The organism is Elusimicrobiota bacterium, assembly GCA_026388155.1.
Taxonomy (GTDB): domain Bacteria; phylum Elusimicrobiota; class Elusimicrobia; order Elusimicrobiales; family UBA9959; genus UBA9634.
Map to the genome: position 1 here is coordinate 57,672 of JAPLKI010000020.1, position 41,190 is coordinate 98,861.

41 protein-coding genes, 1 tRNA gene and 3 pseudogenes (1 of these 45 cut by a window edge) are annotated in these 41,190 nt (G+C 53.5%); 7 read left to right on the forward strand and 38 right to left on the reverse strand.

Annotation, left to right across the window (positions count from 1 at the left end):
- From NTX59_09385 to mgtA, 10 genes are all read right to left on the reverse strand, one after another.
- Positions 1 to 1,507, reverse strand: partial view of a hybrid sensor histidine kinase/response regulator gene (locus NTX59_09385; GenBank protein MCX5785890.1) — the 5' portion only. The gene continues 422 nt to the left of window position 1, outside the view; 1,507 of the gene's 1,929 nt are visible here — the first part of the coding sequence; it begins with the start codon at positions 1,505 to 1,507; its stop codon lies beyond the left edge, outside the window.
- Between the two features lie 26 nt (positions 1,508 to 1,533).
- Positions 1,534 to 1,695 (reverse strand): hypothetical protein, encoded by a 162-nt coding sequence (locus NTX59_09390; protein ID MCX5785891.1) that lies wholly within the window; start codon positions 1,693 to 1,695, stop codon positions 1,534 to 1,536.
- Positions 1,696 to 1,734: 39 nt separating this feature from the next.
- Complete coding sequence (locus NTX59_09395; protein MCX5785892.1) at positions 1,735 to 3,420, reverse strand: metallopeptidase TldD-related protein; 1,686 nt, start codon at positions 3,418 to 3,420, stop codon at positions 1,735 to 1,737.
- A gap of 79 nt (positions 3,421 to 3,499) precedes the next feature.
- Positions 3,500 to 5,185: a metallopeptidase TldD-related protein gene (locus NTX59_09400; GenBank protein ID MCX5785893.1), complete on the reverse strand. Its 1,686-nt coding sequence runs from the start codon at positions 5,183 to 5,185 to the stop codon at positions 3,500 to 3,502.
- Positions 5,186 to 5,386: 201 nt separating this feature from the next.
- Complete coding sequence (locus NTX59_09405) at positions 5,387 to 6,847, reverse strand: DUF2867 domain-containing protein (GenBank protein ID MCX5785894.1); 1,461 nt, start codon at positions 6,845 to 6,847, stop codon at positions 5,387 to 5,389.
- 176 nt (positions 6,848 to 7,023) lie between these two features.
- Positions 7,024 to 8,508, reverse strand: coding sequence for an AAA family ATPase (locus tag NTX59_09410; GenBank protein ID MCX5785895.1), 1,485 nt, complete (start codon positions 8,506 to 8,508; stop codon positions 7,024 to 7,026).
- 117 nt (positions 8,509 to 8,625) lie between these two features.
- Positions 8,626 to 8,700 (reverse strand) — tRNA-Arg (locus NTX59_09415).
- Positions 8,701 to 9,187: 487 nt separating this feature from the next.
- Positions 9,188 to 11,830, reverse strand: a complete 2,643-nt coding sequence (alaS, locus tag NTX59_09420) for an alanine--tRNA ligase (GenBank protein MCX5785896.1) — start codon at positions 11,828 to 11,830, stop codon at positions 9,188 to 9,190.
- A gap of 9 nt (positions 11,831 to 11,839) precedes the next feature.
- Complete coding sequence (locus NTX59_09425; protein MCX5785897.1) at positions 11,840 to 12,619, reverse strand: PTS sugar transporter subunit IIA; 780 nt, start codon at positions 12,617 to 12,619, stop codon at positions 11,840 to 11,842.
- Positions 12,620 to 12,761: 142 nt separating this feature from the next.
- Positions 12,762 to 15,425: a magnesium-translocating P-type ATPase gene (mgtA, locus tag NTX59_09430; protein MCX5785898.1), complete on the reverse strand. Its 2,664-nt coding sequence runs from the start codon at positions 15,423 to 15,425 to the stop codon at positions 12,762 to 12,764.
- Positions 15,426 to 15,527: 102 nt separating this feature from the next.
- On the opposite strand from mgtA, the gene tilS reads away from it, so the two are divergent.
- On the forward strand, positions 15,528 to 16,271 hold the full coding sequence (gene tilS, locus NTX59_09435) for a tRNA lysidine(34) synthetase TilS (GenBank protein ID MCX5785899.1): 744 nt from the start codon (positions 15,528 to 15,530) through the stop codon (positions 16,269 to 16,271).
- A 40-nt stretch (positions 16,272 to 16,311) separates the two neighbouring features.
- On the opposite strand, the gene NTX59_09440 is transcribed toward tilS, so the two are convergent.
- On the reverse strand, positions 16,312 to 16,683 hold the full coding sequence (locus NTX59_09440) for a response regulator (protein MCX5785900.1): 372 nt from the start codon (positions 16,681 to 16,683) through the stop codon (positions 16,312 to 16,314).
- Positions 16,684 to 17,048: 365 nt separating this feature from the next.
- Between NTX59_09440 and NTX59_09445 the strand changes: the two genes are divergently transcribed.
- Positions 17,049 to 18,173: a hypothetical protein gene (locus tag NTX59_09445; GenBank protein ID MCX5785901.1), complete on the forward strand. Its 1,125-nt coding sequence runs from the start codon at positions 17,049 to 17,051 to the stop codon at positions 18,171 to 18,173.
- Positions 18,170 to 18,964: an SDR family NAD(P)-dependent oxidoreductase gene (locus NTX59_09450; protein MCX5785902.1), complete on the forward strand. Its 795-nt coding sequence runs from the start codon at positions 18,170 to 18,172 to the stop codon at positions 18,962 to 18,964. Before NTX59_09445 ends, NTX59_09450 begins: the two co-directional genes overlap by 4 nt.
- A 419-nt stretch (positions 18,965 to 19,383) precedes the next feature.
- On the opposite strand, the gene NTX59_09455 is transcribed toward NTX59_09450, so the two are convergent.
- The 7 genes and pseudogenes from NTX59_09455 to NTX59_09485 all read right to left on the reverse strand — a co-directional run bounded on the left by NTX59_09455 (position 19,384) and on the right by NTX59_09485 (position 23,464).
- Entirely contained in the window at positions 19,384 to 19,941 is a 558-nt protein-coding gene (locus tag NTX59_09455) for a tetratricopeptide repeat protein (protein MCX5785903.1), read from the reverse strand.
- 65 nt (positions 19,942 to 20,006) lie between these two features.
- Positions 20,007 to 20,633 (reverse strand): hypothetical protein, encoded by a 627-nt coding sequence (locus NTX59_09460; GenBank protein MCX5785904.1) that lies wholly within the window; start codon positions 20,631 to 20,633, stop codon positions 20,007 to 20,009.
- A 433-nt stretch (positions 20,634 to 21,066) separates the two neighbouring features.
- Positions 21,067 to 21,417: pseudogene (locus NTX59_09465) on the reverse strand (FKBP-type peptidyl-prolyl cis-trans isomerase).
- A gap of 123 nt (positions 21,418 to 21,540) precedes the next feature.
- Entirely contained in the window at positions 21,541 to 21,813 is a 273-nt protein-coding gene (locus NTX59_09470; GenBank protein ID MCX5785905.1) for a hypothetical protein, read from the reverse strand.
- A gap of 132 nt (positions 21,814 to 21,945) precedes the next feature.
- Positions 21,946 to 22,458 carry a hypothetical protein gene (locus NTX59_09475; protein ID MCX5785906.1) on the reverse strand — a complete coding sequence of 171 codons (513 nt, stop codon included), beginning with the start codon at positions 22,456 to 22,458 and terminating at the stop codon, positions 21,946 to 21,948.
- A gap of 111 nt (positions 22,459 to 22,569) precedes the next feature.
- Positions 22,570 to 23,154 (reverse strand): flavodoxin family protein, encoded by a 585-nt coding sequence (locus NTX59_09480; protein ID MCX5785907.1) that lies wholly within the window; start codon positions 23,152 to 23,154, stop codon positions 22,570 to 22,572.
- A 61-nt stretch (positions 23,155 to 23,215) separates the two neighbouring features.
- Positions 23,216 to 23,464, reverse strand: coding sequence for a hypothetical protein (locus NTX59_09485; GenBank protein ID MCX5785908.1), 249 nt, complete (start codon positions 23,462 to 23,464; stop codon positions 23,216 to 23,218).
- 307 nt (positions 23,465 to 23,771) lie between these two features.
- Here NTX59_09485 and NTX59_09490 point away from each other — a divergent pair, with 307 nt between their 5' ends.
- Entirely contained in the window at positions 23,772 to 24,590 is an 819-nt protein-coding gene (locus NTX59_09490) for a pseudouridine synthase (protein ID MCX5785909.1), read from the forward strand.
- A 42-nt stretch (positions 24,591 to 24,632) separates the two neighbouring features.
- On the opposite strand, the gene proC is transcribed toward NTX59_09490, so the two are convergent.
- Together proC and NTX59_09500 are read right to left on the reverse strand one after the other, a co-directional pair.
- Complete coding sequence (proC, locus tag NTX59_09495; GenBank protein MCX5785910.1) at positions 24,633 to 25,472, reverse strand: pyrroline-5-carboxylate reductase; 840 nt, start codon at positions 25,470 to 25,472, stop codon at positions 24,633 to 24,635.
- A 98-nt stretch (positions 25,473 to 25,570) separates the two neighbouring features.
- Entirely contained in the window at positions 25,571 to 26,080 is a 510-nt protein-coding gene (locus NTX59_09500) for a lipocalin family protein (GenBank protein MCX5785911.1), read from the reverse strand.
- A 235-nt stretch (positions 26,081 to 26,315) separates the two neighbouring features.
- On the opposite strand from NTX59_09500, the gene NTX59_09505 reads away from it, so the two are divergent.
- On the forward strand, positions 26,316 to 26,867 hold the full coding sequence (locus NTX59_09505; GenBank protein MCX5785912.1) for a hypothetical protein: 552 nt from the start codon (positions 26,316 to 26,318) through the stop codon (positions 26,865 to 26,867).
- 114 nt (positions 26,868 to 26,981) lie between these two features.
- Here the strand turns inward: NTX59_09505 and NTX59_09510 are convergent, their stop codons facing one another.
- From NTX59_09510 to NTX59_09520, 3 genes are all read right to left on the reverse strand, one after another.
- On the reverse strand, positions 26,982 to 27,692 hold the full coding sequence (locus NTX59_09510) for a hypothetical protein (protein MCX5785913.1): 711 nt from the start codon (positions 27,690 to 27,692) through the stop codon (positions 26,982 to 26,984).
- Positions 27,693 to 27,820: 128 nt separating this feature from the next.
- Complete coding sequence (locus NTX59_09515; GenBank protein MCX5785914.1) at positions 27,821 to 28,591, reverse strand: NAD(P)-dependent oxidoreductase; 771 nt, start codon at positions 28,589 to 28,591, stop codon at positions 27,821 to 27,823.
- A gap of 70 nt (positions 28,592 to 28,661) precedes the next feature.
- Positions 28,662 to 29,183 (reverse strand): nitroreductase family protein, encoded by a 522-nt coding sequence (locus NTX59_09520; protein MCX5785915.1) that lies wholly within the window; start codon positions 29,181 to 29,183, stop codon positions 28,662 to 28,664.
- A gap of 247 nt (positions 29,184 to 29,430) precedes the next feature.
- On the opposite strand from NTX59_09520, the gene NTX59_09525 reads away from it, so the two are divergent.
- Entirely contained in the window at positions 29,431 to 30,174 is a 744-nt protein-coding gene (locus NTX59_09525; protein ID MCX5785916.1) for a DUF882 domain-containing protein, read from the forward strand.
- 49 nt (positions 30,175 to 30,223) lie between these two features.
- On the opposite strand, the gene NTX59_09530 is transcribed toward NTX59_09525, so the two are convergent.
- The 8 genes and pseudogenes from NTX59_09530 to NTX59_09565 form a co-directional block, all read right to left on the reverse strand.
- Positions 30,224 to 30,829 (reverse strand): hypothetical protein, encoded by a 606-nt coding sequence (locus NTX59_09530; protein MCX5785917.1) that lies wholly within the window; start codon positions 30,827 to 30,829, stop codon positions 30,224 to 30,226.
- 54 nt (positions 30,830 to 30,883) lie between these two features.
- Positions 30,884 to 31,315, reverse strand: a complete 432-nt coding sequence (locus NTX59_09535; protein MCX5785918.1) for a hypothetical protein — start codon at positions 31,313 to 31,315, stop codon at positions 30,884 to 30,886.
- A gap of 64 nt (positions 31,316 to 31,379) precedes the next feature.
- Positions 31,380 to 31,640, reverse strand: a complete 261-nt coding sequence (locus NTX59_09540; protein MCX5785919.1) for a cupin domain-containing protein — start codon at positions 31,638 to 31,640, stop codon at positions 31,380 to 31,382.
- An 80-nt stretch (positions 31,641 to 31,720) separates the two neighbouring features.
- Positions 31,721 to 32,152, reverse strand: a pseudogene (locus tag NTX59_09545) (hypothetical protein).
- 89 nt (positions 32,153 to 32,241) lie between these two features.
- Positions 32,242 to 32,826: a zf-TFIIB domain-containing protein gene (locus tag NTX59_09550; GenBank protein MCX5785920.1), complete on the reverse strand. Its 585-nt coding sequence runs from the start codon at positions 32,824 to 32,826 to the stop codon at positions 32,242 to 32,244.
- 197 nt (positions 32,827 to 33,023) lie between these two features.
- The gene (locus NTX59_09555; GenBank protein ID MCX5785921.1) at positions 33,024 to 33,818 is read right to left on the reverse strand and encodes an SUMF1/EgtB/PvdO family nonheme iron enzyme; all 795 of its coding nucleotides are present in this window, start codon (positions 33,816 to 33,818) and stop codon (positions 33,024 to 33,026) included.
- A 268-nt stretch (positions 33,819 to 34,086) separates the two neighbouring features.
- Complete coding sequence (locus NTX59_09560; GenBank protein ID MCX5785922.1) at positions 34,087 to 34,866, reverse strand: tyrosine-protein phosphatase; 780 nt, start codon at positions 34,864 to 34,866, stop codon at positions 34,087 to 34,089.
- 98 nt (positions 34,867 to 34,964) lie between these two features.
- On the reverse strand, positions 34,965 to 35,246 hold the full coding sequence (locus tag NTX59_09565) for a hypothetical protein (protein ID MCX5785923.1): 282 nt from the start codon (positions 35,244 to 35,246) through the stop codon (positions 34,965 to 34,967).
- A gap of 226 nt (positions 35,247 to 35,472) precedes the next feature.
- Here NTX59_09565 and NTX59_09570 point away from each other — a divergent pair, with 226 nt between their 5' ends.
- Positions 35,473 to 36,447 carry an MBL fold metallo-hydrolase gene (locus NTX59_09570; protein MCX5785924.1) on the forward strand — a complete coding sequence of 325 codons (975 nt, stop codon included), beginning with the start codon at positions 35,473 to 35,475 and terminating at the stop codon, positions 36,445 to 36,447.
- Between the two features lie 81 nt (positions 36,448 to 36,528).
- On the opposite strand, the gene NTX59_09575 is transcribed toward NTX59_09570, so the two are convergent.
- The 7 genes and pseudogenes from NTX59_09575 to tuf form a co-directional block, all read right to left on the reverse strand.
- Positions 36,529 to 37,194: a DTW domain-containing protein gene (locus NTX59_09575; GenBank protein ID MCX5785925.1), complete on the reverse strand. Its 666-nt coding sequence runs from the start codon at positions 37,192 to 37,194 to the stop codon at positions 36,529 to 36,531.
- Between the two features lie 15 nt (positions 37,195 to 37,209).
- A complete protein-coding gene (locus NTX59_09580) occupies positions 37,210 to 37,527 on the reverse strand; it encodes a hypothetical protein (GenBank protein ID MCX5785926.1) in 318 nt (105 codons plus the stop codon).
- Between the two features lie 198 nt (positions 37,528 to 37,725).
- Positions 37,726 to 38,436: a Tim44-like domain-containing protein gene (locus tag NTX59_09585; GenBank protein ID MCX5785927.1), complete on the reverse strand. Its 711-nt coding sequence runs from the start codon at positions 38,434 to 38,436 to the stop codon at positions 37,726 to 37,728.
- A 257-nt stretch (positions 38,437 to 38,693) separates the two neighbouring features.
- Positions 38,694 to 39,335: a transposase gene (locus tag NTX59_09590; protein ID MCX5785928.1), complete on the reverse strand. Its 642-nt coding sequence runs from the start codon at positions 39,333 to 39,335 to the stop codon at positions 38,694 to 38,696.
- Between the two features lie 199 nt (positions 39,336 to 39,534).
- Positions 39,535 to 40,043, reverse strand: a pseudogene (locus NTX59_09595) (ORF6N domain-containing protein).
- Positions 40,044 to 40,495: 452 nt separating this feature from the next.
- A complete protein-coding gene (rpsJ, locus tag NTX59_09600) occupies positions 40,496 to 40,834 on the reverse strand; it encodes a 30S ribosomal protein S10 (GenBank protein MCX5785929.1) in 339 nt (112 codons plus the stop codon).
- Positions 40,835 to 40,841: 7 nt separating this feature from the next.
- Positions 40,842 to 41,190, reverse strand: a 349-nt coding sequence (gene tuf, locus NTX59_09605; GenBank protein MCX5785930.1) for an elongation factor Tu, incomplete at its 5' end; no start/stop codon positions are given.

Sequence of the window (41,190 nt, forward strand, 5' to 3'; positions counted from 1 at the left end):
ACACGTCCTGGACTACCGCAAGCAGGTTCAGCGTCCCTATGTCCACGCGCAGTTTGCCGGATTCTATAGCGGCCAGGTCAACCAGGTCGGAGATCAGGACGTTGAGCGTTTTCGCCGAGGTCTGGATGTTGGATGCGTATCTTTGTTCGCTGGGCATTGCCTTGAGCTTGCCGGTCAGGACCTCGGAGTAGCCGAGGATGGCGGTCAGCGGGCTCTTTACGTCGTGGGCCACCGTGGCGAAGAAATTCTTCTGGAAGCCGTTAACCGCGGCCAGCTGCCGGTTCAGTTCCTGCATCTCTTTGAGCAGGCGCGCGTTCTCCAGCAGCAGGAAGCGCCGCTCCAGGGCCCTCTCCACCGAAAAAATGAGGCGCGAGGCCTCTACGGGCTTCAAAAGCGCGTCGTCCAGTCCAAGCTCCACGACCTGGCTGACCCCCTGCAGCGCGGCCTGAAGAGGATACCGGTCCACCATGAAAATTATGCGCAGGTCGGGATCCCGTTCGCGCAGCTTCTGGGCGAGTTCCGCCCCTGAATGCTGCGCGAAGGTGATCGCAGTGCCGATGACCGCAAGATGGAATGCCCCCTTTTCACAGATCTTCAGGGCCTCCTCGCCGTCCATAAAAGGGGTGACCTCGTAGCCCGCGCTCGCCAAGGCCTGGTCCAGGGAGGTCAGGCTCGGCTTGAAACTATCCAGCAGGAGGATGCGCCCCTTCTCCTTGGGGCGGACTGCGGCGCCTTCGCTGCTGTCGATCAGGATGGCGGCGATGCGCCCGGCCTGTTCCCGCGGAAGGGCCACGGGATGACTGTCCTTAAGCGCCTGGATCGCGTAGCGCACCATATCCGTGCCCGATATGAGATAGCAGACGGCCTCCGGAGTCGCGGTCCGGATGCGGGAGTCCAGCAATCCGGCCTCCTCCGGGATCCCGGCAAACAACACCACCACAACATTGCCCGGGAGCTGCGCGGGCTCTTCGGGCGCGGCTTCTTTTTCTACGCCCAGGCGTGACCAGAAGTTCTTGGGCTTCGTGGGCTGGGGGGCGTGAGCGCGGGCCTCGTTCTGCTGGTAAACCAACTCAACCAGGCCATTGGTGGATTCCAGGTACACAGGCTGAACTCCGGCCTGCTGGAAAGCGCCCTGCACGGCCGCTGTCGTGAACAGGACCTGGTCGGCCAGAATGACTACCGGACGGTTCGTGACCCTGATCTGATCCGCGAACCCCACAGGCAGCGGCCAGCCCAGACGGCGCAGCGGCGAGGAGACGCCCGGCGCATTGCTGCCGATGGTCTCCAGCGTGAAGAGATGGACCTTGGGGTTTTGTTTATGTAAGGCGAGGAAAGCCTCGCGCTCGGTCGGGGCGACCCGGCCGAAGTCCACCACCAGGGCGGTACAATCGCCGGCGGCCAGCCGGTCAGCCGCGTATTTCAGGGTCGGCACGCAGACGAGCTCGAGGCCCCTGCTCGACATGGACGGCTTCATCTCGTCAAGGAGTTCCTTTCCGCTCGTGACCACCAGGACGCGGCCCTTGAGATCGGTCATCAGGAAAGCTCCTGTATAAGGTTGGCTGTGAAACGGGCCGGCCGGAGGGAGCCGGACAAGGGCTTCAGGCCCCGCAGCGGCAGGGCGCGCAAGGCGATACCGGCGCGGACCTCGATGATATGTCTTTGGGGAGAAATTGCAGGCAACATAAGAGCGATCATAAACTTTCCTTGTATCTAATCTTCCGGACGCCGCCGCTCCTACTTGGCGAAGAACGGATGTTCAAGGTACGGCTTTCTATCCGGCTTGTCTTCGGTTTTTTTAATTTCCATTTCCTGAACAAGTATGGACGGCGCCACCAGCGAGGCCGGAGGGGTCCATGGAAGACTGTAAACTTTCATTTCCCTGGAAACCGCCACTATGTCGCGCAGCGCCCGCAAACTGGTGCCCATAAACTCTATGGCATGCACCGGCTCCTCGCGCCCGTCGGCCGGGTAAACTTTGTAAGCTGAAAAAGAACGGTAAAAACTGCCTATGTCCCTTACAAGCAGGCAATAGTCCAGCTCCTGCTCGCGGCAAAGATCCAGAAACTTTTTTTTCAGTTCGGCCATGGGCAGAACGCGGGCCGGGTTATCCTCGGGCTGGATCAAGACATTGCCGGGGCCGCCGTTTACGAATTCATGGTACTCGCCGCGGCCATGGCCGTTCGATCTGTTGAAATCCCGCGTGGCTGCCCTGGACCGGTAAATATCCTTAAGTTTGCCTTTCTCCACAAGCTTCAATTTCTGAGCCGGCACGCCCTCGTCGTCCACCTCGTAATGGCCCATCAGCGCTTTGCCGTTGTAATCTCTGGCAAAAGGGTCATCCACCACGTTCAAAAACGGCGGCATAACGCGCATATCCAGGCGCTCCACAAGCTCCCCGGCGCGTCTGTAAATGTACTCGCTGGACCATTTATTCGTCTCTTTCCATATTTCGCGCGGGTTCGCGACATTGCGCACGAAAAAATTATCAAAAAACTTGGCGGCTGCGTTCTCTTCAAAAAGCACGGGGCCGATATAGGCCTTCATGGGCACGGACTTGCTCATGGCGGTAAGGCGTTGGGCTATTTCCCCGGCTTTTGCGGCAAGAGTTTCAAAAGAAGGAATGTCGGCCGCTCCGCAGAAGCCGAAACGCGCGCTGGCGCCGAGTTTGTAGCCGTCGGGAGAATAGGTGTCGCCGTCTATATTGATCACACCGGAACAATACGGCTTTTTAAACACCGAGCCCTCGCTGTTGACGAATCTTGCGTTGCCGGAATCGTAGCTCAGCGAGACCTGCGAATACTTCACGGCCGGATATTTGGTGAAAACCGCCGACAGCTGTTTGACGCGTTCCTGCCACAGAACCTCGTCAAGCCGCTCAGTGACCGCCGGCAAAAAAACCGTGTAAACCGGCTCAAAAACAAGGTCGTCGTACAGCTCGGTGATATTTTTTGATTCCTTAAAAGCTTTTTTCTTTGAATAGGTATCCAGGGCGTTCTTGTAGGCGGAGTCGGTAAGCGACCAGATACTGAAGCGCAGGCTGTCATAATTGTCGTCAAGGGCCACGCTGTAATCCACCGGGGGGCGGTAATCCCCCCAGGCGCTTCCCAGATAATTGGTGTTGTCGAATTTTTTATCGCCCACGCGGACCTCGGCCTTAAGACGGCGGTAAGGATAGGAACTAAACCCCTCCAGGGAGCCGAAGGTGGCGCTGATATAGCAGGAGGAGCCTTCGCTTACGGTATATGCCATGAAATACGGTTTCTGCAGATTGTCCATTTTCAGTTTGTTCATGGAGCGCGCCATCTCGTCGTTCATGGCCTTAAAAACGGCATCCCCTTCAGGTGCTGCGCACTGTGCCGCCGCGCAAAAAGAAAGCGAAATCAAAGCTGACAAGAGACTTTTTTTATAAATATTTTTCATAAACAGCCTTTTTTATCTGCGGTATCCGGTATTCCGTAACCAGTATTCAGTTACTGGTTACCGACTACTGGTTACTTCTTCACTTATCGTGCAGCGGCGGCTCAAGCACCGGCGGCTTTTCCTGCGACTTCTTTGATTTTTCCACCTCTATTTCCGACATCAGTATGCTGGGCGCCACGGCTGAAACCGGCACCCAGCCCGATTCCGCGCCGCAAGTGCCGTTAAAAACGGCCGGGTCGTCGGCGGCGGCTATTATCTTGCTGAAATTGGCTATGGGCGTGCCCACAATGTCCACGCCGCGCACTATTTCATCGGGACGGCCGTCGGCGTAAACCCGGTAAACCAGAAGAGGCAAAACCTTGAAAGACTGCCCGCTGCCCCGGCCGGTGAAGGTGAACCCCCCCGAAATATCGCTGAACACCAGGCCGAAGGGTTTGCCCTGCTTTTTGCATTCCTCTATAAGCATTTCGCGGAGTTTCGGGTATGGCACGGTTTTTGAGGCCTCCACCATGGTATTGCCCATGCGCGAAACGACCTGAAACCCGACCGACTTGCGGCCGTGGCCGTTGGACGAGGCGAAATCCCTTATGGGCGAGCGGCTCATCAAAAATCCTTTAAGCACTCCGTTCTCTATCAGGTTGACCCGCTGGGCCTTCACCCCTTCATCATCGTAAGTGTAATGGCCGCGCAGCACCGTACCGTTAAACGACTTTAAATTAGGATCGTCATAGAGGGTGATAAAATCAGCGGTGATCTTCTGGTTGAGTTTTTTGGCGAAGGTCTGGCCCGAATCCTCCAGCTTCTGGCGGTGGCCCTCAAGGCGGTGGCCGATAATTTCGTGGAAATACACGCCGGCGGGCCTTGCGTTAAGTATGGCCGGGCCGCTGAACGGGTCGACCAATGGAGCGCTTTTAAGCGCCTTAAGCTCGGTTATGGAACGCTCAATATCCTTTAGAACGACCTCGTCGGAGGGCAGTTCGGCCGGCGTTGCGGCGTGATACTGCATATCGCGTTCAAGTTCCATGCCGTCATCTGTGCGTGACGTTATGCTGTAGCCCATGTTCACATATGTGTTTCCGGTCTTAACGCGCGTGCCCTCGCTATTGACTATATAGCGGTTGTCGGAGGTAATGCGGAGCCAGGCCTGGCCCTGGTAGATAAAAGCGTGCGGCGAGAACTTCTCCGTCAGTTTGTTGAGCCTGGCTTTCCAGGCGGCCTTGTCAAAAGAGGGGAATTCGGCCGTTTCATAAAAAACTTCCGCCTTGGCGGGCGAGAAATCCGGAGAAGGATCCTCTTCGGTTGCCGTGATGGCCTTGTTCATTTTAACCTTTGTAAAGGCCTCGTAAGCGCGCTTGAAGGCGGCGTCGGTATGCTCCCACACGCGGGCGCGGATGGAGTTCTCGTCGTTTTCCACCGGCACGAACTGGGTGTAATTCGTCTGGGAATTAAATGAATTATCTCCCTTTATCTGGTGGGTATTATCCAGCTTAAAATCGTTGAAACGGGCGTCTATATCAAGGCGGCGGCGCTCGCTGTCATTCTCGCTGTCTGTCGCGCCCATGAAAGACGACGCGCTGTACTGCTTCGTGTCTATCACTTCATAGCCTAAAAAATAAAGCGGCGTCTTTTCAGCGTTTTTCAGAACGCCGAACGACCTGTCAAGCTCGGAGGTAAGGGCGTTCATTACCGCGTCGGTTTTTGCGTCCGACGCGAAGGCGGGAGCCGCTAAAGCCTGCAAAGCGCAGATAAAAAGTGTTTTACGCATGATACCTCCGTAAGATAAACTACAGCCGGCCGGGCATAAGTTAAATTATATAAATAAAGCGCCTTTCATTGCGGCTGTTCCAGCCGCGCCAAAAGCCGCCATACGCTATAGACTTGTAAGGAAACTCCTAAAAAGCATATAGCCTAAGGCATATGGCCTATAGCTTATGGCTGGCACGGCGTCCTTACGGCATATGGCACTTTATTTATAATTTTCGGCGCGTTTTTTAATCTGCGTTATGAGCCCGGCGAAAATTATCTTGTGTACGGGGTATAGCCCATACCAGTAGATGTTACCCAGAAACCCGCGCGGCTCAAAATAGGCGGTCTGCCTTAAAACCGAGTCGCCGCTCACGCGGGGCAAAGCCTCAAATTCAAGCCAGCCCTTGCCGGGAAGCTTCATTTCCGCGCGCAGCAGTATCAGCCGGCCTTCCATCACGCGCTCCACACGCCAAAAATCAAGCGGTTCCCCCTGCCCGATAATATCCGGGTGACGCCGGCCCCTCCTCATGCCTATGCCGCCCGCCGCCCTGTCCATAAGCGCCCGAAGCGTCCAAAGCCAGTTGAGGTAAAACCAGCCCCGGCCTCCGCCTATGCCGCAGAAAGTTTTAAAGACCCTGAGCGCGGAAGCGTTCACGCCGAGGGTCCGCTCTTCAGCTATCAGCCCTTCCCTGTCTATGAAGGCGTACGGCTGGGTCTGCTCGGGTATTACTGACATAGCCCAGGTGGTTTCAACGGCGTTTTCGGAGATTCTCATTAAAGCGTATTTTACGGCGGTCTGATAGTCAAGCGGCTTTATCTCGGGGAAAAGCGACGCGGCGTCGGAATTTGTGCATACCACTTCATATTCCGAACTTTCCATCAGAGGCCTCGCGAAGATTTTCGGTACCGGGGTGAGCAAACCTATTATATCCGCGCTCAAGGCCGCCGAAGGAACAACGGCTGACAGGCGGCCAAGATCAGGGAACCAGCGTTTGAGCCCTCTGGCCGCGGCGAAAAACTCAAGCAGTTCGACATAAGTATATATGCCGGAACCGCCTATCTCTATCCTGCGGCCGGCGGTTTCGGGCTTATCCAGGCAGTTTATAAGGTAGGACAGCACGTCCCTTATGGCCACCGGCTGGCAGCGGGTACGCTTGAGATGATGGAAACAGGGGATGAAAGGCAGGCGCTCGACCAGATAGCGGATAATTTCAAAGGAAATACTGCCGGAACCTACTATTATGGCGGCGCGAAACTCCGTGACGCTAAGCCCGCTTTCGGCTAAAATGCGGCCCACGCGCTGCCTGGAAGCGAGGTGTTTTGAAAGGGTCCGGCCCTCAAGGCCGAGCCCGCCGAGATACACGACCCTTTTGACGCCCGCGGACGCGGCCGCCGCGGCAAAATTACGGGCTGAAACTTCCTCATGCCGCTCAAAATCGGCGACATCGGCCATGGAATGGATAAGATAATAGGCGACTTCCACCCCGGCAAGCGCCGCGGAAAGATTTTCGTTTTTGTAAACGTCGCCGCGGACTATTTCCGTTTTCGCGGCCCAGGGTCTTCCCTTAAGGTGATCCGGGTGGCGCGCCAGGCAACGCACCTTGTATCCTTTTTCAAGCAGCCTCGGCACAAGGCGGCCGCCGATATAACCCGTGGCGCCGGTAACAAGAATTTTTTTCATAAAAAAATTCGCCATAAGCAAAGGCGCCGCGCCCGCCATAAGCCATCGGCAGAAAGGCCGCCATAGGCTTTAAGCCATACGCCATAAGCTTATAAAGAAACTCATAAAAAGCATATGGCCTAAAGCATACGGCAGATGGCGCGGCTGGAACAGCCGCATGGCTTATGGCAACTGATTCACACCGGTAACATGGCTCTTTCTTTTGCCCAGTCGCGCAGGGCGTTCACGCTTTCCGATTTTACCACCGAAAGCGGGCGGGTAAGCCGGAGCTGTTCCAATATACCTCCGGTGGAGATGTTTTTACCGGAACCGGAGGCGCTGTAAAGGGCAGAAATGACCGCCTGCTCTATTTCAGCCCCGCTGAAACCTTCCGAGGCAAGGGCGAGCTGCCCCGTGTCAAAAGCGGCGGCCTGAAGCCCGCGTTTGGCCAGGTGTACGCGGAATATTTCCTGACGGGCGAAAGTATCGGGCAGATCGGCAAAAAATATCTCGTCAAAGCGGCCTTTGCGCAAAAGCTCGGGAGGCAGATTGTCTATATCGTTTGAAGTGGCGGCGATAAAAGACCTATCGCTGCGCTCCTGCATCCAGGTCAGCATCTCGCCAAGCACGCGCTTTGACACCCCGCCGTCTATTTCCCCTGAGGAGGAGGCGAATATTTTTTCTATTTCATCTATCCAAAGGCATACAGGCGACAGGCTTTCCACCGTTTTAAGGGCCTTGCGCAGATTTTCCTCGGTTTCGCCTATATACTTTGAATAAAGCCGGTTCAGGTCAAGGCGGTATAAAGGAAGGCCCAGCTCGCCCGCCGCCACCTTGGCCGCCAGGCTCTTGCCGCAGCCCTGCACGCCCAGCAGCAGTACGCCTTTCGGCGGAGGCAAATTAGCGGGCGCTCCGGGAAGGAACGATCTTTTTCTCTCATTCAGCCAGCGCTTTAAATTCGCATAGCCGGCCATGGCGGAATCCGGCTCGGAGCCGAAATATTCAAGTATCCCGTCACGGTCAAAGGCCTCTTTTTTGAACCTGTCTATTTCGGCCAGGTCCGCGGCGTTAAGGATATTGTCTTTCGTGATGCAGACGTTGAGAATATTTCTTATCTGCTGCAGAGACAGCCCTTTAAGCCCCCTCACCATGCGCATTAGATCCTCCGCGGAGAGATCCACCGAAACGCGCACAACGGAAGTTTTAAAGTCGGCCACCGTACGGTTTATCTCGGCCATGATCTCGCGCTCATCCGGATATCCGCCGGAGATGCGCGCCGCAAACGAGGAGATATCCGGCGGGATCTTTTGCCCGGAACCGAGCAGAACGAGCGTTGTGGGCGTGTCTTTTATAGCCGATAAAAGATCCTTGAACAGCCTGGAAACGACCGCGTCTTCAAGGAATTTATGCAGATCGCTCAGCGCGAAAACAGCTCTGCCGCCTTCTTTAATGATATCGCCGGCGAGCTTCAGCATGGTTACCGGCTCGCCTGACTGATAAAAAGAGTTTTCGTTCTTTCCCGCGCGCAACCCCTTGGTAAGGCTCCAGCTGTAGAAACCAAAAGAAATATTTTCAGATATGGAGTAAAGCGCTTTGAGGATATAATCCTCGTCCATGGTATCAACAAGCACCAGCGGATAGCGGGATTTTATAAGGAGGGTGATTTCTTCTTCAAAGTTCATAGGAAACGGCAGGGGATAGCGACTAGCGAATAGGGGTTAGGGCAGAGGTTGTATTTGCAGAAATAAGAAACTCCTTCCCTAAACCCCTAGCCGCTAATCCCTAACCACTGAAATTATTGGTGCGCCCGGCAGGAATCGAACCTGCACTAGAAGCTTCGGAGGCTCCTGTGATATCCATTTCACCACGGGCGCATCTGTCGCATCCCGCGCCGCACTGCACAGCGCGCGGGACGGATTAACCGCCGGGCTTTATAAGGTGGCGCCCGGTGCTCCACGAGGGGAACTAAGTTCCCCTTCGTCGCTTGCTTTCCGCCTTTGGCGGACGCTCGCTGAACCCCTTCTAAGGGGTACCCGCGCTCACTTACGAAGGTATTCGCGCGGGCTTATCACTCGCATCCCGCGCCGCACTGCACAGCGCGCGGGACGGATTGGCCGCCGGCCTTTAATCGGTAACGGCCGGTGCTCTACGAGGGGAACTAAGTTCCCCTTCGTCGTTCGCTCTGCCGCCTTTGGCGGCTCGCTCACTGAACCCTTTTTAAAGGGTACCCGCGCTCACTAGCCTATGGCTGTGCCGTATAAAGGGCTATGCCCATCAGACGGCCTAACGAAGGTAATCGCGCGGGCTTATTGAATTACGCGACACTCAGACTCTCAGACGCTTAGACTCTCTACGCCTGCTTCACAAATGCTTTTTTACTATTTCAAGCAACTGAGTTTTAAAAAAACTTAAATTATCCGGGGCGGAGCCGCCGCCCTGGGCGAAGTCTTTTCTTCCGCCGCCAGAACCCTTAAGCAGAACAGACACTTCTTTGGCCACGCTGGAGGCGTTTAACTTGTCATTCTTCAGATCAGCCGAGGCCGACACAACAAAAGACATTTTTCCTTCCGTCAGCGAGAATAAAAAAAGCAGCGCGTTGCTGCGCTTAAGCGTAAGCTGGTCGGAGAGATGGCGCAGGGCCGGTATCTGTGAGCCCGCGGCTTCAACTATTACAAGCTTGGCCGAACCGTTCAGATCCAATTCCTCTTCGGCGCCTTCGCCCTGCGCGGCCGCGGCTTTTAGTTTTACGGTCTGGCTTTTTTTAAGGTTTTCCATCAGTTGCGAAATCCTTGCTTCCAGCTCTTCCGGCGGAACGGCGAAACGGGCTGAAAGCGCCTCGGTCACGGAAGCGAGTTTTGCCAGGTGCTCAAGCGCCGCCGGTCCCGCCACCCCCTCTATACGCCTGACTCCCCGGGAAACCGAGGAATCCTTGAGTATCTTGATTATTACAAGTTCGCCTAGGGCGTCTATATGCGTGCCGCCGCACAGTTCCAAGCTGTAGCGGTTTTTGGCGTCATCCCAGCCGCCTTTGTTCACAAGCACGAAACGGGCGGGATCCATGTACTTTTCGCCTAAAAGGGTTACCGCTCCGAAAAACTCGGCGTCTTTCAGCGGGCGCTCCATTTTAAACACCCGGTAATTTTCGGCCACCGCGGCGTTGGCTATTTCTTCAACCTTGGCAAGCTCTTCTTTGGTGGGCGTTTTGGCGACCGTATAGTCAAAACGGAATTTATCAGCGGTAACCAGCGACCCGGCCTGGCGCGTACCGGGACCCATAACCTGTTTTAAAGCCGCGTTTATCACATGCACGGCGGTGTGGTTTGAAGCTATGCGGCGGCGGGCTTTTGAAACCACGGCGGTTACGGTCATGCCGGTTTTCAACAGTTCCAGCACCTTCACTTTATGAAAAAAAACTTTCCCTATGGGTTTTTGTGTGTCAACCACCTCGGCGGCTTCCAAACCGCCCGCCGCTATCAGCCCGGTGTCCCCCACCTGGCCGCCCGATTCGGCGTAAAAGGGGGTTTTATCAAGCACCACGTAGCCCTCAGAGCCTTTCAACAAAGACTCGGTGATATTTCCCGCCTGGTTAACAAGGCCAAGCACCACGGCCGGGGTTTCAGTTTCCTCATAGCCCGCAAATGTAGTGGAAGGAAAGCGCTCCTCTGCCTTCTGAAAAATAAACGAACTTTTCTCGCCCGAATCCTTCCAGCCCGCCTTGGCCACGTTCTGAGCGGCCTTGCGTGCCTCGTTAAAACCCTTTTCGTCCACCGGGATATTGTTTTTTAAGGCGAGTTCGCGGGTTAATTCGAACGGAAAACCGTAAGTTTCGTAAAGGCTGAAAGTTTCGCCGCCGGGTATGCCGTTCGGATATTTATTCATCAGCTCTTTAAGAAATACTTCTCCGGTTTCAAGCGTTTCAATAAAGCCTTCTTCCTCAAATTTAAGCGCTTCAACTATATGCCGCTCGGCGGAAACTATTTCAGGATAGACATCCCTGAAAATTTCAAATACCGAAGGGACCAGTTTATAAAGGAACGGCTCCGCCGCGCCCATGATGCGCCCATAGCGGGCCGCGCGCCTTATCAGGCGCCGCAGAACATAGCCGCGGCCTTCGTTCGACGCTATAACGCCTTCGGCTATCAGGAATACGGAGGCGCGCAAATGGTCGCTGATGATGCGGAAAGCGGAAGCGGACTCGGAGTCGCCGCTGTAATCGGCCTTAAGTATTTTTACTGCTGACGAGATCACGGGGTAGAAAAGCGTGGTGTCAAAAGGCGAGGGTTTGCCCTCGACCACAAAAGTAAGGCGCTCAAGACCCATGCCGGTATCAATATTTTTGCGGGGCAGCGGCGCAAAAGAGCCGTCGGCCTGCTTGTCGAACTGGGTGAAGACATGGTTCCATATTTCTATATACCGGTCGCAGGAGCAGCCCGCGCCCAGGCAGTCGCGGTGGGAGAATTTATCCCCCCGGTCCCAGTAAATTTCAGAGCAGGGCCCGGAGGGGCCGGTCTCGCCCATGCTCCAGAAATTATCGCCGTCGCCAAGCTCGATAATATGGGAATGAAGGCGGGCCGGGAGCACCGACTCCCAGATCTTGCGGGCTTCCTCGTCTCTAGGCGCCACCCCGCCGCCGTAGACTGAAATGTAGAACCTGTCTTCGGGCAGGCCCATCTCTTTGATCAAAAAATCCCAGCCCCATTTGATGGAGTCGGCCTTGAAATAATCCCCGAAAGAGAAATTGCCCAGCATTTCAAAAAATGTCAGGTGGCGTATGGTGCGGCCCACATTGTCTATGTCGGTGGTGCGGAAACTTTTCTGGCAGGAAGCCGCGCGCTTAAGATCGGTTTTAAGACCCATGTAATACGGCTTGAACTGCACCATGCCGGCCGAGGTGAACAAAAGCGTGGGGTCGCCCTCGGGAATAAGGGGGCTTGACTTGATAACGGGGTGTCCCTGCTTCTTAAAATAGTTAAGGAATTTCTTTCGTATTTCTCGGCTTTCCATGACTGTCCTTTAAGGGAGCTTAAGCGCCAGATATTCGCGCAAAACCCTGTCAGGCTTAAAAATCGAGGCGGACCTGAAAATAAGCTTATAGCCGGCGAACTCAAAAGGGGATTCTTTTATTATTTTTTCGGCCAGGTCTTTCCCCCCCTCAAGCAGTTCCACCAGTTTCTGGTCCTGTGAGAGGACGGTAAGCCTGCCCCCGGAGTCAAGCAGCACCGAAACCGCCGCCACGGCGAGCGCCGGCTCAATGGAGGGACATTGCGCCTCTTCAGCCGACTTAACGCCCAGTTTTATCATCTTCACCCGCGACTGGGAAAAACTCAGATCCGCGGCGCCGGTTAAAAAATCCAGCAGCGTGTTGCGCACGGCGTTGATATCGGCGCAGGCGGCAAGCCCGGGGATGCCGTCCATTTTCCGCAGAGCCTGCACCAGCAGCGAGATTTCTTTAAGGTAGGTGTTTTTCTGGTTATCCGGGATGTAATACATTATTACCAGCCGAATTTTCTGGCCGTCGGCCGCGCCGTAATCAAGCCCCTCGGCCGACCAGCCGATGGCGCACATCATTTCGCCTTCGCCGGAGGCCCGTATGTGGGGACAGGCCACGGTAAACCCGAGAGCCGTTATGCCCTGCGCCTCCCGTTTGAGCATTGTTTCGTATAGGTCCCCGTTGTGCGCCAGATCCGGCACCGCCTCAAGGATCGAACAAAGATACCTGAGGGCTTTTTCTTTCTCTTTTTCCGGAAGCTCTATAAGCCGCCCTTCTTCTATGGCAGTTAAAATGCTTTTCATAAATCCTCGTTACTCTTAAGTGAACAGAATTCAGAATGGCCCGCAAATAGGCAGCTAACAGCTTGATTCCGACTCTCAATTTCCATCGCTGACGCCCTCATTCTGACTACTGAATTCTGACTCCTGACTTCCTGGGTATTTCTCAGTCGTCTCCAAACTTTGAATAGAACCAGGTTTTAACCGAATGCGTGATAACAGTATAGCTTAAAAGGAAAAGCGCAAGCCACGCCCAGTAGCTTGCCGGCAGAGCGACAAAACCGAGGTAATCGGCAAAACGCGAATGAGGCAGGTAAATACCCACAGCCACCACGGAAAGCGTGGCGACGGTCATGGCAAGGCTCGCCCTGGATTGTATGAACGGCAGCCGCCTGGTCCTTATAACATGCACTATCAGCGTCTGCGTCAGCAGCGACTCCACGAACCAGCCGGTGTGGAATAATTTTTCAAGATAAACTTTTGTTCCAAGCGCGGTGCCGGCGGCTGAAAAAGCGGCGCAGTTATAGAAGTACAGCATGAGAAAGAAAGTAAGATAGTCAAAAATGGAACTTATCGGCCCTATAAAGAACATGAATTTGCGGATGTTCGAGATGTTCCATTTTCTGGGCGCTTTAAGGTACTCCGGGTCCACGCTGTCGGTGGGGATGCCCGCCTGCGAAAAATCATAGAGTAAATTATTTAACAGCACCTGGGCGGGCGCCATGGGCAGGAACGGCAGGAAATAGCTGGCGCCTATAACGCTGAACATATTGCCGAAATTCGAGCTGGCGCCCATCTTGATATACTTTGTGATATTTCCGAACACCTTGCGGCATTCAAGAACTCCCTGTTCCAGGACCAAAAGACTTTTTTCAAGCAGGATTATGTCGGCGGATTCCTTGGCTATATCCACCGCCGTGTCCACCGAAATCCCCACATCGGCCGCTTTCATGGCGGGCGCGTCGTTTATGCCGTCGCCCATAAACCCCACCACCCGGCCCTGGCGCCTGAGCGAGGAAATTATCTCCTCTTTCTGCGAGGGGGTGAGCCGCACAAAGACCTCTCCGGACGAAGCGGAGCGGTCGAACTCCTCCGGCGTAAAAGCGGCAAGCTGGGCCCCGGTAAAAAGCTTCTCCGTGGAAAGCCCCACATCCGCGCAGACTTTCCTGGTCACCAGTTCGTTGTCGCCGGTGAGTACTTTAACCGCCACGCCAAGCTCCGAGAGGGCCTTCAAAGCCGCGCTTGAAGTTTCCTTCGGAGGATCAAGAAAAGCTATGTAGCCAAGCAGGATAAGCCCCGTCTCGTCGGCCGTGGAAAAAACGGTTTTTGAAGTTTCAAATTCCCTGTAGGCGATAGCAAGCACCCTGTAGCCCTGCGAGCTGAGAGAGGCGTAGTCCTCCATCAGGTCGCTTGAGATCATCTCCTCCAGCTCAAAAACCTCGTCGTCAACCTGGTAGCGGGAGCAGGACTTGTAAACGTCATCCACCGCTCCCTTGGTTATTAAAACATGCTTGCCTTCGTATTCCACCACCACCGACATCCGTTTGCGGCTGAAATCAAAGGGTATTTCATCCACTTTTTTACAGGCCCGCTCAACATCCAGATCGCTGTGCGCGAGTACGGCCCGGTCAAGCAGATTTTTCAGGCCCGTCTGGTAAAAGCTGTTCATGTAGGCGTAGCGCAGCGTTTCCTCGTCTTTGCGCCCGGTCACATCCACATATTTTTCAAGTATGATGCGGTCCTGCGTCAGGGTGCCGGTCTTATCGGTGCATAAAACGTCCATGGCGCCGAAATTCTGTATGGCGGAAAGCTTTTTTATAATAACTTTCTTGCGGCTCATGGCCAAGGCGCCCTTGGAAAGGTTCACGGTTATTATCATGGGCAGCATTTCAGGCGTCAGGCCCACGGCCACTGCAAGGCCGAACAGCAAAGCCGAAATCCAGTCGCCCTTGGTGAAACCCACGATCAGAAACACCGCGCTCACCATCACAAGCATCAAGCGTATCATCAGCCAGGTAAATCCGTTCACGCCCTTGTCAAAGCCGGTCTCGCCGTGAGCGGCGGTGAGTTGTTTCGCCATCTTACCCAGGTAAGTGGCCCCTCCGGTGGCTATCACAAGCCCGCGCGCGTAGCCGCTCACCACATTGGCGCCCTGGAAGCACATGTTTTCAAGCTCAAAAACGGCTTTGCCGGCGGCGACTGAAACCGAGGCCGTTTTTTCAACCGGCATGGATTCGCCCGTCAAGGCCGACTGATTCAGGTAAAAATCCCGGGCGGAAAAAAGAATTAAATCAGCCGGGATGATGGAACCCACCTGAAGGACCACCACATCGCCGGGGACAAGGTCGTCAAGCGGGACTTCGGCTTCTTTGCCGTCCCTGAGAGCGGTGCAGGTGGTTTCTATTATGGCGCGCAAGTCCTCCATGGCTTTACCGGAGCGGGATTCCTGGAAATAGGAAAGCGCGACGCTCAGCACGATCATCCCCCCCACCACCACGGCGGAACGGATATCGCCCATAAAGAGAGAGACGGAGCAGATAACAAGCAGCTGGATTACAAGCGGATTTTTAAGGCGGTCGTAAATATCTCGGATAAAAGTTTTTTTGGGAGTCTGGCTCAGCTCGTTGGGGCCGTATTTTTCAAGCGCCGCATGCGCTACTGGACCGGACAAGCCGACCGCGGAAGAGCCGAACTCAGCCAAAAGCTTTTCCTGATCAAGCGAAGAAAGCCCTTTATATTTTTTTTCAAGCTCGGTAAATTCCCCGCCTATGACCTCGGCGGATTTATTGAACAGGTTTTTGGTTATAGCGTGGAAATTGAGTTTAAGCATAAGTCATATACATTTTATATATTTTCGCGCCGCAGAGGCGGGACAAAAAAAACACTTCCCCGCGTGCTCCACCGTCCACTGAAATTTAAGTATAATTTCCCTATGCACACGACGAAAACGGCCACACTCAGGCTTTGGGACAAGATAAACTCCCTTTCACGGCGTTACGGCCTCTTCAAAAAAGGGGATTCAATTCTGCTTGCCGTTTCGGGCGGGCCGGATTCCGTGGTTATGCTTGATTTTTTTGCCAAACACGCCCGCCGCGGGGGGATACGGCTTTGCGTAGCGCATCTGAACCACTGCCTGCGCGGCAGGGCGGCTGATGTCGACGAGAATTTCGTAAAAAAACTGGGGTTAAGCTACGGTCTTGAAACAGTAACGGCCAAAATAGACGTGCCCGGGCTCGCGAAAAAAACAAAACGGAGCGCCGAGCACGCAGCCCGGGAGGCCCGCTACGGTTTTCTGCTGAAAACAGCCTTGAAAAAGAAGTGTTCCATGGTGGCCACAGCCCATCACTCGGACGACCACGCCGAAACCGTTATGCTGAACCTGATGCGGGGCACGGAGCCGAAAGGGCTTCTGGGCATACCCATAAAAAGAAAAATGAGCGCGAAGGGCCGCAAAAGCGTTTTTGTAATAAGACCGATGCTCGCGGTAAACAGGAAGGAAATAATGGAGTACGCGCGGCTGAACCGCCTGCCATTCAGAAAAGACAAGACGAATGAAGACGAAAAGCACACCCGCAACTGGCTCAGGAAAACCCTTCTGCCCCTGATCGAGCGCAAACAGCCGCGCTTTCGTTCACGCCTGCTTGAACTTTCCGAAAAACTGTCAAAATTAATTTAACCCGAAAATTGCGATACCTGCCCCAAGCGGGTTAAGAGCCTTACAATTTCTTTATCTTGGAAGCGATATCGGACACGATGGCATCCAAGTCGTTGAAATCAACCGGCTTCGTGAGAATGACCGTATTCTGGGACAGGCCAAGAGCGGGGATCCTTGCTTTAGTGGTGCCGGTGATGACTATAAAGGGTATTTTCTGCAAAGGAGGATACAGCTCGATCATTGACTGCGCCACCTCCCCGCTCATTCCGGGCATATCTATATCGGAGATTATAAGGTCGGGGGTGTTTTTTATGGCCTCGTCCATGAGCGCTTGCCCGTCATAAACGCCGGTTACATTGTATCCCAGATCTCTCAGATGATCTAACAGCAGCTCCACTATGCTGGGATCATCGTCAGCCACCAGGATATTCATAAGATGCTTCTCCTCGTCTGTTTTATTCCGACTATACAGCCCATCCCCGCGCGATCCGGATCCCCCGCCGGCTTCCGGCTGGGAAACAAAGACAGCGCCGTTCTCGGCGCACAATATTGTCCAAAAACATCTTTGTTTGCTTTGCAGGTATACGGACAATTATATATATTTTTTACCGCGCGGGCAGTGTTCCCTTATCTTCAGCCTTAAGTTGCCGATAATCCCTGAAAGGGCGGAAACCGCCATGCGGTGTTCCTTAAGCAGTTTGGAACCGCAGATGCTCAATATGCCTGCCAGCTGAATTTGGGACAATCCGAAAAATGTGATAATATATTTTTAACCTCGTCTTCGGTCGGAGACAATTTATGGCGATCCGCATACAAGAAGTAAAAACAAAAAAAGATCTGAAAAAATTTATTTTATTTCCAGGAACCCTCTACAAAAACAATCCCTGCTGGGTGCCGGCTTTGTTCTTCGATGAGCTTGCCACCCTTGACCCCCAAAAAAACCCCGCGTTCGAATTTTGCAAAGCCGTTTATTTTCTAGCTTATGACGGCGACAAAATTGTCGGCAGGATCGCGGGAATAATCAATAACCGCTATATCGAGATCTGGAAAAACGCGTACGCGCGTTTTGGCTGGGTTGACTTCATAGACGACACCCGGGTATCCGCCGCGTTGTTCCAGGCCGTTGAAAACTGGTCAAAAGAACACGGAATGAAGGGCGTGCAGGGCCCCATGGGCTTCACTGATTTTGACAGGGAAGGTCTTCTTATAGAGGGCTTTGACCGGCTCGGCACGCTGCCCACGATCTACAACTTCCCCTATTATCCGGAACATATTGAAAAACTCGGGTACGCCAAAGAAGTGGACTGGATAGATTTTAAAATAACGCTGCCGAAAGAAATGCATCCAAAGATCATACGCATCGCGAATTTTGCGGAACGCAGACTCAAGCTTCACGTTATACACTTAAAAAAAGCGAAAGATCTTATGCCGTACGCAAAAGAGGTTTTCAAGCTCTTAAATGACGGTTATAAAGATCTTTTCGGTTTTGTCCCGCTGACCGATAAGCAGGTTGATGTGTACATCAAACAATATTTCTCGTTCGTAAACCCCGCATTTATCCAGTTGGTGGTTGACAAAGACAACAAACTTGCCGCGGTCGGCATTACCATGCCGTCGCTTTCAAAAGCGCTGCAGCGCGCGCAGGGCAAACTCCTTCCTTTTGGTTTTATCCATATACTTCGCGCGCTCAAAAAAAACGATACCGTTGATCTGTATCTCATTACCGTGCGGAAAGATCTGCAGGGGAAAGGGGTCAACGCTATTATTATGAGAGAAGCCCAACTGGCATACCTTAAACATGGCGTGACCACTCTTGACGCGGCGCCCGAACTTGAAACAAACACTAAAATACATGAACAATGGCAATACTTTGATCATATCATCGATAAAAAACGCCGCTGTTATACCAGGAGCATTCCGTGAACACAAAAAAATACGCGCTTATCACCGGCGGCTCGTCCGGATTAGGGTTTAGTTTTGCGGAGCAGCTCGCAAGTCGGGGATACACGCCTATTCTCGTCGCGCGCACCGAAGAAAAACTGCGACACGCCGTACAAAAGCTGCAGTCAAAAGGTTATGAGGCAGTTTGGTTCCGGGCGGATGTTACCTCAAAAGCCGACCTGCAATCTGTCGCAGCCCAGGTCACGACGCTCTGCGGGAATCTGGATTTTTTAATTTTAGACGCGGGCGTAGTACACGTCGGTCTTCTTGCGGATTATCAAAACATGGAAACGCTGAAAGAAGATATTGAAATAGATCTGATCGGAACCATGCTGTGCACGCGCATCTTTCTCCCTCTTCTCAAACAACAGAGCCGGATACTCATGATCTCATCCGCATTCGGTATTATCGGCGGCGCCGGATATGCTCCGTATTGCGCCGCAAAGGCGGGAATTATCAGGTTCGCTGAATGTATGCGCAGGGAATTATTGCCGAAGAAAATCGCCGTATATGTGGCGTGCCCCGCCGATATCGATACGCCTCAATATGCCCATGAACACGAAACATCGCCTGAGTGGCTTAAATCCGCATCGGGCAGAAAAAGTCTTTTATCCCCCGACATCGCCGCGGGCCGCATTCTTAAAAAATGCAAAGGCTCAGGGCAAATGATCATCATCAATCCTGAAATCGCGCTTCTCCATATACTGCTGAAAATACTTCCCGAATGTCTGGCGCAACTCGTAGGCGACCTTGCCATCCCCAAACCAAAATAACCCGCTTTGCCCGTTATAAAAGCCGGTGAAAAGGCCAGATAAACGTGAAAAACGAAGGGGGGGCGCCGGGGTTTGTTCGCGGGGGTTTTCCGGAAGGGTAATTTACCTTATACCCAAATAATTTCCTTAATAAGGGCCAGGCATGGGGTTGCTCTGGAGCCACATAGCGGATGGGAGGCTCCAACCAGTCGGTTGGAGGGAAACCACGGGAGGCCGTCTTAAAGCCATAGGCTCTGATACGGCACTTACACAGGTATTGGGTTTCCTACGTGGCGTAAGGGCGATCCCATGCTTGGCCCGCTCCCGACCAGGCCCCCGACTGTGCTACTACGCGGCCCCCACCCAAAACCATAAGTCCGACGTTACCTTATTGTAAAGAACTCCCAAGTAAACGGCGCCGGGCGGCGGGGATTATCTTTTTAGAAAAGCTTCCAGCCGTCTTTATGCCGCTTTTTTCCGGGAATTTCTTTTTCTAAGTCTTCAACCCGCCATTTGTTTTTCATCGACGGATCCAGTTTGACGGCTTCACGCGCCGCCTCCAGCGCCTTGCCGTATTCCCCCATTTCCTCGTAAATCTCGCTCAGCTTTTCAAGACAGAAAGCGTTAAGCGGGTCCTTAGCCAGCATATGTTCCAAAGCCGCGGCTTCGGAATGCCGGTGGTGCTTTTTTCCGGTTTTCGGCCGCCGGCGGCGGTATTGCCTGAGAAGCTTTTTTCTTACACCCCGGAAAGTAAATATGGCGGCAAGCATTGCCAGGTTAAAAACGGCAGTCGCTTTCGGCCAGCCCGGAAAGATCAGCCGGTTTAAAATATAGACAACGCTGAAAGTGACGCACCCCGCCAGAAAAGAGTGCGAGAAAGGCATGATTTGCCGGCGTGAGGCCCTCGCCTTTCTTTCCAGAATCCACATCAACGCTCCGGAAAAAGCTAAAGCGAAGAAAGAGCAGAATATTATTACGCCAATTGTCATCTCCGGCATGATCCATCCTATTACAGCATAATAAAAAGGCGACTGCAGGAACCGTTTCCCAAAAACCGGCGTCCCTATTTTTGCCGCCTGGTTTTATTCTGAAGGCGTGAAGCCGGCGTACCCGGCTTCGCTTTCGCGTCTGCGGAAAATTCGCCTAAAATGCGTTTAAGCGCGTCCGACTGGTCGGCTGTAAAAGAGCCGTTGTGTTTTTCAATAGCATGGATGTCTTCCATGTCCACTCTTACGGTAAGCCCGGCTGACACAGAAACAACAGTTATTTCCCCCGCCCCGACGCCATCTCCGCCGATTATCGGATGGTTGAACCAGACCGGGTCCATGAAAGGCTTGCCGCCGTTATAATAGCTCGAGATAAGCTTCGCGGCATCAGGCGCGGCGGGGTTTTTTTCGCGCATGAGGGCGGCAGTAGCCGCAAAATGCTCCTTGAGACCGCCCGAAGCGGAAGTTTTTGCGAAATACCATTGGTCGGGAAGCTTGAGCACATTTAAAAGGTATATCTCTTTAAGCAGGCGGATGGAATCCGTATGGGAGCGAAAGCCGGTAACGGCTGCCGGCGCGTTCCGGACCTTGAAAGCGCGGGGGTTCCACTCTTTGACCCCATACCAGAGAATAAAGGCCAGCGCAGCCGCGAAGGCCGCTAAAAGCTCTATTTCCCTCCGGTATTTATGAAATGTGGGGAACATAGCCAGAATTCTGCAGTTCAAGATAGTTTCCAATACTTGCGTAGGTGCCGTATCAGGGACGGTGTCCATCAGACGGCCAATACTTGCGTAGGAGGGGAAACCGCCATGCGGTGTCCCTTAAGCAGTTGGGAAGGGGTCGGCTACCCAAGCACGGTGTCCATCAGACGGTCATTGAGAAACACAGGGAACAGAAATACCGCAGGATTCCCCTCTTTGCGGGTCGCAAATCAAGCGCACTGCCCCGCTCTTTTGCACCTAGCTTAGCTTGACTGGCTAAACTTTGACATTCGGCGCCAGTTGCCGAAGCAAAAGGGCGGGGCGCAGCGCGCCGGCGCTCTGCGCCGGAAAGCCTTCAACTGAAGGGTTCAGGATAGCGATCAGACAATCACAGCCGTCCGCAAAAGCCGGCCACAGAGTTCCCCGCTATCTTTGCTCACTCCACGCCGAGAAGCTCCACCTCAAAATGCAGTTCCGCGTCAGGTGGAATTACGCTGCCCGCGCCCCTTTTCCCGTAACCGAGCGCCGAAGGGATAAAAAGCCTGCGTTTGCCGCCTATACGCATGCCGGAAACCCCCTCGTCCCAGCCCTTTATAACGCGGCCCTCTCCCAGCTTGAAGGTAAAAGGTTTACCGCGGTCCAGGGAACTGTCGAATTTTTTGCCGTCAGGGAACGTGCCGGTATAATGAACAGTAACATCTTTGCCGCTGACGGCCACGGCTCCATCCCCCACTTCCAGGTCCACATATTTCAGCCCTGACTTTAAAACCACTTCATTGTCCGCCATATGAAATCCTCCCCTGTAAATCCGCGTCAAAGTCTTACCGCACTTTATTCTACCAAAACAAAACCGCCGTATCTCCCCGGCGGTTCAGAACCTCACTTTTTAGTTAGCATTATGTCCCCAATTTTATAGCGGACTGCCGGAGATCAGCATTCCTGCCGCCACCTCGTCCTCTTTCACTCCGTGCAGCAGCAAGGCTATACAAGTACCGACCGAGGCTTTGACCCCCGCCGTGGTTTTTGCCCCCTCAATCAGCACTTCCGCACTGCAGGATTTCTTTTTCCCGGCTGTGGAAATAAAAAAAACCTTGTCCCCGGTAGTTACCGTGCCTGTCTCGATCATACCGGAAATAATAGTGCCGCGCCCTGAATCCTTAAAGATGTCCTCGCCAACCCGCATACTGAAGGCCGCCGCTTCAGCGCTTTTGTCCCCACAAAACAAATTTCCGAAAATACCCATAGCCCCTCCCCCGCCCGATCACTCCCGGCTACAAGGCGGCAGTTGCCGCCTTTTCCACTGGCACCCTCTCCCCTACTTGCTGCCGGCGAGTATCTGGTTTATGCGTTTCAGGCCCGCTTCGGCGTCGGCATTGGACGGATCGAGCTTTTTGGCGATGGTCAATTCCTCGCGCGCCTTTTTATAATCGGCATTCTGTAGATATTTCAGGCCTTCGAGGTAATGCTGCTGCGCGGGCGGGACTTTTACGCCCGTCCCCGCCTTCGGGCTCAGGCTGACCAGACACGACCGTGTGATCTGGTTGCCTTTGGGTATCCTTACGGCTGAAACGAGGCCGGTCACCAGATTTATATCCGTCATACTCCTTACCTCGTAGGCATCCTGCTGCATGTACACTCTCGGTATCGCCATCACTTCCACCAAGTCTTCTTTCAGGACGGTATCGGCCGGCAGGTCAGATCCGGCCACCAGCACATGTGTCTTTTCCTGCGATCGCGCGAGAGCGCGTTCCTTGGAAATAACCGCCCACCAACAGATGGCCGCGAGCAGTATTAAAATAACCGGAATTACCACGCCTTTTTTTCCCATAAATGACCTCCCCTTAAACTTTGACAAAAAAAACGACCAACGCCCCCCGGCCCTTAACAATACTGAATTTTAAAAACTATCCCCTTTTTTGACCCGGTACCGCCTTTTTCGTTACGGCAGTCCGTGCAGTTTGGAAAGCAGCCAGGCCATATTCTCGCCCAGCACCTTCATGGTCGTCATACCTTCCTTGTCGTTCTCCACTTCGCCGATGGCCCGCCCCACTCCCACGTTCCAGTAATTGGAACCGGGGATTATCATCTGGGCTATGGTAAAGAAATGGTTTATGGTGTCGAAAGCGTGCATGGCCCCGCCGCGCCTGACCGCCACCACCGCGGCGCCCGCTTTGCGCCTGAACAGCCCGCCGTTGGCCATGCTGACATAACCCGCCCGCTCAATAAGCGCCTTGGTATCGCTGCTCACATCCGCAAAATAGGTAGGAGAACCTATAAGGATGCCGGCTGAGGCGCACATCTTCTCCACATAACCGTTCAGTCCGTCGTCAGGCAGAACGCATTTTTTATCCTTGGTCTTAAAACATTCCATGCAGGCGTTGCAGCCGCGCAGCGGTTTGCCGGACAGTTGGATTAGTTCCGTTTCAAAACCCCGTACTTTCAGTTCCGCCAAAGCCGTATTCAGAAGTATGGCTGTATTCCCGTCCTTGCGCGCGCTCCCGTTAAAAGCCGTTATTTTTAGCATATTTTTCTCCTGTCAAAAAAACTTTCAAAAAAGCCTCCGCCATTAATGCCCGCACACACGCTCAGTTCATTTTGCGGATTTGGGAGCAGGCTATGGCGGCAAATACAGCGGGGACCAGCAGGTCGAGGAAATGCCAAACTCCCATGGACAACGTTACCAATTGGTTCGTTACCGCGATTCCGGCGTATAAGTAAACCGACCAGCGCCGCATTTTCCACAGGCCGATAACACTTACCATAGACGCAATGACGGAACAAGCCGTATACGGCGCATACCAGGCCCCTATCGCACGGGCTACATCTGAAAACATAATCGGCACGCTCAGTACCGCCCCGACAACCCCTATAACGCAAGCAACCGTAATTACAGTTGGCCGCGCCGTGTCCTCACCGGCGCCCCCATCCATACTTTGCCTAAAAGAAGGACTTTCTTCATTCATATAGCCGCCTCTCCCGCAACCCCGCTAAATTGCTGAACTATGCCCGCCCCGTACTTTTTCCTAAAAAGGTCCAAAGTGCGGGGCCCGTGCCTCGACAAGAATTGTTATTATATCGATAGTGGAATTATTTTACTACTTTCAGGCGAAGGAAGGACGGCGTTTCTCAGCAAAAAAACACATGGGTAAATACAACGATCCCGATTTCAATCCCAGGCTGGCCTGCCCCTGGCCCCGCCGGCTGCAGCTGTCTCATGTGCGCATGATCGCGCCGGACGAACTCAAAAACTGGGTGATCCATGACTCGGAGCATGTTATAGTCATCAACAAACCAGGGGACGTCGTATGCCACCCGTCCAAGGCGGGCCCGCGGTCCAGCCTCGTGGGCGCGGTGCGCGAGCACTCGGGCCTTGCCATGGCGCATCTGGCCTTCCGCCTGGACCGCGAGACGAGCGGCGTGGTGGTGTTCGCGAAAACTTCCGCTATGGCCGCACGCCTGCAAAAGGCAATGCGGCTGCGCCGGGTGGGCAAGGCTTACCTCGCCATCATGACAGGCGAGTTTTCGGAGCCGGTGACGGTCGATCAGCCTCTTGGCGACGACGAGAAGAGCCGGGTCCTTGCGAAATCAGCCGTACGCTCCGACGGCAAGGCCGCCGTCACGCACTTCACTCCGCTTTCCCATGGCGGCGGCTTCACGCTGGTCCGCGTGGTTACCGGGACCGGCCGCAAGCACCAGATAAGGGCCCACGCTCAATGGCTCGGGAAATGCATTGTCGGGGACAAGATCTACGGACCCGACGAGCGCTGCTTTCTGGATTTCCTGGACGACGGCTGGACCCCGGCACTCGCCGAGAAACTCCTTCTGCCCCGCCAGGCCCTGCATTGCTCCGAAATAGATATGAGAAAGGCGGGAATCGATCGCGTGTTCTCCGCCCCCATGCCTGCCGACATGCGCGCCTTCTGCGGGGCCCGCGGCATCGTCATCCCCGGGGGAATATAACCTCAGGCTCCTGCCGCCTTTTCCCCTGTCTGCCGCCGAAACTCACTTATCGTCTTTGAACAGCCTCGCGGCTCTTTCGTTCGAAGTCACTATTCCCGTTATCATGGCCGAGCTGAAACCGTGATGTTCCATTTCATTGAGGCCTTCTATGGTGCAGCCGCGCGGGGTGGTAACCTTGTCTATCTCGCTCTCCGGGTGGCCCTGCCGGTCCAGCAGCAGCGACGCCGCGCCCCTGGCGGTCTGGGCGGCCATAAAGAGAGCCTCTTCCGAGTGAAAACCTATCTGGGTGCCTCCCTGGGAGGCGGCGCGTATGGCGCGCAGGAAAAAAGCTATGCCGCAGCCCGTCAGCGCGGTGGCGGAAAGCATAAGGTCCTCGTTTATGACCAGCGTTTTCCCGAGCGCGTCAAAAATAGACTTTGCCCGGTCAAGCGCGGCCCGGCTCTCCGGAGCGGCGCAGAGGCAGGTCATGGCCTCGCGTATCGCTATGGCGGTATTGGTCATGGCCCTGACCAGGCTGACCTTTTTTTTCATCCAGCCCGCTATCTGCGCCGTGCTCACCCCGGAAACTATTGTGATCACTATGTGCCGCCGTCCGTTCAGCGCGGGGCTGATATCCTTTACCAGCGCTTCGGCCTGCTGGGGACCGACGGCCAGTATTATTATCTCCGCGCTTTTCACGGCGCCGCGGTTATCCGAACTGACGCTGAATTTCTCTCCGCGCAGACCCTCCAGAAGTTCGACGCGGCGGCGGGTAAGGATTATATCCTCCGGCCGAAAGCGCCCGGAAGCGGCCAGCCCCCTGGCAATGGCCGAGCCGATATTGCCGGCTCCGAGTATCGCTATTTTCCCGGCGCCGTTTTTAATTGTTTTATTTTGTTTCATATTTCTCCAGTTTGCGGCCTGTCAGGGCGAACCACGAAAGGCTCCTGCTGCCTTTTCCCCATCCTTTTTCCTTCCGGGAGAATAGGGGACACTGAGGATCATTTAAGAAAAATCAGCTTGTCCGTATCAAAACCCAATCCCCCGGCTTTTGAAACCAGCGTTTTAATTGTGGTGGAAGGCAGTTCCGGACTGCGCGCCAATATCCACAGGTAGGACCTGCTTGGGCCGGCAACAAGCGCGTACTGGTAGCCTTCCTTATCAAGCGCGATTATATGATAGCCGCCATAGAAAGGCCGGAAAAAGCTGACTTTAAGGCTGCCGGTAGTTTTGTTCCCGATGAAATAAGCCCTTCCTTCGGCCTCTTTCCATTTGTTTTTTCGCGGGTCGAAGCCTTTATTAAGGACCTTAACACCGCCGTCATCGCGCATAGAATATTCGGCGGTTACCTTAACAAGCCCGCGCTCGAAAGAATGGTCGAGCCTGGCTATCTCATGCCATGTGCCGAGATAGCGGCCCAGGTCAAAACCGCCCACCGGCTCGAGCCCCTTAGGCGCCGGCGCGCACGCCGGCAGGAGCGCCGCACATACCGCCAATAAATATTCCTTCATGCAGATATTCTACCACACCCCGGCCCAAAACAAAAATACCGGCCTCCCTGTCGGCTTAAAACAGGTGTCTGCCCCCGATTATGCGATTATTCCCCTTCGCCATCCGGTATGAATACGACAAAAAAACAGCTTTTCTTCCGCTGCCGACCTTCCCCCGTCCGTAATAGGTTAGGCCGATTATTTATATAATATCCATAGAGCTGTACGTTACATTTATGATACCGAGGTGACAACTATGGGTACGGCCAAGAAGTGTTATAACTGCTTGATGGAAGTGGACGGGGACGCGAAAGTCTGTCCCAGGTGCAACGCGCAGCTTGGCGCCAAGACGGCATCTTCTATCGCCGGGAAACCGGGCGCGCCTCTGCTGAAAAAACTATTTCTGGTCATTTTGATCGTCATACTCGTTAATATCGTCCATTCGTACTACTATAATTCAACTGAACCTTTGGTCACGGTCAGTACAGGCATAGGTAATGTTAAAGGCAATATTAAGGACAATGTTAAGGACGGGGTGACACAAAGGCTAAAGGACGGGGCGATACAAAGGATCAAAGAAAAAGGGGCGGGGACACTCAGCACTGTCGGGGTGGCCGATATCGGCTATCAGGATGATACCTTTTGCGTTTACGTGGACCAGCGGTTTAACAACCTCTCCCAGTCACAGCAGGCACAGCTGCTTGACATAGTGTCCGCCGAGTGGAAAAAAGCCATCGGAAAAGATTACACCGCGGTAAAAATTCTGGAATACGGCACGGCAAAAACGCTGGCCGAGCTGGTAGTTTAGCAAGCCCCAAAAAGCTCCTGCTGTCTTATAGCCGGAGTTCGCTATCCTGACCTTACCCCGCTATTCAGACCGGCCTATTCTACGCCTTTAACCCCGCTGACACTCAGAACCGGGCTATCCCCCTATAAATAGGCGCCCCTGTATGTTATACAGCTCGGAACCGTCTTTTTCGCGCCAAATTTCGGAATAGTCGAAATGCAGCCCGTTGACCTTGATGGTAGTAGTTATGTCGACCTTTTCATTGTAAGCCTCGTTAAGCGTGATCACGTTATTCTCATAGGAGCCGGACACCAGCCCGTCCTGGTCCAGCAGCTGCGTCCCCTTTTTAACGAACCGCGCCGGTTCCACATCAAGGGCCACCGCAGAACAGTCAAAATACCCGCCCTTGCGGAAAAGATAATCAGCCCCTTCCTCGAACTCCATACTCATGTCGCAGTGAGCTCCCGTGCTCGAGCCATGGTAAGTCCATTCGCCCCAGCCCAGCCATTTCCCGGCAAGACCCGCGTTGAATCGCTCTTGGCGGCTGCCGCCCACTATCGGCAGGTACTGCCCGGAGGGCAGTATATAGCCGGAACCGTTGTAAACCGCCGAAACGAACTGCCCGTTGGAGGCGTAGATGAACCCGCCGCCGGTAGGGATCACTACATACAACTTCCCGGTGCGCGGGTCCAGCAGCGTAACCGTGTTCCTGACCGGGGACGCCGCCGGAACCACGGGAACAGCGACCTGAGCGATATCGCCGCCCAATTGCGAAAGTGCCGGCGCCTGCGCGGACAGCGCGGACGGGAACATCGTGAAAGCGAAAAGAACCATTATCTTTTTCATAAAATCCCTTTCTATCTCTGAAATCTGAAATAAAATTTACCAGTTTTCCCTACCATTGTCAATTCAACCGCAAAACAAAACCGCCGGCAATTATCGAGTTATTGTGCAGCGTCCCCGATACCGATATCCTAAGGCCTGACACCTTTGCCTCTGACGTAATTTTCCGCATTGTCCTGCGGGGCGAACCCAAGTGTTTTTTTTGTTTCAGCAAGGTCGAATACATTATGAGTATTATTGCTTGTAACGAAGGCCGCGAGGAAACCGGCGTCCGCCTGGAGCGCTTTATCGAACGCCTGGACCAGGTCCCGCTTACTGCAGAATACGGCCCGCATATAATCGCCGCCGTACAACGCCGGATTATCCTGCGGTACTGTCCAGCCTATTCGCAGCGCGACGAACTGTATTCCGAAATACGACATATGTCTGCCCAGCGATTCTCCAAAAACTTTCGATTCCCCATAAAGGCAGATGGGGCTTGGGGGCATGTCCAGGGTTATCAGCTCTTTTGATGCGCCGTCGAGTATCCGCCCGATAGCCGCTTCATGATAGAAGTTGGAACTCGCATAGACGATTTTTTTTACCCCGGCGCGGCGCGCTTCCTCGAATACGCAGCTTGTGGCCTCGAAATTGTTGCGGTAGGTAGACTCCCTTGGGGCGTCGGGCCTGGGGTTCCCGGCCAGATGTATGACTGCGTCCAACCCGTCGAATGCTCCTTTGAGGCTGTTCTTATCGGCAAAATCGATCTGTGAAAAGGCGGCATCGCAGACAGGGTCGGATCGCCTTATATCGAACAGGCGCAGCTTATATTTTTCGCACAGCCCTTTTTGCAGTGTGGTCCCGATATTGCCGGCGGCGCCGGTTATTCCGACTTTTTTCACGCTCGTCAAAGGTTTACCCATTTTAATTATCCTTTCCGGAACAAGGGCCGGCTTGGCGCCAAAAAGGCGCCTGGCGCCTTTCAAGTTAATGTCACCAGTGGTTTTTATGAACCTGTATCGGGTTGTATTTATCTTTGGCCTGCGGTTTGCCCTCCGGTACGCCGAAAGGAATTAAATTCAGCGGAGTAATATGCTCCGGTATGCCCAGGATCTTTCTAACGGCGGCAACGCGCTCCGCCTCCGGGAATACCGCCGTCCAGACAGCGCCCAGCCCCATTGACTCGGCCGCCAGGAGTATATTCTCGGTAGCGGCGCTGCAATCCATCAGCCAGTACAAAGAATTCTCCCCGCCGTACTGCCGCCGCATATCGCCGGTGACAACTATTGCCGCGGCGGCCTGCGCCGTCATTTTTGCGTACGGCAGGTTTTTGGCTAACTGCCTGAGCAGGGTTTTATCGGTGACTATTATAAAATCCCAGGGCCGCGTATCCACGGCGCTTGGCGCGGCCATTCCGGCCTTTACCAGTTCCGTCAACTGCGTCTCGCTGACCGGAGCGCCCGTAAAAATACGCACGCTCTTACGTATCATTATGTTTTTTAATGCTTCGTTCATGATCATCACCTCCAACCGCTCTTGAGACATACGGGACGCCGCTTATTTTCTTACTTATTCTAAAGCAAGCACCTGGCTTAAGTATTTTACCAAATAGACTCTTTTCGCGGAGGTCCCTTGTTTTTCGGGTTTAAAAGCCGGGAATTTTTTTGAGGCCGGTTAAAAGGCTGCCGCTTTTTTCCCTGTTTTCAAAGTAAATCCACAAAGCAGCCTGACACCTTTTGTTACTTTGGTAGAATAATGTTACATGAGACGTTCCATCGCTTTTGCAGTTGCTATCTTTCTGCTGTTTTACGCGGCGTCAAAGGGGTGCGCCGCGCCGGACAAAGAAATTGGCGCGGCTGAACTTATAGAGCAGTTTACCTCCATGCTCGACTCTGTGCCCGAGCCGCCTGCGGTAAGCGAAGCCGAAGTGATAGAACTTGAAGACGGCGATCCGGAAACCTATATATTCATAAGCAGGGCAAAGCTGCACCCGCCGAAACCGGTGAACCTCGGAGGCGACGGCTGCCTCGCCTTAAGCCGCCCGAATAGCGGCGAACAAATAAGCTCCTGCTACCGCAACAGAGACGGCACTTATAATCAGAATGAACTTGATAAAATAAGCCGGATCATGCGCTGCAGACTTACCGGCGAGGAGACCCGGATTTCCATAAAGCTTATAGAAATACTGGACGCTATTGAGGACCGGTTCGGAAAGCGGGGGCTTACTCTTTTAAGCGGCTACCGCACGCCGGCGCTGAACAGCCGGACCCACGGAGCGGCGCGCTGGAGTCTGCATATGCTGGGATGGGCGGCCGATATAAGGGTTCCAGGGTACAGTCCCGCCAAGGTGGCGGCACACGCAAGAAAAATGCGCGCAGGGGGCGTCGGGTACTATCCGGATGTCGCTTTTGTCCACCTGGACGCGGGATATCCCAGGCACTGGGTAGTCCGGCGCCCTTCCAATACTCGCGCTGACAATAAACCGTCAGCCGTTCCCTCAAAATAGCCGAAAATCCAGTATAAAAGGTACCTGGTACCTTTTCCCCTTTCCCCCGTCAGTATCCTTGATCCAGTTTCTTTATAAATTGGGACATTTTCTGGTCCGTTGCATCCGGCGGCGGCATATCGGGCACAACCGGCTCCGGTTTGGCGATCTCGATCCGCTCCAGTGTGGGAGAGAACCAGCCCGTTGAGTAGCGCAGTGTGACGCTCAGCCTGGATTTACGATAGCCAAGGTAAATACTGGTGTAGAGCTGGTCTCCGGTCAGGGTTACCGCCCCCTGCGGGCGACAGGACTGCAGCGGGCCCTGGTCCGAAGGCAATTCGGTAAAAAGCTGCGAGCGCGGTATCTCAACGAACGGCGTGCCGCCTTTTTTCGCAAGCCAGGTTATAGTGTCCGCTATACGAAATTCGCGCGTCACGGTCTTACGGGCTATGGGTTTTGACGCGGCGGCGAAATCGCCTTTGAGCAGGTTCGCGCAGATCTCATCCCGGCGCAGCGCTTTATCCAACCCCTTCCCCCCGCCGTTCAACTGGCGCGCCTGATACAACGGCGAGAACATACTGGAGATGACACTGACACCCAAAATGAGCACCAAGACAGCCGCCAAAACAGCCGCAATACAACCTAAGACTTTTAGTAAAAAAGTTAATTTTGGCATATCATGATACCACCTGTTCAATTATTATGAAAAAGGCTCCTGCCTCCTTTTCCCCTATTCCTTACCGGTGACTGCGGTCTTTAACCGGGATTTCTCAGCGCGCCTGCGCAGAAAGGCTCCTATGGAAATAGCCAATAAAAGCGAAGGAACCGCGCCCGCCAGCCACATCATGACGGTAAAGAATTTGGAGTTGGTGGAACTATAGCTTAACGCTTTAAACAAAAAACCAAAAAAGGTCGAAGGCAAAAGCAGAAAACCGGGGCCGCCGCACCACCGGCCCGCTAATATCCCCGGAACAAAACACGCCGCGAACATCAGCCCCGCCTCCCCCAAAAACACATAACTAGAACTAGCCCAGGCATCGGACCCCCATAAGACCTTACCCATAAAATCGCTGACCAACCCGCACCCCAAATAAAGAATCGGCGGCACGACCAGGCTGATAAGAAGTGCCACCCCCCACCGCCGCTTGCGATCCATTGCCATAGAACCTGCCCCTTTTACCATGAAAACTTGAGGTTCCAAATTGGCGCCTCAAGTTTCAGGATGTTCAACCGAACTTATAATGTTTCCTGACGGCTTTCCTGATGTTCCAGACGCATTCCAGACCTTCCGGGAATATCACGTAATCCCCGCCCTTAAAGGAGACCTCGTCCTTCCCGGCCTTAACGGTAATTTCGCCTTCAAGTATAAGGCAGGTCTCCTTTTCACTATAGCTCCACGGAAAAGAAGAAACCTCCTTCTCCCAGACCGGCCACCCCGAAGCCTCTTTCCTCTCGCTCTCAGTAGGTTTCCTGACCTCTATCTTCATATCCCCTCCAAATCATCCGTATTCCGCCCCATAAAACCGGTGTCTGTCCCCGGTTTCCCCCCGCAGGCGGGGGACGCATCCAGCTTGAACCGGATCCGCAGCACGCCGTCCGCGAAGCCGGTTGAAATTATCCTGAAACAGCCCAGTTCGCCGGTTGAGTCCGCGTGCGGGCCTATGCATAGGCAGGCATCGTAATCCCCGATGCGTATAACGCGCAGCTTGTCCCCAGCCGCCCCCTCGGGCAGACGGCCCAGGTCCAGCCCAGCCTCGGCTTCGCTTCTGGCGATGAACTCCTCCCGCACGGGCATGGCGGCTTTTATGGCCTCGTTCACCCGCCGCTCTATCTCTATTTTCTCCTCCGCGGTCAGATCCCGCTGAAAGCGGTAGTCGCATTTGGATTTCTTCTTCTCTATGTGCGAACTGAACGCCCGCCCGCACCCCAGTACGCGCACTACTGTCTGGTTCAGCAGATGTTCCGCCGTATGCATCCTGAGATCCGAATAATCTTTCATATCACACTAATATTCTACCAAACCGCCCAAAACAAAAACCGCCGTTATTCCCGGCGGTTTTATCAAGCCGAATTAAATATATTGCCCCCTTAATTCCGGTTCAGGCCGAAAATACCGCCGGCGAAAAACAGGACGCTGGCAACGAACAAACCCACGGACGGCGCATGCGACACTGCAGTCGCCGGGCTGAAATAAAGGTACATTTCGAAACTTACGCCAATGAGCCCCAGTATAGCGCCGGCCGCGGAGACAAGCTTTATCAGCGCGGATTTAACGTCCCACGCCGGCGGCGCGACCGGGGCCGCGGCGGGCCTGGACACCGTCACTTCGGCGGTCCCCCCGGAAAGGCCAAGCAGTTTCCTTACTAGATCCAGTTCGTGCGAATCCAGCCAGACACCGCCGCAGGACTGACATCTGTCCACCAATAAGAGCGGATTCACCAGGCCTCCGCGCGACATCCTGTTTTTGCAGCGGGGGCATACGAGGCCCTCGGCCTTGGGGTTAATAAGAGTAAAGTCCGCCGAGTTCCAACCCTGCGATTGTTTAAGAAAGGCTTCAAGTTCGCCCTTGTCGAACCAGATCCCGGAGCAGCCCGGGCATACGTCGAGCGGGATATTTCCCAGGGCAGGGGTCTCAACCAGCGCCTCAGAAGAACATTTTGGACAATTGATCATATAGTTCTCACCGATCTCCTTTTATAAGTTTCAGGCTCGGCCCAACCGTCTAAAAAGCCCGGCCGCATTATATTTTAACTTTTAATAACCCCGCGGCGTGTTAAAGAGTGTGATTTCCGTTGCGTTAGTTTTTGCCTATGAGATGTGTTATTTTCAGGATTTAACCCCAAAAGGCTCTTGCTGCCTTGTCCTATAATCTACCTGGCAAGGCGGAACCCGATATCGGCGCGGCGGCTATCCGGGCCGGCGGTATCGCGGTTATCGGCCCGCAGCCTGAAGTCAACGATGGAAAAGGCGCCGCCACGAATTATCCTCGCGTTACACGTACCTTCCCCTCCCCGTACGGAGCACGCACCTTCATACGCGCCGCCGTTTACGGGTGCGTCGTCATATGAATCCTTATACACATCCTGCACCCACTGCTCGACATTCCCCGACATATCGCATAACCCCTGCGCCGTATTGCCCTTGGGCTTGGAACAAACCGCCATAGTGCCGCTCGTATCTATCACGGCCAGATCACTGGCAGGGGCCTCGTTGCCCCAGGGGTATTTCTGCTCCCTGCCGCCGCTGGTAGCCGCGTATTCCCATTCAGCCTCGCTGGGCAGCCTGGCATCCATGAACTTGGCATACCGATCCGCCTGATCCCAGTCCACGCAGTTTATCGGATGGTTCTGCCTGCCGGTTTTTCCCCAGTTGCAATCGCTGAGCGCGTCCGGAGCCGTGCACCTGCCTTTAACAACGCACTTGGCGTATTGCCCTACTGTCACCGGAGTTTTGGACATCTGGAACGTTTCAATGGTTACCGTATGAGCAGGCTTCGCGTCATAAAAGTCATTAGTGCCCATCGTGAACCTGCCGCCGGGAATGGAAACCCATTCTACTTGCTGAGCCGGCTTATGGGCGGATTTCTTCTGCGGTCCGGCGCAGTACCCCGCCGGGGACATCAGTGCTGAGATTATAACCGCCACTGCGATATGCCGTGCTTTCATAATATCTCCGGACGCCTGAAAAAATTTACAAAACATTCCCTCCCGCTATAATACAATACTTGCGTAGGTGCCGTCTCAGGCACGGTGTGCATCAGACGGCCAATACTTGCCCCGCTCTTTTGGATTTGCATTGGAACCAAAAGGGCGGGGCTTGCGTAGGAGGGGAAACCGCCATGCGGTGTCCCCTCAGCCGTTGGGAAAGGGTGGAAACCGCCATGCGGTGTCACTTAAACAGTTGAGCAAAAAAGGTACCAGGTACCTTTGCCCCTTATCTCCCTCCTATCATACCGGACGGGCGCGACCGGAGGCATTTATATTTTTCATCGGCCCCCGGGGGAAGTTTCGGCTCGGTATTGCATACGGAGCTGTCAATTTTATTCAGGGTGAGCGCCCCGGAGGAGATCAATTCGGCCATTCTTAAATACATCGGAGTAAGCCCGGCACGGATAGCCTTGACCACCGATTCCGGCTTCTGCGGGTCGCCGGCCTCGTAACCGTTCCCGCACATTTCCTGGTCGAAAGCTTTGTCTTTATCCCAGCCTTCGGCCAACATCCGGTAAAGCCCGGCCAGATAACCGGTGCGGTCTTCTCCAACGGTACAGTGGAAGAAGATAGTCCTTCGCGGAATACCGGAGATAGTCAGGAGTTCGTTCAGTGCCTCTATCGTCTTCTCGCAATTTAGTTTGAACGGCCCCATGTCCTTCCAGGGGAATTCGACCTGGTGCAGGCGACCGGGAAAGTAGTAGCCCGCGGCGGCCAACCCGGCCTTTTCCCGCTTCACATCCGCGTCGCTTTCCTTGAATATCAGCACATCGGTGACGCCATAATTCTTCAGCTGGCTTATCTCTTCCGGTAACGGCGCATTGCCGCGCAGTATCGCGCCGGAAGGGCCAGTGGAGACGACATGAACATTCGGGATGTTTATCCCGGGCACTTCGGAAGGGAGTGAAGATCTTATGACCGCGCAGTTCCCTTCGTTACACAGCGCCGCCGACACAATAAAAAGAACCGTCCAGACAGTCTTTCTTATCACGGAACATTCACTCATAGCCAGCCTCCAGTCTCGTGTTGTTCACCGGATATGCGGGAAACGAAAGCATCTTATCGCCCGCGTAGAAACCACAAAAAGCTCCTGCTGCCTTTTCCTTATTTGAAGACCAACATTAATAAATACGGTGAGACCGCCAATACGTGGCAAACCAGCAGGGAGAAGAGACCTATCCCCATATATTTCCGCTTCTGGTATAAATACATTGACAGCATTAATCCCCCAAGCGCGGCAGCCGCCAATAACGGAGTTACCCACATATAATTATTTATTGGCAAAGTAAACTTCAAGGCAAGATCAAATATGCCTCCAATGAGAACAAAACCTATCAGAAAATCAAAAAACTTACTACTCCTGGTCACATAGATTTTATCTTCCATGATTTTTAACCTTTTTACTCCCCCATTATTTCAAATTGACTTTGCCGTAACCCAGCCCCTTAAAAAGGTGCCTGGCACCTTTTCTCTAATATTCTAGCAAAAGGCTCCTGCTGCCTTTTCCCGCAAATGACATGGGCACTATAGGCACTTTGGCCCTTTATAAAATACACGGTTCCGCTACAATATATTATGAACCTGCGGGCATTTCAGTCAAAAGTGAGACATCATGAATAAACTAACCGGTATTTTATCACTCCTCCTGCTCGCTTCCTCCAATCTCTGGGCCCAGCTCAACGTTTATTACGTGGACGTCAACCAGGGCGACTCCGAATATATAGAACTTCCCTCCGGCAAGAACGTCCTTATAGACGGCGGCCCGGCCGGCGACCAGATCTATAAATTCCTTAAAACCAAGGGCGTGACCACAATAGACTATGTGGTGCTGACCCACCCGCACAGCGATCATTTTGTCGGCCTCAAAACGGTCTTCAACAAATTCGAAGTCAAGAACTTTTACGACAGCAAACTGGACGACATAGACGCCATGGGCGACGAGGAAGTGCGCGCGCTCGCCAAAGTGGAGCCGGGCTGCAAGGTGCATTACCCCGAGATAGGCGAGATGCTTAAATGGGACCCGAAGGTGAAAGTGAAAGTCCTCAATAACTGCACGAAGCCCGCCCAGAGCAATAACAACGACGACACCAATAACTGTTCCATAGTCCTCAGCATATCCTATAACAGGAGCAACCTGCTTTTCATGGGCGACGCCGAGGCGACGATAGAGGCCAATATGATACGCGATTTTAAAGCGGACCTCCCCGCTTATGCGCTGAAAGTCGGGCACCACGGGTCGCGTGGGGCCTCCTCCACTGAATTTCTGAACGTCGTGAAGCCCAAGGTGGCCATAATTTCGGTCGGGTTGAACAACGTATACGGGCACCCACACAGGGAAGCCCTCGACCGCCTGCGGGCCTCGGGCGCGAAGATCTTCATGACCACCACCGGCGGCACCCAGTCGCTTTCCATCCCAGCTCCCAAGAAGGGCGTGGAACCTGTGCTGGAAGGGCCGGTCCCCTACGATCCTGCGGCCGTCCAGCTGCCGCCCGCTGTTAAGGACATAGTCTATGTTCCGCCGGTAGAGGCGCCCATAAACGTGAACTCCGAAGTTCTGGGCCAGCTCCAGCAGGCCGCCGCAAAGTAAAACCTGTTTAAAAAAGAAAAGGCCGTCCGTGCAATCCGGACGGCCTTTTTTTTGAACCCCAAAAGGCTACTGCTTTTTCCTCTATGAGCAACGTCCCATATGCCCCTGGTAATTGATCTGGGTATCAACCAGTTTTTTAAAAACAACCATCAGGGTTTCACTTTGTGCATTAAGATTTTCATAGCCGGCTTCTTCAGCCTCCTTGCCTAAATAGTAGATGGCCTCTATGGTAGAAACACAGTGTTCCCTGGGCTGTTTTTTAATCGCAAACCGGGAGATATAGCTGCGGGAAAAAGAGAGCCGGGGTAAGGCGCGGATGTTCTGGCTTCTGTTTAAAAGACTTTTGGCGCAGGCCCATGTCCCGTCTATAACAAAGATCAGAAGAGTTTTCCCTTCCGGTCCGGGGAGATCGTTCCCCGGGGTTTTGAAATTCACGGCTTTAGGCCCGGGGTACAGGACAAAAGGGCTATAGGAGGGGTCCCGGAGCAGGGAATTAACCCGATCATTGCTCGTAAAATCAGTCCCTATTAAAAGTTCCGAGTTCGTTAAGCATAATTTTGCAAGCCGGGCTGTCCCCGTTTTTTGTCTTTTGGCTTCTTTGGCATGCATGAGGATCACGAAGTGCATCCTCGTAGAGAAGGGTTTTATGCCGTCACATAAACAGTTCTTTTTCGCCCTATAGCAGGCATAGCACTCCTCGCGGTTATCGCTCCGCGCATCTTTTAAAAGTTCGGTTTTTTTAACCATGAAAGCAGGCGTCCCCTACTTCCGGCCGGTTTCACCGGCCGCGGGCTTCTCGAAATATTGGGTTATGTCTATCCCCTCGCTCAGGGCTATCCTGTAGGAGATACGCCTCAGGAAGCTCCCCAGCGACGATAGCCCCGCCATCACAAGTAGGGTCACCGCGTAGGCTATCCCCGTCTTGCCGAACTTGAAGTATAACACCACAGGCCACACTATAAGGATAAGGACTATCCCCAGCAGGCCGGCGGAATAAAGCCAGTTGCCGATGCGCCAGAACCAGCACCCGCGCGAACCCCGGCGCACCATCTCCTTGTAAAGCGGATAATCAGGCTGCATATGTCTAGTCCCTTTCCGATATTCTACCAAAACAAAACCGCCAGGCTTTTTACCACGCACTTTGGCGCTTTTGACAAAGTGCATGGCCCCGGCGGCTTCGCTCTTCAGAAGTTAGGAAGATAGGAAGCTGCGTCCCCTATCCCCTAAAACCGGCGTCTGCTGTAAAACGCTAAAAATCAAAACCTGACCCCATTACCCTCACGCCTGCTCGCTCTTGGACTTGAACGAAGAGAGGTCGTCGAGACCCACATCCTGGTCTATATCGTCGAGCACCCAGCGGCCGTCATCGTCCCGGATGAATTTCCACAACTCGGAAAATTTTCCGGCTTCGTCCGGGTTTCCCTTTATCACTTCGCCGGTGTTATCCTTCACCGTATAATCTATCATCGAGCCGCTGATGTAAACCCAGAAAAGGTCCTTAGAGTTGTCTTTGTAATCTATCGCTTCCACGATCTTAGCCTGGAGAAGATTGATTTCTTTCAGAATGTTCTTCTCATGGTCTTTGATCATCAGGTCCGTCTGCGCCTTGTGCTTGTCGTACAAGCCCCGGCTCATGTAGTCCCTGGCCAGGTCCTGGTTCCTTTCCATCCAGGCTTCCTGTACCTTGAAGTAGCATTCCTCTATCCTGTGCTTTAAACTCTCCATCCTCCAGCCGCTGTCCGTGACTGAGATCTTTTCTATGAGCGCGTCAGCCTCTTGATTCTTCCGGGAGATCTTAAAGTGGAGAATACCGATGTAGATCAGAAGGAACGGGTAGAGAATGATCCCCAGGATCCCGCCCCCGCCTCCGCCCCCGCCGCCTCCGCCCGCCCGGGCGTAAAGATCAGCCGGCAGCAGGGCGGAAAGCAGGAAAAACAGCGTAACGATGCCGCAGCCGCTGGAAACTGTTTTTTTAAAGCAATTGTTCATAGTTCCTCCGAAATCCGCAGACGACCTTAAAAAAGATACCGGGTACCTTTTCCCAAACATCTTTTGCACTTCTAAGGTGTCAAATCGGCATCTTAGAGAACGACTGAATACTATTATAAGGATATCACAAACTGTGATATCCTTACAAAGCCCCGTCCCGAAAAATAAAAAAAACCTTTTACCAATCCCGGGAGAGGTGGTCACAAATTGTGACCTTGAACAATGTGGCATCGCATTTTTCGATACCAAGTTTAATTTTAAAAAACTCCCGCTGCCTTTTTGAGGGAGTGGCGGAAAAGGGCGTCGCCCAGAATGCCGTTGCGTTCTTTATTCAGTATATTCCACTCTTTTTCAGGGATGGGTTGGCCTAGGAAGTCCAAGTAGGCCGCGCGGGCGCGCTCCAAGTTGTCGCTGAAAAACAGCAGCGCCTCTTTTGGGTTGGAGACGACCCTGTCCGTGTCTCCCAGGTAAGCCCGGTGACTGCTCCAGTCATATTCCTCAGGCGCGGACACAATGCCGGCCTTTACCGGATTCATATGAATATACCGCAGCAGAGCCAGAAAATAACGGTCTTCCTGAACCAGCTTGCTTTTAAACCGGCTTTCAAACAAATGCCCCGTCTTACCGTGCCGCTTATTAAAATAAATTGAGTAGTCCAGGTTAAGCCTGTGCATGGCCTCGCTGATATTTGGGAGGAGCGTTTTAAGAAAAAGATGTATATGGTTGGACATCAGCGCGTAGGCGTATATTTTCAGCCGGAAAGCTGAAATTACGCTGCAAAGCAGGTCCAAGTAATATCTCCGGTCGTCATCATCCCCGAAGACATCCCCCCGATCATTCCCTCGGCTTCTAATATGATAAACCGCCCCCGGATAAGCTATCCTCAAAGCTCTAGGCATAAGCCCCCCTTAAAAAGGTACCTGCTACCTTTTTAAGTATAGCAGGTGAACACGACAACAGTCTGTCGCGTTGGTTTTTGCCTATGAAGAGATGATTTTACCGCCCCCACCCCAAAAAGGTACCTGGTACCTTTTCCCGACAATGGGCGATTAATTATAAGGCTGGCTGCAACCACTGGGCAAAAGCGATAGTATCAATCTACTTTTCCGGTTTAAAGCCGATGATTTTTCTGTGGCCGAGGTCGGGCTCAACGGGCGGGGCCATCAGCATTTTTATGGCGTCAAAGACGCTCTTAAACTGCGCGTCGTATTTCTTTTCCAGCTCCGCCAACTTGCGGGCCAATTCTTTATGAGTATTAAGCAACTGGCGCAACTTAACAAAAGCCCGCATTATCTGAATATTGACATCTATAGCACGCCGACTCCTCAGGACGGATGAAAGCATCAATATTCCATGCTCTGTAAAAGCATAGGGCATTTTCTGGTTCCACCCCAACTTGATGTTCCAATTTGGAACATCAAGTTTTTAAACTCATCTTTCTGTAACTGAAACATAAAATCACCTGGGAATCGCTCCGGATTACGAAAAACCGCTTTATTTAAATCCCGTGTACCGACCCTATATAGAAGCGCAAGGTCCCGATCAAGCATAACCTTATACCCGCGGATAAAAAGTATTTTTTGTTCTATCGCATCTGCCGGAATCATAGATTTCATATTTCCCCCATATAAATAAGCTTTTACACAAATATCCTAGCAGACCAACGCGACAACCGTCTGTCGCGTTAAGATGGGCGGGTAAGTGCGATGTATCATGAACAGGGCGCCCCGCACTTTTTCACAAACAGTGCCAAAGTGCGGGGCAAGGGGTCAATAACCTTAAATTTAAGAACACGCCGGGGAATAATTTGGAGGGGTGGCGGCAGGGTGTATTTGCGGGGGTTTTCCGGACCGCGACCTGGGCATTCAGGAGCGGGAGGATAAGGGCGGCCGCGCTGGCCGACCCGGCCCCCGCAAATACACCCTGCCGACAGGCCCCCGCTTAGTTATACCGTATAGTCGGCGTTACCGATTATATAAAGAACTCAATAATAAACCCGGGATGTTCTTTTGGAACATCCCGGGTTGGCAAAAGCACTGACTGGTCTAAGACAAGGCTGTTACAGCTTAATCTTAACCTCAACACCGCTCGGTAGGTCCAGCTTCTTCAGCTCGTCCACCGTTTTCGAAGTCGGACTAATAAGCTCGATAAGCCGCTTGTGAATGCGCATCTCGAACTGCTCACGCGATTTTTTGTCCACATGCGGAGACCGGTTCACCGTGTACTTCCGGATCTTCGTCGGCAAAAGCACCGGGCCAGCAATAAGCGCACCCGTCCGCTTCGCCGTCTCAATAATACGCGCCGTGGACTGGTCAATAAGCCGGTAGTCGTAAGAATTCAGACGGATACGGATCCGCTGCTCGTCAGCCTTCTTCTCTTCTTTTTTAGGTTCGGTCATAGTTTCCTTATTCGACGATCTCCGTCACCACGCCCGCACCCACCGTGTGGCCGCCCTCGCGGATGGCGTAGCGCAAACCTTTTTCCATGGCTATCGGCGTTATAAGCTCCACCGTTATCTCCGTGTGATCGCCCGGCATTATCATCTCGGCCCCGTCTTTCAGCTGCACCGAGCCCGTAACGTCCGTCGTCCGGAAATAGAACTGCGGCTTATAGCCCTTGAAGAACGGCGTATGCCGCCCGCCTTCATCCTTCGTCAGAATGTAGGCCTCGCCCTTGAATTTCTTGTGAGGCGTGCAGGTCTTGGGAGCGGCTATCACCTGCCCGCGCTCCACCTGGTCTTTTTCAATGCCGCGC

What these genes read in the sequence shown, in the direction of transcription:
- NTX59_09490 (MCX5785909.1), top strand. Translation starts at nt 23,772, where the DNA reads ATGGGTAAATACAACGATCCCGATTTCAATCCCAGGCTGGCCTGCCCC.
- NTX59_09520 (MCX5785915.1), bottom strand. Translation starts at nt 29,183, where the DNA reads ATGAACGAAGCATTAAAAAACATAATGATACGTAAGAGCGTGCGTATT.
- NTX59_09580 (MCX5785926.1), bottom strand. Translation starts at nt 37,527, where the DNA reads ATGCAGCCTGATTATCCGCTTTACAAGGAGATGGTGCGCCGGGGTTCG.
- mgtA (MCX5785898.1), bottom strand. Translation starts at nt 15,425, where the DNA reads ATGCTTAAACTCAATTTCCACGCTATAACCAAAAACCTGTTCAATAAA.
- NTX59_09485 (MCX5785908.1), bottom strand. Translation starts at nt 23,464, where the DNA reads ATGTTTTCAGATGTAGCCCGTGCGATAGGGGCCTGGTATGCGCCGTAT.
- NTX59_09505 (MCX5785912.1), top strand. Translation starts at nt 26,316, where the DNA reads ATGGGTACGGCCAAGAAGTGTTATAACTGCTTGATGGAAGTGGACGGG.
- NTX59_09470 (MCX5785905.1), bottom strand. Translation starts at nt 21,813, where the DNA reads ATGCGGGTTGGCGAGGACATCTTTAAGGATTCAGGGCGCGGCACTATT.
- NTX59_09540 (MCX5785919.1), bottom strand. Translation starts at nt 31,640, where the DNA reads ATGAAGATAGAGGTCAGGAAACCTACTGAGAGCGAGAGGAAAGAGGCT.
- NTX59_09560 (MCX5785922.1), bottom strand. Translation starts at nt 34,866, where the DNA reads ATGAGTGAATGTTCCGTGATAAGAAAGACTGTCTGGACGGTTCTTTTT.
- NTX59_09510 (MCX5785913.1), bottom strand. Translation starts at nt 27,692, where the DNA reads ATGAAAAAGATAATGGTTCTTTTCGCTTTCACGATGTTCCCGTCCGCG.
- NTX59_09550 (MCX5785920.1), bottom strand. Translation starts at nt 32,826, where the DNA reads ATGATCAATTGTCCAAAATGTTCTTCTGAGGCGCTGGTTGAGACCCCT.
- rpsJ (MCX5785929.1), bottom strand. Translation starts at nt 40,834, where the DNA reads ATGACCGAACCTAAAAAAGAAGAGAAGAAGGCTGACGAGCAGCGGATC.
- NTX59_09405 (MCX5785894.1), bottom strand. Translation starts at nt 6,847, where the DNA reads ATGAAAAAAATTCTTGTTACCGGCGCCACGGGTTATATCGGCGGCCGC.
- NTX59_09585 (MCX5785927.1), bottom strand. Translation starts at nt 38,436, where the DNA reads ATGAACAATTGCTTTAAAAAAACAGTTTCCAGCGGCTGCGGCATCGTT.
- NTX59_09515 (MCX5785914.1), bottom strand. Translation starts at nt 28,591, where the DNA reads ATGGGTAAACCTTTGACGAGCGTGAAAAAAGTCGGAATAACCGGCGCC.
- NTX59_09590 (MCX5785928.1), bottom strand. Translation starts at nt 39,335, where the DNA reads ATGCCTAGAGCTTTGAGGATAGCTTATCCGGGGGCGGTTTATCATATT.
- NTX59_09390 (MCX5785891.1), bottom strand. Translation starts at nt 1,695, where the DNA reads ATGATCGCTCTTATGTTGCCTGCAATTTCTCCCCAAAGACATATCATC.
- NTX59_09445 (MCX5785901.1), top strand. Translation starts at nt 17,049, where the DNA reads ATGGCGATCCGCATACAAGAAGTAAAAACAAAAAAAGATCTGAAAAAA.
- NTX59_09460 (MCX5785904.1), bottom strand. Translation starts at nt 20,633, where the DNA reads ATGTTCCCCACATTTCATAAATACCGGAGGGAAATAGAGCTTTTAGCG.
- NTX59_09440 (MCX5785900.1), bottom strand. Translation starts at nt 16,683, where the DNA reads ATGAATATCCTGGTGGCTGACGATGATCCCAGCATAGTGGAGCTGCTG.
- NTX59_09555 (MCX5785921.1), bottom strand. Translation starts at nt 33,818, where the DNA reads ATGAAAGCACGGCATATCGCAGTGGCGGTTATAATCTCAGCACTGATG.
- NTX59_09395 (MCX5785892.1), bottom strand. Translation starts at nt 3,420, where the DNA reads ATGAAAAATATTTATAAAAAAAGTCTCTTGTCAGCTTTGATTTCGCTT.
- NTX59_09530 (MCX5785917.1), bottom strand. Translation starts at nt 30,829, where the DNA reads ATGCCAAAATTAACTTTTTTACTAAAAGTCTTAGGTTGTATTGCGGCT.
- tilS (MCX5785899.1), top strand. Translation starts at nt 15,528, where the DNA reads ATGCACACGACGAAAACGGCCACACTCAGGCTTTGGGACAAGATAAAC.
- NTX59_09565 (MCX5785923.1), bottom strand. Translation starts at nt 35,246, where the DNA reads ATGGAAGATAAAATCTATGTGACCAGGAGTAGTAAGTTTTTTGATTTT.
- proC (MCX5785910.1), bottom strand. Translation starts at nt 25,472, where the DNA reads ATGAAACAAAATAAAACAATTAAAAACGGCGCCGGGAAAATAGCGATA.
- NTX59_09475 (MCX5785906.1), bottom strand. Translation starts at nt 22,458, where the DNA reads ATGGGAAAAAAAGGCGTGGTAATTCCGGTTATTTTAATACTGCTCGCG.
- NTX59_09455 (MCX5785903.1), bottom strand. Translation starts at nt 19,941, where the DNA reads ATGCCGGAGATGACAATTGGCGTAATAATATTCTGCTCTTTCTTCGCT.
- NTX59_09400 (MCX5785893.1), bottom strand. Translation starts at nt 5,185, where the DNA reads ATGCGTAAAACACTTTTTATCTGCGCTTTGCAGGCTTTAGCGGCTCCC.
- NTX59_09525 (MCX5785916.1), top strand. Translation starts at nt 29,431, where the DNA reads ATGAGACGTTCCATCGCTTTTGCAGTTGCTATCTTTCTGCTGTTTTAC.
- NTX59_09410 (MCX5785895.1), bottom strand. Translation starts at nt 8,508, where the DNA reads ATGAACTTTGAAGAAGAAATCACCCTCCTTATAAAATCCCGCTATCCG.
- alaS (MCX5785896.1), bottom strand. Translation starts at nt 11,830, where the DNA reads ATGGAAAGCCGAGAAATACGAAAGAAATTCCTTAACTATTTTAAGAAG.
- NTX59_09535 (MCX5785918.1), bottom strand. Translation starts at nt 31,315, where the DNA reads ATGGCAATGGATCGCAAGCGGCGGTGGGGGGTGGCACTTCTTATCAGC.
- NTX59_09575 (MCX5785925.1), bottom strand. Translation starts at nt 37,194, where the DNA reads ATGGTTAAAAAAACCGAACTTTTAAAAGATGCGCGGAGCGATAACCGC.
- NTX59_09570 (MCX5785924.1), top strand. Translation starts at nt 35,473, where the DNA reads ATGAATAAACTAACCGGTATTTTATCACTCCTCCTGCTCGCTTCCTCC.
- NTX59_09480 (MCX5785907.1), bottom strand. Translation starts at nt 23,154, where the DNA reads ATGCTAAAAATAACGGCTTTTAACGGGAGCGCGCGCAAGGACGGGAAT.
- NTX59_09500 (MCX5785911.1), bottom strand. Translation starts at nt 26,080, where the DNA reads ATGAAGGAATATTTATTGGCGGTATGTGCGGCGCTCCTGCCGGCGTGC.
- NTX59_09425 (MCX5785897.1), bottom strand. Translation starts at nt 12,619, where the DNA reads ATGAAAAGCATTTTAACTGCCATAGAAGAAGGGCGGCTTATAGAGCTT.